The following is a 56,335-nucleotide window of genomic DNA, read 5'->3' as shown; positions in this document are numbered from 1 at the left end:
GCGCTGCAGGAACACGGCGCGGTCGTCCAGCTGCACGGCCAGCAGGCTGCGTTCGTCAGCGCGTTCGAGCCGCTGCAGGTCGTTGCGGATCTGCCGCGCGCGGGCGCCGAGCACATAGCCGCCATCGCCCAGCACCGCCAGCAGCGGGCCGTCGGCGACGCGGTTGTTGGCCGTCCACAGCCGGCCATCGGCCGGATCGGCGAGCGGCTCGACCAGCTGGGTGGAGATCGGCCAAGCCGGGCAGGGCGCGGCGGGCCGGCCCTGCGCATCGAACGCGGCCGAGGCGCTGGGCAACACCAGGGCGCTGGCCTCGCAGCCCGGCGTGCGCTGCGGCAGCGGCCCGAGCAGGCGCCAGGCGATGCGGCCCCCGGCGTCGGCGAGCAGGAGGTTCTGCGCGGGCACGGCGACGTGCCCGGCCATGCGCAGCGCGTCGTCCAGATCGCCCGCGCGGGCGAAGTCGTCCAGGCCCAGGTTGAGCGCGCCGGGCAGGTGCCCGACCCAGCGCAGCGCCAGCGCTTGGCCGCCGGGCAGGTCCTCGACCAGCGGGCCGTAGGCGCTCTGGCGCACTTCGAGCGTCTGCGCCGCGGCGCCGGCCACGGCGAGCGTCTCTCGGTACACGCGCACCGGCGCGCAGCCCGGCGCGGGCGTGGCGGCGCAGGGCGTGATGCGGAACAGGTCGGCGGTGTCGGCGAAGCCGTTGGTGAAGCCCCAGGCCACGTGCGTGTTGCTGCCCACGATCACCGCCGGCAGCCCCGGCAGGCTGAAGCCGGTCACGTCCACGCGGCCGCCCGGCGCGCGCGGATCGGCGTAGCGCAGGCGCACGCGGAACCAGAGGTTGGGCGCGCGCAGGGCCAGGTGCATGTCGTCGGCGACGATGGCGCGGCCATCGGCGGTGTGGGCCGCGGCCACGGCGAAGTTGTTGCTGCCCGGGGCCAGCGCTTCGCCGCCAGCGCCGGCCGACGCGGCTGCCGGCAGGGTGCGCAGGTCCACGACGTCGGCGCCGGGCAGCACCGCATCCTCGCGCGGCGCGCCCTGCAGGGGCGCGTCCCAGTGGCTGCCGTCGTGGCCGAGCAGGGCGAACAGGGCCGGCGGCAGGCGCTGCTGCAGCTTCCACAGCGACAGGGCGCGGGCGTCGTCGGCGTCCTGCAGGTCGAAGTACATCGCATCGCCGGTGAGCACGGCATCGGCCGCGGTCCACGGCTGCGGCCGCTGGCGCAGCAGCAGGTAAGGCCAGGGCCGCACGCGCAGCGCGGCCAGGCCGGCATTGACCCCGGCGGTGTAGGCGTCCAGTTCGGCGCGATGGTCGCCGGCGAAGGCATCCAGGCCGGCCTCGGCGCGGGCGCGCATGCGGTGCAGGCGATGGCGCCGGTCCAGCGGCAGGGCGCGGGCGCCGAACAGCGCGGCCAGCTCGCCGGCCGAGGTCCGGCGCATCAGGTCCATCTCGAAATAGCGCTCCTGCGCGTGGACGTAGCCGAGCGCGCGTGCCGCATCGACCGGGTTGCCGGCCTCGATGGTCACCGTGCCCAGCGCATCGCGGCTGATGCTCACCGGGCCCGACAGGCCGGCGATCTGGCGCTGTCCGTCCAGCGTGGCCAGGCTGCCGCGCAGCAATAGCCAGGCGACCAGCGCCAGCAGCAGGCACAGCACCAGCAGGGACAGCAGGACACGACGCAGCCAGCGGATCATTCGAGGCGGTTCCGGCCAGCAGGGGGAGGCTGGCCCGCGCACAGCATGCCCGGATTGTGTGAAGCCGGGACGGCATCGGCGCGGGCTGCGAGTGAAAGTGATTCCGTTTAAGACATCGTCCGCGCCGATGCGCGACCATGGCGGCCGTTCCAGTCACGAGGTTCCGCCATGAAAGGCCATCCCGAGGTCATCGCCTGCCTGATCGACCTGCTGCGCGGCGAGCTTGCCGCCCGCGATCAGTACTTCCTGCATTCGCGCCGCTACGAGGACCAGGGCCTGCAGCGGCTGTACGAGCGCATCGGCCACGAGATGGAGGAGGAGACCGAGCACGCCGACGCGATCCTGCGCCGCATCCTGTTCCTGGAGGGCGACCCGGACATGCGCCCGCATCCGTTCACCCCCGGCAAGACCGTGGTGGAGATGCTCGAGGCCGACCTGCAGACCGAGTACAAGGTGCGCGCCGACCTGGCCGCCGGCATGAAGCTGTGCGAGGAGAAGGGCGACTACGTCAGCCGCGACATGCTGCTGGCGCAGCTGCGCGATACCGAGGAAGACCACGCCTGGTGGCTGGAACAGCAGCTGGGCCTGATCAAGCGCATCGGCCTGGAGCTGTACCAGACCTCCAAGATCGGCGACGGCAGCGCGACCGCGCAGCACTGAAGGCCGCGCCCAGGGTCACAACGCAAGACGCCGGGCAGTGCCCGGCGTCTTCGTTTGCGTCGATCGTGCGGCGCGCCGCGCTGCTCAGGCCGCCTCGTAGGCGCCGTAGCCGCGCAGACGCTCGTAGCGGCGCTGCAGCAGGGTGTCCACCGGTACGTCGGCCAGGGCGTCCAGTTCGCCCAGCAGCACGGCCTTCAGGCGCGTGGCCATGGCGCGCGGGTTGCGGTGGGCGCCGCCGGTGGGTTCGCGCACGACCTTGTCCACCAGGCCCAGCTCGCGCAGGCGCCTGGCGGTCAGGCCCAGCTGCTCGGCCGCGTCCTTGGCCTTGCCCGCGTCCTTCCACAGGATCGAGGCGCAGCCTTCCGGGGTGATGACCGAATAGGTGCTGTACTCGAGCATGATCGTGCGGTCGCCCACGCCGATGGCCAGCGCGCCGCCCGAGCCGCCTTCGCCGATCACGGTGCACACGATCGGCACCTTCAGCTCGGCCATCTCCATCAGATTGCGGGCGATGGCCTCGGACTGGCCGCGCTCCTCGGCGTCGATGCCGGGCCAGGCGCCGGCGGTGTCGATCAGGGTGAGGACGGGCAGGCCGAAGCGTTCGGCCATCTTCATCAGGCGCAGCGCCTTGCGATACCCCTCCGGCTTGGGCATGCCGAAGTTGCGCATGATCTTTTCCTTGGTGGCGCGGCCCTTCTGGTGGCCGATCAGCATCACCGGGCGCCCGTCGATGCGGGCCAGGCCGCCGACGATGGCCTTGTCGTCGGCGAAGGCGCGATCGCCGGCCAGTTCCTGGAACTCGTCGCAGAACACCTTGATGTAGTCCAGCGTGTAGGGCCGGGCCGGATGGCGCGAGAGCTGGCTGACCTGCCACGGGGTCAGGTCGCGGAAGATCTGCGCGGTGCGCGTGCGCAGCTTGGTCTGCAGGGCGCGCACTTCGGCATCGACATTGACCGCCGGACCGGCGCTGGCGCTGCGCAGCTCCTGGATCTTGGCTTCCAGATCGGCGATGGGCTGTTCGAAATCGAGGTAATTGGGATTCATCGGCAAGCGGTGAGCCGTAAAGCGGGGGAGTTTAGCCGATGCGGGCACAAGGCCCCGTACCGGGGGGTGTGGTGCGGCGCGCGGGCCTAGTGCGCCCAGGGGCGGTGGCCGACGGCCATCTTCACGGTGCGCACGCCGGGCAGCTCGCGCAGGGTGCCCATCAGGTCGGCATCGACGCTCACCGACTGGCTGCCGTTGATCTCGACCATGCCGGCCACGCCGCCTGGCAGCAGCAGGTCCAGGCGCAGCGAGGTACGCCCGGGGCGATGCTGGTCGAGCAGGGCCTCGATGCGCTGCAGCACGCCGGGCACGCGCAGGTCCAGGCGCACCGACAGCTTCTGCGTGGCCTGGACCAGCTGGGCGTAGTCCCAGACCTGGCGCAGGCGCAGGCTGTAGCCGCCGTTGAACTCGTCCTCGCGCAGCTCGCCCTTGACCACCAGGATGCGGTCGCGGGTCAGCAGCTGGCCGAACTCGGCCATCGCATCGGAGAAGGCGCTGCACTCCAGGCGGCCGCGCCCGTCCTCCAGGGTGATGAAGCTCTGGCTGTCGCCCTTCTGCCGCACGGCGACCACCTTGCCGGCCAGCACCGCGACCACGCCGGGGCGCCACTTGCGCTCGCCGCCGCCACCGCCGCCGGATTGGCTGGACCAGATCGTGTCCAGGCTGCCCAGGTCGTTGCCGACCAGGGCGCGCAGATCCTCGCGGTAGGGATCCATCGGGTGGCCGGACAGGTAGAAGCCCAGCGTGTCCCGCTCGGCCGCCAGCTTGTGCGCCAGCGGCGCCTCGTCGCATTCGGGCAGCTCGATGTGGATGTCGTCGCCCCCGGCGCTGGAGCCGAACATGTCCACGATGCCGGCGTTGCGGTTGCGCGCCAGCTGATCGATGGCCTTCATCACCTCGGGTACCTGCAGCATCAGCGAGGCGCGGTTCTTGCCCAGCTCGTCCAGCGCGCCGGCGTTGATCATCGCCTCCAGCGTGCGGCGGTTCAGGCGCGCGGCCTCGGTGCGCTTGCAGAAATCCAGCAGGTCGCGGTACGGGCCGCCGCGCTGGCGCTCGGCCACGATCGCCTCGCACGCGCCCTGGCCCACGCCCTTGATCGCGCCCAGGCCGTAGCGGATGGTGGTCGCATCGGTGGCCACGAACATGAAGTCCGAGTGGTTCACCTCCGGCGGCAGGATCTCCAACGACAGGCCGCGCGCATCGGCCAGGAAGCCCACCACCTTGTCGGTGTTGTCCATGTCCGAGGACAGCGTGGCGGCCATGAACTCGGCCGGGTAGTGCCGCTTGAGCCAGGCGGTCTGGTAGCTGACCAGCGCATAGGCCGCCGCGTGCGACTTGTTGAAGCCGTAGCCGGCGAACTTCTCCATCAAGTCGAAGATCTCGTCGGCCTTGGCCTGATCCACGCCGCCCTTGGCGGCGCCCTCGCGGAAGATCTCGCGGTGCTTGGCCATCTCGGCCGGCACCTTCTTGCCCATCGCGCGGCGCAGCAGGTCGGCGCCGCCCAGCGAGTAGCCGCCGACGATCTGCGCCATCTGCATGACCTGCTCCTGGTACACCATGATCCCGTAGGTGTCCTGCAGCATGTCCACCGTGCGCGGATCGGGGTACTCGAACTCCTGCTGGCCGTGCTTGCGCGCGATGAAGTCCGGGATCAGGTCCATCGGGCCGGGGCGGTACAGCGACACCAGCGCGATCAGGTCCTCGAAGCGGTCGGGCCGGGCGTCCTTGAGCATGCGCCGCATGCCCGAGGATTCGAACTGGAACACCGCGCCGGTGTTGGCCGCGGCGAAGATGTCGCGGTAGGTGGGCACGTCGTCCAGCGGCAGCGCGGCGATGTCCACCGGCTCGATCCCGGCGCGCGCATGGCGCGCGTTGATCGCCTTGACCGCCCAGTCGATGATGGTCAGCGTGCGCAGGCCCAGGAAGTCGAACTTCACCAGGCCCACGGCTTCCACGTCGTTCTTGTCGAACTGGGTGACCGGGTTCTTGCCGCGCGTGCCCTCGTCGTGTTCGGCGAACAGCGGGCTGAAATCGCTCAGCGGCGAGGGCGCGATGACCACGCCGCCGGCGTGCTTGCCGGCGTTGCGGGTGAGGTCTTCGAGCTGGCGCGCCAGGTCGATCAGGTCGCGCACGTCGTCTTCGCTGCCGTAGCGCTGGATCAGCTCGGCCGAGGCCATCTCGCTGTCCTTGCCTTCGCCCATCGCGTCCTTGAGCGTGATGCCCAGGATGTTGGGAATCAGCTTGGCCACGCCGTCGACGAAGCCGTACGGGAAGCCCAGCACGCGCCCGCAGTCGCGCACCACCGCCTTGGCCGCCATGGTGCCGTAGGTGATGATCTGGCTGACGCGGTCGCGGCCGTACTTGCGCGCGACGTAGTCGATCACCTCATCGCGCCGGTCCATGCAGAAGTCGATGTCGAAGTCGGGCATCGACACGCGTTCGGGGTTGAGGAAGCGCTCGAACAGCAGGTTGTACGGCAGCGGATCCAGATCGGTGATCTGCAGCGCCCAGGCCACCAGCGAACCGGCGCCCGAACCGCGACCCGGGCCGATCGGGATGCCCTGGTTCTTGCCCCACTGGATGAAGTCGGCCACGATCAGGAAGTAGCCGGGGAAGCCCATCTTGATGATGGTGTCCAGCTCGAACTCGAGCCGGTCCACGTAGTCTTGGCGCGTCTTGCCCGGCGCCAGCGGATTCTTCTCCAGGCGCGCGTCCAGGCCGCGGCGCGACTCGCTGCGGATCCAGCTGTCCAGCGTCTCCTCGTCCGGCACCGGGTAGGCCGGCAGGAAGTAGGTGCCGAGCTTGAGCTCGATGTTGCAGCGCTGCGCCAGCGCCCAGGTGTTGTCGATCGCGTCGGGCACGTCGGCGAACAGCTCGGCCATCTGCTCGGCGGACTTGAGGTACTGCTCGCGGCTGTACTCGCGCGGGCGCTTGGGATCGTCCAGCACGCGCCCCGAGGCGATGCACACGCGCGCCTCGTGCGCATCGAAGCCCTCGGGCGTGAGGAAGCGCACATCGTTGCTGGCGATCACCGGCAGCCCGCGCGCGGCGGCCGCGTGCAGGGCGAAGGCGTTGAACGCCTCCTCGCCCTCGCGCTGGGTGCGGGTCAGCTCCAGGTGCAGGCTGTCGTCGAAGGCGCGCTGCCAGTCGGCGATGTGCTGCTCGGCCAGGTCGTGGCGGCCGCTGGCGGCCAGTCGCCCGGCCTGGCTGTTGCGGCCGATGATGCCGAACAGGCCCGAGGTGTCCTCGCGCAGCCAGGCCGGATCGATCGCCACCCCGTCGGTGCGATGGCCCTCCAGCCAGGCGCGCGTGAGCAGGCGCGACAGGGTCAGGTAGCCGCCGTGGTCGCGGCACAGCAGGGTGATCGGCCACGGCGTGCCGTCTTCCTCGATCACGCTGACGTCGGCGCCGGCGATGGCCTTCATGCCGACCTTTTCGCAGGCGTTGTAGAACTTCACCAGCGCGAACAGGTTGTTGCGGTCGGTCACCGCCAGCGCCGGGGCCTGCAGTTCGACCGCGCGGCTGACCAGGTTGGGCCGCTTGGCCTTGGACGGCAGGCCCTCGTCCGGTTTCTCGGGCACGCGGATGGTCGAATCCGCCAGCGAGAATTCGGTGTGCAGGTGCAGGTGGATGAAGCGGGAAGACATCGGGGCCAGTGTACGCAAGCCGGCCTGCGCGGGGCAGGCTTGACAGGCCCGCGGGTCGGCGCGGGCCGGCCTCTACGCGTTCAGGCCCAAAGGCCTAGAACAGCGCGACCTGTCCCAGCCCGGCCCGGCGCGCGGCGGCCTCGCGCACCGGCGCGAAACTGTGACGGTGCTGCGGGCAGGGGCCGTGCGCGTCGAGCGCGGCCAGGTGCGCGGGCGTGCCATAGCCCTTGTGCACGGCGAACCCGTATTCGGGATGGGTCTGGTGCAGCTCGCGCATCATCCGGTCGCGGGTGACCTTGGCCAGGATCGAGGCGGCCATGATCGCCCGGTCGCGGCCGTCGCCGCCGATCAGCGCATGCCCGGGGCAGGGCAGGCCGGCGGGCACCCGGTTGCCGTCGATATGGGCAACGCCGGCCACGTGCGCCACCGCTTCCACCGCCAGGCGCATGCCGAGCATCGTGGCCTGGTAGATGTTGAGCCGGTCGATGTCGGGCACCTCCAGCACCACCACGTGCCAGGCCAGCGCACGCTCGGTGATGCGGCCGTAGAACAGCTCGCGCTTGGCGGCGGTGAGCTGCTTGGAGTCGTCCAGCCCGTTGATGCGCGGGCGCGCCGGGTCGAACACCACCGCCGCCACTGTCAGCGGCCCGGCCAGCGGCCCGCGCCCGGCCTCGTCGACGCCGGCGACGAGCAGGGGCCGGAGACCAGGGGCCGGAGGCAAGGGAGAAGGCTGGCAGCCGGGCATCGGGTCGTTCATGTCGATGTCGAGGCCTGGTCCCTGGCCCCCGACCCCTGGCCCCTGCTTTCCAGCAGTTCATCCACCGCATCCGCTGCGCGCGCCGAGGCGTCCTGGCGCAGCAGGGCGTGCAGCTCCAGATAGCGTCCCTGCAGCGCGGCGACCGCCTCGGGATGCGCGAACCACTCCAGCACCGCCGTGGCCAGCCGCTCGGGCGTGCAGTCTTCCTGCATCAGCTCGGGCGCGAGGTCCTCACCGGCCAGGATGTTGGGCAGGGCGAAGCGCTTGACCTTCAGCAGGCGCAGCCTGCGCGCCAGCCAGGCCGAGGCCGGGGCGACCTTGTAGCCCACCACCATCGCGCGCTTGGCCAGCATCGCCTCCAGCGTGGCCGTGCCCGAGGCCAGCAGCACCACGTCGCTGGCGACCATCGCCTCGCGCGCCTGACCATCGAGCAGGCGCGGACGCGGCGAGGGGAAGGGCGTGGCGGCCAGCAGCGGCTCCAGCACGGCGTGCACGGCCGGGTTGGCGGCCGGAATCAGCACCTGCAGGCCAGGTACCTGCTCGGCCACGCGCAGGGCGGCATCGATGAAGTCCTGCGCCAGCCGGCCGACCTCGCCCATGCGGCTGCCGGGCAGCACCGACAGCACCGGCCGCGTGCCCAGGCCCAGCGCCGCGCGCGCGGCCTCGCGATCTGGCTGCAGCGGCAGCGCGTCGGCCATGGGATGGCCGACATAGCGCGCATCCACGCCATGGCGCGCGTAGATGTCCGGCTCCATCGGAAACAGGCACAGCACCAGGTCGGCGCTGCGGCCGATCCGGTCGGCGCGCTTCTCGCGCCAGGCCCAGACCGAGGGGCTGACGTAATGCACGGTGGGCACGCCGCGCTGCTTGAGCCAGCGCTCCATGCCCAGATTGAAGTCCGGCGCATCGATGCCGATGAACACGTCCGGCTGCCAGTCCAGCAGCTGCTGGCGCAGCGACTTGCGCAGGCGCAGCAGGCGCGGCAGGTGGCGCAGGACCTCGGTCAGGCCCATCACCGCCAGTTCGCTGGCGTCGAACCACGCATCCAGCCCGGCCGCGCGCATGCCCGGACCGCCGATGCCGGCGAAGCGGGCCTCGGGATGGCGCTGGCGCAGCTGTGCGATCAATCCGGCGCCGAGCGCATCGCCGGAGGCCTCGCCGGCCACCAGCGCGATGCGTGGCGCGCGTGCGCCCTGCGGACCTGCCATCAGCTCGGCCAGGGTGCGCGAGGAGCCGGCCGTCGTAGGCATCAGGCGTGCACCGCTCAACGCACCAGGCGGCGCTCGCCGTGGGCGATGAAGTCGAGCATGGCCTGCACATCGCTGCTGTCCTTGGCCTGCTCGGCCAGCTGCGCCTGGGCCTCGGCCAGCGGCAGGCCGGCCACGTACAGCGTGCGGTAGGCGCGCTTGATCGCGGCGATGCGCTCGGCATCGAAGCCGCGGCGCTTGAGGCCTTCGCTGTTGATGCCGCGCGGGCGGCCATGATCGTCGGCGGCGAACATGGTGAACGGGGCGACATCGCCGCCGACCAGTGCGCCCATGCCGATGAAGGCGTGCGCGCCGACGCGACAGAACTGATGCGCGCCGGAGAAGCCGCTGAAGATCACCCAGTCCTCGACCGTCACATGCCCGGCCAGGGTGGTGTTGTTGGAGAACACGCAATGGTTGCCGACGTGGCAGTCGTGCGCCACGTGGGTATAGGCCAGCATCCAGTTGTCATCGCCGATGCGGGTGACGGTGGTGCCGGTGACGGTGCCGCGGTTGAGCGTGACGAACTCGCGGAACACGTTGCGGTCGCCGATCACCAGCTCGGTGCGTTCGCCGGCGAACTTCTTGTCCTGCGGCGGTCCGCCCGCGGCGACATGGCCGACGAAATGGTTCTCGCGGCCGATGCGGGTCGGGCCGGTGATCGAGCAGTGCGGGCCGACGATGCTGCCATCGCCCACTTCCACATCGGCGCCGATCAGGCTGAACGCACCGACCTGCACGCCGACGCCGAGCCTGGCGCCCGGGTCGACCACGGCCGAAGGGTGGATCAGGGTCTGCGCCATCGGCTCAATCTCCCTTGCCCTTGTCGACCTCGGCGCACAGCATCTCGGCGCAGGCGACCTGCTTGCCGTCCACGCGCGCGATGCCCTCGTACACGGCCATGTTGCGGATCTTGCGCTTGATGGTGACCTCCATCTCAAGGCGATCGCCCGGCACCACCGGCGCGCTGAACTTCACGTTCTCCACCTTGACCAGGTAGAACAGCTTGCACGCGGCCGCCTCGCCGTTGGCGATCTGGGTGATCAGGCCGCCGGCCTGGGCCAGCGCCTCGATGATCAGCACGCCCGGCATCACCGAGCGCTCGGGGAAGTGCCCCATGAAGAACGGCTCGTTGAAGGTGACGTTCTTGTAGGCCTTGATGCGCGTGTCCGGCTCGAGTTCGGTCACCCGGTCCACCAGCAGGAACGGATAGCGATGCGGCAGCAGGCGCTGGATGGTTTCGATGGTGAGCGGCAGTTCCAGGTTCATCGTCATGGTGCTTCTTGGGTGTCCTTGCCGGAGGGAATCCGGCGGGCGAGCGCATCGAGCTGGCGGAAACGTGCCGCGTTCTTGCGCCAGGTGCGGACATCGGTGATGGGAAGGGAAGAGGCGTAGGTGCCCGGCTCGGTCACGGGACCTGCGACCATGGACATGGCCAGCACGGTGACCTTGTCGCCGATCTCCAGGTGGCCGGCCACGCCGACCTTGCCGGCCAGCATGCAGTACTGGCCGATCTTCGCGCTCCCTGCGATACCCACCTGCGCGGCCATGGCGGTGTGCGCGCCGACCTGCACGTTGTGGGCGATCTGGATGAGGTTGTCCACCCGCACATCCTCGGCCAGCACGGTGTCTTCCAGCGCGCCGCGGTCGATGCAGGTGTTGGCGCCGATCTCGCAATCGTCGCCGATCACCACCCCGCCCAGTTGCGGCACGTTGAGCCAGCGCCCGGCCTCCATCGCCAGGCCGAAGCCCTGCGCGCCGAGCACGGCGCCGGGATGCACGCGCACGCGCCGACCCAGGCGCACACGCACCACCAGGGTGACGCGGGCGACGAGCTCGCAGCCTTCTTCCAGGCTGCAGTCCTCGCCGATCACGCAGCCCGGGCCGACGATGCAGCGCTCGCCGACCACGCTGTTGGCGCCGATGTAGACATGCGCGCCGATGCTGGCGCTGGCGGCGATGCGCGCGGAAGGCTCGATCACCGCGCTGGGATGGATGCCCGGCGCGCGCGGATAGGTCGGCTCGAACAGCTCGGAGACCTTGGCGAAGGCCGCATGCGGATCCTTGGCCACCAGCGCCACGCCGCGCACGCCCTCGACGTGGTCGCGGCCGACGATCACCACCGAGGCCTGCGTGGAGGCCAGCAGGTCGGCGTAGCGCGGATTGGCCAGAAAGGCCAGCTGCCCGGGCCGCGCGCCGGCCAGCGTCGCCACGCCGGTCACGACGGTGTCGCCATCGCCATGCAGTTCCAGGCCGAAGCGCTCGGCCAGGGCGCCAGCCGTCTGGGAAGAAGGAGTGGTCATCGGCGGCATTTTACCCCGGACCCGCACCGCACAAGCGAAGGCCCGGTCGAGCCGGGCCTTTGCCTGTGCCAGCGAGGGTCGACGCGTGGCGCTTAGAACGAGCCGCCGAAGGTGAACTGCAGGCGCTCGATCTCATCGCCCGGCTGGGTCTTGAGCGGGAAGGCGTAGCTGATCGAGATCGGGCCCACCGGCGCGCGCCACAGCAGCGCCACGCCCGTGGAGGCGCGCAGGTCGTTGGCGTGGAAGTTGTCGTAGCCGTTGAACACGTTGCCCACGTCGATGAAGGCCGAGATGCGCGCGGCGTTGGAATCGAACAGCTTCGGGAACAGCATCTCGATCTGGCCGATCGTCTTGAGCGAACCACCCAGCGGCTGGCCGCGGTTGTAGTAGGCGGTCGGTTCCGAACGCGGGCCCAGGGTGTTGTCCTCGAAGCCGCGCACCGAGCGCACGCCGCCGGCGTAGAAGTTCTCGTAGAACGGCAGGCCGGTGGCGGTGAAGGTCTCCGCGACCGCGCCGGCCGTGCCGCATGCCACGGCGACGTCGGTGGCGGGGTCCTTGCAGATCACGCGCGAGGTGTCGCTGCCGTAGCTGTTGCCGTAGCCGATCTCACCACCGGTGCGCAGCACGAAGGCCGGGCTGAGCGGCCAGTACTTGGAGAACTCGTAGTTGAGCTTGTAGTACTCCACGGTCGAGCCGGGCAGGGTGATTTCCGCCGAGACGCGCTGGTAGGTGCCGCGGGTGGGCATCCAGTAGTCGTTGCGCGTGTCGCGCGCCCAGCCGACCTGGGTGCGCCAGGCGTGGAAGGTGCGGCTGCCAAGCGCCTTGACGTAGTCGACGATGGCCTGCGGGGTGTAGTTGTCGTAGGTGCTGACCTGGGTCGAGTCGACGCCGAACATGACCGAGATGCTGTCGCTCTCGCTCAGCGGGATGCCCAGGATCGTCTGCGCGGCGACGTTGCGCGAGGAGTACGCGGCGGTGTTGTAGTCCGAGTAGTCCAGGTCGCTGTAGGACAGGTTGTAGCCCAGCGACACGCCGTCGTCGGTGAAGTACGGGTTGGTGAAGGAGAACGAGTAGCGGCTCAGGTAGTCGCTGCGCGAGGCCTCGACCGACACGCGGTTGCCGCCGCCCAGGAAGTTGTTCTGCGACAGCTGCACCGAGGTGGTGATGCCGGACAGCTGCGAATAGCCCAGGCCGAACACGAAGCTGCCCGAGGTGGTTTCCTTGACGTTGTAGATCACGTCCACCTGATCGCGCGTGCCCGGCACCGGCTGGGTCTGCACGTCCACGGTCTCGAAGTAGCCCAGGCGCTGCAGGCGGATCTTGGAACGGTCGATCGCCGCCTGCGAGTACCAGGCGCCTTCGAACTGGCGCATCTCGCGGCGCAGCACCTCGTCGGCGGTGCGGCTGTTGCCCTTGAACTCGATGCGGCGCACGTTGACGCGCGGGCCCGGCACGACCTGGAAGTTGATGCCGACCGTGCGCTTGTCGCGGTCGATGGTCGGGATCGGATTGACCTGGGCGAAGGCGTAGCCGATGTTGCCCAGCGTGGCGGTGATGCCGTCGGAGGTCATCTCCAGCAGGCGGCGCGAGAAGATCTGGCCCTTGCGCACCAGCACCATCTTCTCCACGCGCTCCTGCGGCAGGATCGTGTCGCCGCTGACCTTGACGTCCGAGACGGTGTACTGCTCGCCCTCGGTCACCCCGCCGGTGATGAACATGTCCTTCTTGTCCGGGCTGATCGCGACCTGGGTCGAATCCAGGCTGAAATCCACGTAGCCGCGGTCCAGGTACCAGGAGTTGAGCTTCTCGATGTCGCCGGAGAGCTTTTCCTTGGAGTACTGGTCGTCGCGCTTGTACCAGGACAGCCAGTTGTGCTCCTGCGACTCCCAGCCCTCGCGGATGTCTTCCTGCGGGAACTTCTCGGTGCCGATCAGGTTGATGTGGCGGATCTTGGCCGCCTTGCCTTCCTTGATCGCGATGGTCACGTCCACGCGGTTGCGGTCCAGCGGGCTGACCGTCGGGGTGATCTGGACGTTGTACTTGCCGCGGTTGTTGTACTGGCGCACCAGCTCCTGGGTGACGCGGTCCAGCGCCAGGCGGTCGAAGGTGCCGCCCTCGGACAGGCCGATGTCGTTCAGGCCCTTGGTCAGGTCCTCGGTCTTGATGTCCTTGTTGCCGGTCAGCGTCAGCTTGTTGATCGCTGGACGCTCCTTCAGCGTGACCACCAGGATCGAGCCCTGGCGCGAGAGCTGCACGTTCTCGAAGAAGCCGGTCTTGTACAGCGCGCGGATCGCCTCGCCGATCTTGGCCTGGGTCACCGTGTCGCCGCGCTCGATCGGCAGGTAGGTCAGCACCGTGCCGCTGGAGATGCGCTGCACCCCGTCCACGCGGATGTCGCTGGCCACGAAGTCCGAGGCCGAGGCCGGGGCGGCCGGCTGCGTGCCGAAGGCCGGCGCGGACGGCTGCTGCTGCGAGCCGAACGGCGGCACCGTGCCGGTCGACTGGGCCCAGGCCGGTGCCGCGATGGCCGAAGCCAGGGCAAGGGCGAGCAGGCGGCGGGTCGGGAGTCGCGTCATCATCACATCCGTCGAAAAACTGGTTTTGGAGTGACCCCGTGCGGGGCCGGGCCGCGACGCGGCCATGGAAGAGGTAGTGGAGGGCATCAGATCACCGGGCGCAGGATATCGTTGTACAGCGCCAGCCCCATCAGGCCAGCCAGGAAGGCCAGGCCCACGAACTGGCCCGCAGCCATGGCCCGCTCGCTGAGCGGGCTGCCCTTGACCAACTCGATAAGGTAATACAGCAGGTGTCCGCCGTCCAAGACCGGGATCGGCAGCAGGTTGACGATGGCCAGGCTCAGCGAGAGCAGGGCCAGGAACTGCAGGAACCAGGTCAGGCCGCGTTCGGCCGAGGCATTGGCCACCTTGGCGATGGTGATCGGCCCGGAAACCCCCTGCAGCGAGGCGTGGCCGGTCACCATGCGCCGGATCATGCCCAGCGAATCGGAGGCCAGCTGCCAAGTCTGGCGCAGGGCGGCGGGAATCGCCTGCAGCGGCCCGTAGCGCTGCAGCGCGTCGTAGGCCGGGGCGGTGTCGCGGCCCAGGGAGATGCCCAGACCCCAGTAATGCGCGCCGCTGGCCGGGTCGGTCATCTGCCGCGGCCGCAGCGGCAGGGCCAGGCGGCTGCCCTCGCGTTCGACCTCGATCATGACCTCGCCGCCGCGCGCGCCCAGGGTCTGCACCAGCGGACGCAGGTCGGCGGCCTGCTGCACCGGCTCGCCGTCGATGGCGGTGATCAGGTCGCCGACCTGCAGCACGCCGGCGGCGGGCGAATCGGCCGCGACCGCGCGCACCTGCGCCGGATCGACCAGGAACTGCCAGCGCAGGCCCAGCGTCCCGGCCACGTCCTGCTCGTTGAAACCGGCCGGCACGCGCGAAGTGTAGACCGTGCGCTCCAGCGTATTGCCCGCCGCGTCCTCGACCCGGGCGCGCGCGTCGCGCCCGTCCATCGCCGCGCCGGTCAGCTCGATCGTGGCCTCGGTCGCGGTCGGGGTGCTGCGCCCGTCCACGTTCAGGATGCGGTCGCCCGGGCGCAGGCCGGACTGCTGGGCGATGCCGGCCACGTGGCCGACCACCGGGGCGAAATCCTCCTTGCCGATCACGAACATGGCCCACAGCAGGGCCACGCACAGGATCAGGTTGGCGATCGGCCCGGCCGCGACGATGGCGATGCGCTGGCCGACCGGCTTGCGGTTGAAGGCCTCGTGCAGGCGCTCGGGAGGAACGTCGGCCTCGCGCTCGTCCAGCATCTTGACGTAGCCGCCCAGCGGGATCGGCGCGATGGCGAACTCGGTGCCGTGGCGGTCGCGGCGCGACCACAGCGGCTTGCCGAAGCCCACCGAGAAGCGCAGCACGCCCACGCCGCAGCGACGCGCGACCCAGTAATGGCCGAATTCATGGAAGGTGACCAGCACGCCGAGTGCGACGATCAGCCACCAGATGGAGCCTGCGATATCACTCATGCGGAAACGGCGTGGCCTGTGGTGCGGTGGATCCAGTCCTGGCTGAAGCGCCGCGCGAGGCCATCGGCCGCCAGCAGCGCCTCCAGCGTCTCGGCCGGGGCATGCGCATGGGCGGCGAGGGCATCCTCGACCAATGCAGGGATCGCTAGGAAACCGATCCGGCCCTGAAGAAAGGCTGAAACGGCCGATTCGTTGGCCGCGTTGAGCACCGCCGGCGCCGCGCCGCCGGCCGCCAGGGCCCCCCAGGCCAGCCGCAGGCAGGGGAAGGCCTCCATGTCCGGCGCCTCGAAGTCCAGCCGGCCGTGCGCCAGCAGGTCCAGCCCGCCCACGCCCGATTCCAGCCGCTGCGGCCAGCCCAGGCCGACCGACAGGGCGGTGCGCATGTCCGGCAGGCCCAGCTGGGCCAGGGTCGAGCCGTCGATGAAGTCCACCAGCGAATGCACCAGGCTCTGCGGGTGTACCAGCACGTCCAGCCGCTCGCGGCCGACGTCGAACAGATGCGCGGCCTCGATCAGCTCCAGGCCCTTGTTCATCAGCGTGGCCGAATCGACCGAGATCTTCGGCCCCATCGACCACTTGGGATGGGCCACGGCCTGGGCCACGGTGACCGCCTCCAGCGAGGCGCGGCTGCGCCCGCGGAACGGCCCGCCCGAGGCGGTCAGGATGATCCGGCGCACCTGCGCCCCGGCCTGGCGCGAGCCCAGGCACTGGAAGATGGCGTTGTGTTCGCTGTCGATCGGCACGATGTCCGCGCCGGAGGCCTGCGCCGCGGCGATCACCAGGGCGCCGGCCAGCACCAGCGATTCCTTGTTGGCCAGCAGCAGGCGCTTGCCGGCGCGCGCGGCGGCCAGGGTAGAGGACAGCCCGGCGGCGCCGACGATGGCGGCCACGACCGTGTCGCAGGCCTGACCGGCCACCAGCGCGTCCAGCGCCGCCTCGCCGGCATGCGCCTGGATGGCGGACAGGCCGGCGTCGGCCAGCGCGTCGCGCAGCTCGGCGTAGCGGGCCGGATCGGCGATCACGGCATGGTCGGGACGGTGGCTGCGGCACAGCGCGACCAGCGCCGGGACATTGCTGCCGGCGGCCAGCACGGTCGCGCGCAGCTGGTCCGGGTGCCGGGCGATCACGTCCAGCGCGGAGCTGCCGATCGAGCCGGTGGCGCCGAGCACGGCGACGCGACGCGAGAAGGGAACAGGCGCATCCATCGGCTTAGAACCCCAGCAGCTCGCGGCCGATCAGGAACACCGGCAGCGCGGCGATCACGCCGTCGATGCGGTCCAGCACGCCGCCGTGGCCGGGGATCAGGTGGCCGGAATCCTTGGCCCCGACATGCCGCTTGAGCAGGCTTTCGAACAGGTCGCCGGCCACCGAGAACAGCACGGTCACCACGCACACCAGGGCCAGCGCCGGCATCTGCGCCAGCGACACGCCCGCCAGCCAGCCGCCGAGCAGGCCGATGACCACGCCGCCGATCAGCCCGCCGGCCAGGCCCTCGATGGTCTTGTTGGGGCTGATGCGCGGGGCCAGCTTGTGCTTGCCGAAGGCGCGTCCGGCGAAATACGCCCCGCTGTCGGCGGCCCAGACCAGCGCCAGGGCGGTCAGCAGCCACAGATGGCCGCTCATGCCGGCCTTCGGGTCGAAGCTGTTGGAGTGGATCAGGCACAGCGCGCACCAGGCCGGCACCACCGCCAGCGTGCCGGCGGCCAGCTTGAACAGCCGAGCCCAGGTCTGGTGGTCCGAGGCGAAGGCGTAGAAGCGCAGCCACACCAGCGCCAGCACCCACCAGGCCACGCCGATCAGCGACACCAGCTGGAACAGCGCCGGCGAAAGCCCGCTCGGCGCGCGGCTGGCCCAGGTCAGCAGCACCATCAGCGCCAGGTTGAGCAGGACCAGCACGGTGCGCGCCAGGGTGTCGTCCACCTCGGCCAGCTTCAGCCATTCCCACAGGCCGATCAGGAACAGCGCGGCGGCCAGCGCGGCCAGCCACGGTGTGGGCAGCAGCACGATGGCGGCGATCGCTAGCGGCGCCATCACCAGCGCGGCGATCACGCGGACGCGGGTCATGCGGGAGCTCCCTGCGTGGCGACCTGCTCACCGGTCAGGCCGAAGCGGCGCTCGCGCTGGGCGAAATCGTCCAGCGCGGCTTGCAGCACGCCGGCATCCAGGTCGGGCCACAGGGTCTCGGTGAACCACAGTTCGGTATAGGCCAGCTGCCACAGCAGGAAGTTGCTGATGCGGTGGTCGCCGCCGGTGCGGATGAACAGGTCCGGCGGCGGCAGGTCGGCCAGCGCCACGCGCGAATCCAGGCTGGCCTCGTCGATGTCCTCCGGCCGCAGCCGGCCGGCGGCGACCTCCACGGCCAGGGCGCGCGCCGCGTCGGTCAGGTCCTGGCGACCGCCGTAGCTGGCGGCGATCGCCAGGGTCAGCGCGGTGTTGGCGGCTGTCTGTGCCTCGGCCGCCGCCATGCGCGCCACGATCGCCGGGGCGAACCGCGCGCGCTGGCCGATGAAGCGGATGCGCACGCCGCGGCGGTGCAGCTCATCGACCTCGCGCTCCAGCGCGCCCATGAACAGCTTCATCAGCGCGCTCACCTCGTCGGCCGGGCGGCCCCAGTTCTCGCTGGAGAAGGCGAACAGGGTCAGCGCCTCGATGCCGCGCTCCAGGCAGAAGTCGATGCACAGGTTGACCGCGCGCGCGCCGGCGCGGTGGCCGATCATGCGCGGGCGATGGCGGCGCTGCGCCCAGCGGCCATTGCCATCCATGATGATGGCCAGGTGGCGCGGCTGGGCGCGGGGCAGGGCGGGCGGCATGGCGGTCATGAGGGCGGTGTGACCCGCTCAGACGGCCATCAGTTCCTGCTCCTTGGCCTTGACCACCTCGTCGACGTCCTTGATCGCCTTGTCGGTGAGCTTCTGGATCTCGTCCTCGGTGCGGCGCACGTCGTCCTCGGTGATCTGCTTGTCCTTGAGCAGGTCCTTGACCTGCTGGTTGGCGTCGCGGCGCACGTTGCGGATGGCGACCTTGGTGTCCTCGCCCTCGCTGTGCACGACCTTGGACAGGTCGCGGCGGCGCTCCTCGGTCAGGGCCGGGATGTTGATGCGGATGACGGTGCCGGCGGTGTTAGGCGTCAGGCCCAGGTCGGAGGCCAGGATGGCCTTCTCCACGGCCGAGACCATCTGCTTCTCCCACGGGGTGATGGTCAGCGAGCGCGCATCGGCCACCGACACGGTGGCCACCTGCGACAGCGGCATGTCCGAGCCGTAGTAGTTGACCTTCAGATGATCGACCAGGGCCGGGGTGGCGCGACCGGTGCGCAGCTTGGTCAGGGCCTGGCGCAGCGACTCGACGCTCTTGTTCATGCGCGCCTGCGCGTCGTTCTTGATGTCGTTCAGCATCGTCGGGTCCTGGGATTCGTCAAACCCGGGATTATAGGTCAAAGCCGGCACTGGCCGGACTTGGGCTCAGTGGTGATGCGGCGCCGATGCCGCTTCGCCGCCCGTGGGGCGGCAGGGCTGCTGGCAGGCCTGGCCGCGTTCGAGCTGCAAGGTGGCGTGGCCGATGCCGAAGCGTTCGGCCAGCGCGCTGGCGGTGGCCTCGATGAAGGCGTCCTCGTCCTGCGCCTCGGGCCGCACCACGTGCGCGGTCAGCGCGGTCTGGCCCGCGCCCAGCGGCCAGATATGCAGGTGGTGCACCGCGGTAACGCCGGGGCGCGAGGCCAGGAAGGCCTCCACCGCGGCCTGGTCGATGTGCCCGGGCACCGCGTCCATGGCCGCGGCGAAGCTCTCGCGCAGCAGGCCGTAGGTGCCGATCGCGATCACCACACTGATGACCAGGGCGGTGGTCGGGTCCAGCCATTCCCAGCCCAGCCACCACATGCCCAGGCCCGCCAGGACCGCGGCCAGCGACACCGCCGCATCGGCCATCAGGTGCAGCACCGCGCCGCGGCGGTTGAGGTCGCTGCCGCCGTGGCTGTGGCCATGCCCGCTGTGCAGCAGCCAGCCCGCACCCAGGTTGACGGCGATGCCGATCGCGGCCACCACCATCACCGGGATGGCGGGGATCGAGGGCGGCTCGCTGAAGCGGCGGATCGCCTCCCAGGCCAGGCCGCCGGAGAACACCATCAGCACGATCGCGTTGGCCAGCGGCGCCAGCAGGGTGGCCTTGCCCCAGCCATAGGTGTGGCTGGCGGTGGGCTGACGGCGCGCCATGGCCGCCGCCGCCCAGGCCAGGGCCAGGCCGAGGACATCGCCGAGGTTGTGCAGCGCGTCGCTCAGCAGCGCCAGCGAATTGGTGTGGAAGCCGTAGCCGGCCTCCAGGGCGGTATAGGCCAGGTTGACCAGCATCGCCACCGCGTAGCCGCGGGTGCCGCTGTCCTGGGCGTGCGCGCCACCGGCGGCGCCGCCGTGCGCGTGGCCACCTGTGGCGCGGTGCGCGTGGCCATGGTCATGACCGGCGTGGTCGTGGCCGTGGTCTGCGTGATCGTGGGAGTGGGAGTGCGCCATGGGGCGGCAGGGTGAGGCCGGCGGGGCGCGGACACAATTACAGGGGCGAGGAGGGGGCTGGCAAGAGCGAGGAGTGAGGGCAGAAGAGTGAGAAGTGAGCGAAGGCGGCGGGCATTCGATTCCTGCTCACTCTTTTGCGCTCATTCCTCTCCACTCGTCTCAGCCCCGGCCTTCCACCAGTGTGCCGATGTTCTCGCCGCGCAGGATGTTCATCAGGTTGCCCGGCACCGACAGGTCGTAGATGCGCAGCGGCACCGCGCTGTCGCGGCACAGGGCGAAGGCGGCGGTATCCATCACCTCCAGGCCGCGGCGGATCACCTCGTCGTAGGTCAGCGTGTCGAAACGCTTGGCGTCGGGGAACTTGCGCGGGTCCTTGTCGTAGACGCCGTCGACCTTGGTCGCCTTGAGCAGCAGGTCGGCCTCGATCTCGATCGCGCGCAGCGCCGCGCCCGAGTCGGTGGTGAAGAAGGGGTTGCCGGTGCCGGCGGCGAAGATCGCGATGCGGCCTTTTTCCAGGTGGCGCACGGCGCGGCGGCGGATGTAGTCCTCGCACACGTCGTTGATCTTCAGCGCGCTCATCACGCGCACCTTGGCGCCGAGCTTTTCCAGCGCGTCCTGCATGGCCAGCGCGTTGATGACCGTGGCCAGCATGCCCATCTGGTCGCCGGTGACCCGGTCCATGCCGCCGGCGGCCAGGCCGGCGCCGCGGAAGATGTTGCCGCCGCCGATCACCAGCGCGACCTCGGCGCCGGCATCGCGCGCCTCGATGATCTCGCGGGCGATGCGGCCGATCACCTTTGGATCGATGCCGTAGTCCTCAGATCCCATCAGCGCCTCCCCGGAGAGTTTCAGCAGGATGCGGCGATAGGCGAGGGGCGCGGTCATCGGGGGGGAACCTTGGCTTGGACAAACGTCGGCCAGTCTAGCCGACGCCGGCCGGGGCGAGAAGCGAGGCGTGCGTGGAGAGCAGTGAGCGGGAGCGTCCGCTTTGGCTCACTACTCACTTCACCACGCCCACTCCTGCGCTCAGACTTCCAGCGACGCCAGGTCTCCCTTCGTCTTCAGCCACGCCGCGCGGATGTTTCCGGCGTAGCGGCGTCCGGGCCGTCGCTACGGCTGATAAAAGTGAATCGCCAGGATCACACTTCCAGCGACGCCAGATCGCCCTTGGTTTCGAGCCAGGCCTTCCTGTCCGAAGCCCGCTTCTTGGCCAGCAGCATGTCCATCAGGCCGGTGGTCTGCTCGGCGTCGTCCACGGTCAGCTGGACCAGGCGGCGGGTGTCGGGATGGATGGTCGATTCGCGCAGCTGCGAGGGATTCATCTCGCCCAGGCCCTTGAAGCGGGTCACGTTGACCTGGCCCTTGAGCTTCTCGCGCGCGATCTTCTCCAGCAGCAGGCGCTTCTCCTCCTCGTCCAGCGCATAGAACACCTGCTTGCCCACGTCCACGCGGAACAGCGGCGGCATCGCCACGAATACGTGGCCGGCGGCGACCAGCGCCGGGAAATGCTTGAGGAACAGCGCCGACAGCAGCGTGGCGATATGCAGGCCGTCGGAGTCGGCGTCGGCCAGGATCACCACCTTGCCGTAGCGCAGGCCGGAGATGTCGTCCTTGCCCGGGTCGCAGCCGATAGCGATGGCCAGGTTGTGCACTTCCTCGGAGGCCAGCACGCTGCCGGAGGCCACTTCCCAGGTGTTCAGGATCTTGCCGCGCAGCGGCATGATCGCCTGGAAGTCCTTGTCGCGCGCCTGCTTGGCGCTGCCGCCGGCCGAGTCGCCTTCCACCAGGAACAGCTCGGTGCGCGAGAGGTCCTGGCTGATGCAGTCGGCCAGCTTGCCGGGCAGGGCGGGGCCGGAGGTGACCTTCTTGCGGACGATCTGCTTCTCGGTCTTCAGCCGCGCGCTGGCGCGGTCGATGGCGATCTGGGCGATCTGCAGGCCGGTCTCGACATGCTGGTTGAGCCACAGGCTGAAGGCGTCGTGCGCGGCGCCCTCGATGAAGCCGGCGGCCTGGCGCGAGGACAGGCGTTCCTTGGTCTGGCCGGAGAACTGCGGATCGGTCATCTTCAGGCTGAGCACGAAGGCGACCCGGTCCCACACGTCCTCAGGCGCCAGCTTGATCCCGCGCGGCAGCAGGTTGCGGAAGTCGCAGAACTCGCGCAGCGCATCGGTCAGGCCCGAGCGCAGGCCGTTGACGTGGGTGCCGTGCTGGGCGGTGGGGATCAGGTTGACGTAGCTCTCCTGCACCAGCTCGCCTTCCGGCACCCAGGCCACGGCCCAGTCCACCACCTCGGTGTCCTTCTTCAGGACGCCGACGAACAGCTCGGCCGGCAGCAGCTCGCGCCCGGCCAGTTCGCCCTTGAGGTAGTCGCGCAGGCCGTCCTCGTAGTGCCAGCTGTCCTGCTCGCCGGTGGCCTCGTCGAACAGCTTGACCGTCAGGCCCGGGCACAGCACGGCCTTGGCGCGCAGCAGGTGGCGTAGGGCGCGCACGTTGATCTTGGGCGTGTCGAAGTACTTCGGGTCGGGCCAGAAGCGCAGGCGCGTGCCGGTGTTCTTCTTGCCGACCGTGCCCACCACTTCCAGCGGGCTGGCGCGGTCGCCGTCGCGGAAGGTGATGCGGTGCTCGGCGCCCTCGCGCTTGATGTGGATCTCCACCAGTGTGGACAGCGCGTTGACCACGCTCACGCCCACGCCGTGCAGGCCGCCGGAGAAGGTGTAGTTCTTGTTGCTGAACTTGCCGCCGGCGTGCAGGCGGGTGAGGATCAGCTCGACGCCGGGGATCTTCTCCTCCGGGTGGATGTCCACCGGCATGCCGCGGCCGTCGTCGGCCACCTCGACGCTGCCGTCCTTGTACAGGGTGACCTCCACGGTCCTGGCATGGCCGCCCAGCGCCTCGTCCACCGAGTTGTCGATGACTTCCTGCGCCAGGTGATTGGGGCGCGAGGTGTCGGTGTACATGCCGGGCCGGCGCTTGACCGGGTCCAGGCCGGAGAGGACTTCGATATCGGCGGCGTTGTAGCGGGTATTCATTGAACTCGATCAGGTCGTGTGGGTGCCACGAAGGGCGGCAAGTGTGCGGTCTGGGGTCTGGATTTGCACGTTCGCACGGCTTTGCCCCGGTCACGGGCGCTGAGGAGGCGTGAGCGGGCCGCGCTTGCCGATACAATCGCCCGCCAGCGGGTGCGACGCGCGCCATCGGTGAGGAGATTGTCAGTGGTGCAAGTCGCCGCCCGTGAGACAGCGGGCGCCCCCGGCCAGGCCGGAATCCAACAGCTGATCGCCGCCGACGTCGGCGGCACCTACGCCCGTCTGGGCCTGGTCGAGCTTGCGCCCGGGCACGCGCCGCGGCTGCGGTTGCACCGGCGCTATGCCGGCGCCGATTTCCCCAGCCTGGCCGCCGTGCTGCTGCGCTTCGCCGACGAACTGCGTGCCGCCCGCGAAGCCTGCCCGACAGCCGCCGTGGTCGCCATCGCCGGCCTGCTACAGGGCGACACGCTACTCAACGCCAACCTGCCCTGGCCGGTGTCGCTGGCCGACACCCAGCGCCAGGCCGGCCTGCAGCGGCTGCACCTGATCAACGATTTCCAGGCCCTGGCCTGGGCCTTGCCGCACGTGGCCCTCGACCAGATCCGGCCGCTGACCGGCGAGCCGGCCACCGGCGTGCAGTTTCCCGCGCTGCTGCTGGGGCCCGGCACCGGGCTGGGCGCGGCGCTGGCGATGCAGGGCCCGGCGGGCTTTGTCGTCTGGCCCAGCGAGGCCGGGCACGCTGCGCTGGCCGCGGCCACGGACCTGGAGCTGGACGTGGTGCGCGTGCTGCAGCGCCGGTTCGGCCACGTGGACAACGAGCGCGCGCTGTCCGGTACCGGCCTGCTGCACCTCTACACCGCCCTGTGCGAACTGCGCGGCGCCACACCGGCGTTCGCCACGCCCGCCGAGCTGGTGGCCGCGGCCGAGGACCGGCGCGACGCGCTGGCGGTCGAGTGCCTGGACCTGTTCTGCCAGTGGCTGGGCAGCCTGGCCGGGGACCTGGCGATCACCTTCTGCGCGCGCTCGGTGTACCTGGCCGGCGGCCTGGCCGGCCATCTGGGCCAGCACCTGGAGGCAGGCGGCTTCATGCGCCGCTTCCACGACAAGGGCGTGCTGTCCAGCGCGCTGCGGCAGGTGCCGGTGGCGTGCATCGCGCACGGACAACTGGGCATCATCGGTGCCGCCGCCTGGTGCGCGGCCCAGCCCGACCTCTTCTGACCCCCACCGACCCCACGACGGAGCCCTGCCATGTCCACCCGCCGCACCTTCCTGCAGTCCTCGCTTCTGGTTGCCGGCGCGGCGGCGCTGCCGCGCGGCCTGGCCCAGACCGGCGCCAGCGGCGCCAAGGTGGTGTCGACCTGGGACTTCGGCGTGCCGGCCAACCAGGCCGCCTGGGCGGTGCTGGGCAAGGGCGGCAGCGCGATCGACGCGGTCGAGGCCGGCGCGCGCTGGGCCGAGACCGGGCAGTGCAATTCCACGGTCGGGCGCTGCGGCTATCCCGACCGCGACGGCCACGTGACCCTGGACGCCAGCATCATGAAGGGCGACGGCAGCTGCGGCTCGGTCGCGGCGATCGAGGGCATCGACCATCCCATCTCGGTGGCGCGCCTGGTCATGGAAAAGACCCCGCACGTGATGCTGGTCGGCGCCGGCGCGCAGCAGTTCGCCGTCGAACAAGGCTTCACCGTGCGCGACCTGCGCACGCCCGAGGCCGAGAAGGCCTGGAAGGAATGGCTCAAGACCTCCAAGTACGCGCCGGAGATCAACGTCGAACGCCGCGGCCTGCCCGGCAACAAGGAAAATCACGACACCATCGGCATGCTGGCCATCGACGCCAGCGGCAAGCTGGCCGGTGCCTGCACCACCAGCGGCATGGCCTGGAAGATGCGCGGCCGGGTCGGCGACAGCCCGATCATCGGCGCCGGCCTGTACGTGGACAACGACGTCGGCGGCGCCACCGCCTCGGGCGTGGGCGAGGAGATGATCCGCAACGCCGCCAGCTTCCTGGTGGTCGAACTGATGCGCCAGGGCCGCAGCCCGGCCGACGCCTGCCGCGAAGCCATCGAACGGGTGGTCGCCAAGCGCCCGGAGGCCAGCAAGACGCTGCAGGTGTGCTTCCTGGCGCTGAACAAGCACGGCGAGGTCGGCGCGTTCGCGCTGCACAAGGGCTTCGTCTACGCGGTCTGCGATGCGGCCAAGCAGGACGCGCTGCTGCCGTCGCCGTCGATCTACAGCACCGAGCAGACCTGAGCGGCATGGCGCAGCGGGTGAAGCTGGAGATCGCGGCCAACGCGCTGGAATCGGCCCTGGCCGCCCAGGCCGGCGGCGCGGACCGGATCGAACTGTGCGAAAACCTGGGCGAGGGCGGCTGCACGCCGTCCTACGGCACCCTGGCGCTGGCGCGCGAGCGGCTGTCGATCCCGCTGTACGTGCTGATCCGGCCGCGCGGCGGCGATTTCGTCTATTCGCCGGCCGAGTGGGAGGCGATGCGCCGCGATGTCGCCCTGTGCGTGCGCCTGGGCTGCGACGGCGTGGTGATCGGCGCGCTGACCGCCGGGGGCGAGATCGATACGGAGGGCTGCGCCTCCCTGGTCGCCGCGGCCGGGCCGCTGGGCGTGACCTTCCACCGCGCCTTCGACAGCGTGCGCGACCCGCAGCGCGCCCTGGAGCAGATCATCGCCCTGGGCTGCGAGCGCGTGCTGACCTCCGGCCAGGCCGCCGGCGCGCCGCAGGGCGCGGCGTCCATCGCCGCCGCCCGCGCGCAGGCGGCCGGGCGGCTGTCGGTGATGGCCGGCGCCGGCCTGACCGTGGACAACGTGGCCGAGCTGGTGCGCCGCACCGGGGTGGGCGAGGTCCATGCCTCGGCCAAGGCCTTCCAGGCCGGGCAGGGCAGTAGCGATCTGCCCGGGCTCGAGGGCGGCTACTGGCGCACCGACGCCGATCAGGTGCGCGCGCTGCGCGCGCGCCTGGACGAAATCGCCGCAAACCAGGCCTAGCCGGCCGTCCGCCGCATTCAGGCCTGGCTGAACAAGCCCGGCGTAGCCTTGTCGCGTCGTCCAGCTGCGCCTTCGCGCGGCGACGCACCTTGAAGGAACTTCACAGGAGGCCCCATGAAAACCCGCACCGTCCTGTTGCTCGCCGGCGCCGTCGCCGCGCTGTCCTCCGCCGCCGTGGCGCTGGCCCAGTCCGCCGCGCCCCAGGTCGAAGGCAAGGCCAGCGCCGCGGCCAAGCCCGAGGACACCCGCAGCGAGGCCGAGAAGCGCGCCGCGCGCCGTGCCGCCAACGAGGCCCGCATGAAGGGCCAGGACCAGCACGCCCCTGCCCCGAGCGAAGAAGAGGAAGAGGAAGCCCGCAAGCGCTGATCCTTCCCTTTCCGCCGTCCGCCCGCGCCCCGCTCGTCGGGGCGCGGGCGTTTTTGTAACCGCGCACGCGGATCGGAAAGACCTTTTTCGCTCGCGAGGTTTGGCCGTCCGGTTCGGTGCCGGTAGACTATGGCTTTCCTGGAGCCCTCAGATCCATGACTCCCCTGATTTTCGTGACCGGCGGCGTGGTGTCCTCGCTTGGCAAGGGCATCGCCGCCGCCTCGCTCGCGTCCATTCTCGAAGCGCGTGGCCTGAAGGTCACGATGATGAAGCTGGACCCCTACATCAACGTCGACCCGGGCACGATGAGCCCGTTCCAGCACGGTGAGGTCTACGTCACCGACGACGGCGCCGAGACCGACCTGGACCTGGGCCACTACGAGCGCTTCGTGCGCACGCGCCTGAGCCGCAAGAACTCGGTCACCACCGGGCGCATCTACGAGAACGTCATCCGCAAGGAGCGCCGCGGCGACTACCTGGGCGCGACCGTGCAGGTCATCCCGCACATCACCGACGAGATCAAGCGCAGCATCGACGAGGCCGTGGCCGGCTTCGACGTGGGGCTGATCGAGATCGGCGGCACGGTGGGTGACATCGAGTCGCTGCCGTTCCTGGAGGCGATCCGCCAGATCCGCACCGAGCGCGGCCAGGAGAAGGCGGTCTTCATGCACCTGACCCTGGTGCCCTATATCGCCGCCGCCGGCGAGCTGAAGACCAAGCCGACCCAGCACTCGGTCAAGGAGCTGCGCTCGATCGGCATCCAGCCCGACGTGCTGCTGTGCCGCTCCGAGCAGGAGATCCCGGACGGCGAGCGCCGCAAGATCGCGCTGTTCACCAACGTCTCCGAGCGCGCGGTGATCAGCCTGCGCGACGTCGATGTGCTCTACAAGATTCCGCTGGGGCTGAAGGAGCAGGGGCTGGACCAGTTCGTGGTCGACCGCCTGAAGCTGCCGGCCAAGCAGGAGGCCGACCTGCGCGAGTGGGAGGCCGCGGTCGATGCGACGGTCAACCCGCTGGACGAGGTCACCATCGCGGTGGTCGGCAAGTACGTGGACCACAAGGACGCCTACAAGTCGGTCGGCGAGGCGCTCAAGCACGGCGGCCTGCGCCAGCGCACGCGCGTGAACCTCAAGTGGCTCGAATCGCAGGACATCGAGGCCGGCACCGCCGACCTGGACGGCGTGGACGGCATCCTGGTGCCGGGCGGCTTCGGCGATCGCGGCTTCGAGGGCAAGGTGCTGACCGCGCAGTACGCGCGCGAACACGGCGTGCCGTACTTCGGCATCTGCTACGGCATGCAGGCGGCGGTGGTGGACTACGCGCGCCATGTCTGCGGCCTGGCCGGCGCCAACAGCACCGAGAACGACAAGCAGTCCCCGCATCCGGTGATCGGCCTGATCACCGAATGGCGCACCGCCTCGGGCGATGTGGAAAAGCGCGACGAGCGCTCCGACCTGGGCGGCACCATGCGCCTGGGGCTGCAGGAACAGCGCCTCAAGCCCGGCACGCTCGCTCGCGAGCTGTACGGCAGCGACGTGGTCGCCGAGCGTCATCGCCACCGCTACGAGTTCAACAACCGCTATCGCACCCAGCTCGAGGACGCTGGCCTGGTGATCAGCGCCAAGTCGATGGACGACACGCTGGTGGAGATGGTCGAGCTGCCGCGCGACAAGCACCCGTGGTACCTGGCCTGCCAGGCGCACCCGGAGTTCCTGTCCACCCCGCGCGAGGGTCATCCGCTGTTCGTCGGCTTCATCCGCGCCGCGCGCGAGCGCAAGGCCGGCGGCAAGCTGCTCAAAGAAGCCAGGGCGTGAAGGCAGGAACGAGCGACCAGGAACGAGGGACGAGCCAGAGCTCGTCGCTCGGACTCGATGCTCGTTTCTCTCCACTCGTTCCCGCTTCCTCTCACATCAAACGAGATTCCCAATGAAACTCTGTGGATTCGAGGTTGGCCTGGACCAGCCGCTGTTCCTGATCGCCGGCCCCTGCGTGATCGAGTCGATGCAGCTGCAGCTGGACGTGGCCGGCAAGCTGAAGGAGATCACCGGCAAGCTGGGGATGAACTTCATCTTCAAGTCCAGCTTCGACAAGGCCAACCGCACCTCGGGCACGTCCTTCCGCGGCCCCGGCCTGGAAGAGGGCCTCAAGGTGCTCGAGGCCGTGAAGCGGCAGATCGGCGTGCCGGTGCTGACCGACGTGCACGAGTACACGCCGATGAACGAGGTCGCCGCGGTCGTCGACGTGCTGCAGACCCCGGCCTTCCTGGTGCGCCAGACCGACTTCATCCGCAACGTCTGCGCCGCCGGCCGTCCGGTGAACATCAAGAAGGGCCAGTTCCTCTCGCCCTGGGACATGAAGCCGGTGGTGGAGAAGGCCAAGTCGACCGGCAACCAGGACATTCTGGTGTGCGAGCGCGGGGCGTCCTTCGGCTACAACAACCTGGTCAGCGACATGCGCTCGCTGTCGGTGATGCGCGACACCGGCTGTCCGGTGGTGTTCGATGCGACCCATTCGGTGCAGCTGCCGGGCGGGCAGGGCACCAGCTCGGGCGGCCAGCGCGAGTTCGTGCCGGTGCTGGCGCGCGCGGCGGTGGCCGTGGGCGTGGCCGGCCTGTTCGCCGAGACCCATCCCGACCCGGCCCACGCGCTGTCCGACGGCCCCAACGCCTGGCCGCTGGACAAGATGGAAGCGCTGCTGGAGACCCTGCTGGCGCTGGATTCGATCACCAAGAAGAACGGCTTCCTGGAAGACGGCGTCAAGGCCTGATGCCGCCCGGTGCGCCCCCGTCGCGCGGGTTCGCCGGCCTGAGCCGCCTGGCCTGCGGCGCGCATGCCGCCGCCGTCACCCGCCACTGCGGCGTCAGTCGAACGCTCGCCGCCGAGGCGCGCCGGCCGATCCACCGCCGCGCGGCGGCACCTTCTACAATCGCCCCTAGCTCGAACGCGCGCGTCGCCGCCTGGCCGACGCGCGTGGCCATGCCGGGTCTGCGGCCCTAAGCCCCAGGCCACTCCCCTCGTCCCTCATCCGATCGATAGAGCCCAACCAGATCCCATGACCAACATCGCCAAGATCCACGCCCGCGAAATCCTCGACTCCCGTGGCAACCCCACGCTGGAGGCGGAAGTCACGCTCACCGATGGTTCCTTTGGCCGTGCGGCCGTGCCCTCCGGCGCCTCGACCGGCGCCAGGGAGGCGGTGGAACTGCGCGATGGCGACAAGACCCGCTACCTGGGCAAGGGCGTGCGCAAGGCGGTCGAGCACGTCAACACCGCCATCGCCAACGCGCTGACCGGCTTCGATGCGGTCGACCAGGAAGGCCTGGACCGCCGCCTGATCGATCTGGACGGTACCGAGAACAAGGGCCGCCTGGGCGCCAACGCGCTGCTGGGCGTGTCGCTGGCCAACGCCCATGCCGTGGCCGCCTCCGAAGGCAAGCCGCTGTGGCGCTACCTGGCCGACACCAGCGAGCATCCGGCCGACTGGCAGCCGACCCTGCCGCTGCCGATGATGAACATCATCAACGGCGGCGCCCATGCCGACAACAACGTGGACTTCCAGGAGTTCATGGTCCTGCCCGTCGGCTTCGCCTCGTTCTCCGAGTCGCTGCGCGCCGGCACCGAGATCTTCCACGCCCTCAAGAGCGTGCTCAAGGGTCACGGCCTGAGCACCGCGGTGGGCGACGAGGGCGGCTTCGCCCCGGACTTCCGCAGCAACGTCGAGGCGCTGGACACCATCCTGGAGGCCATCGGCAAGGCCGGCTACACCGCCGGCGAGGATATCCTGCTGGGCCTGGACGTGGCCTCCAGCGAGTTCCACGACAACGGCAAGTACAACCTCGTGGGCGAGAACAAGCGCCTGACCTCCGAGCAGTTCGTCGATTTCCTCGCCGACTGGGTCGCCCAGTACCCGATCATCACCATCGAGGACGGCATGGCCGAGGACGACTGGACCGGCTGGAAGCAGCTGACCGAGCGCCTGGGCAAGACGGTCCAACTGGTCGGCGACGATCTGTTCGTCACCAATCCGAAGATCTTCAAGGAAGGCATCGAGTCGCACACGGCCAACGCCATCCTGATCAAGGTCAATCAGATCGGCACGCTGACCGAGACGCTGGAAGCCATCGCCATGGCCCACCACGCCGGCTATGCGGCGATCGTCTCGCACCGCTCGGGCGAGACCGAGGACACCACCATCGCCGACATCGCCGTGGCCACCACCGCCACGCAGATCAAGACCGGCTCGCTGTCCCGCTCGGACCGCGTGGCCAAGTACAACCAGCTGCTGCGCATCGAAGAGGCGCTGGGTTCGGCCGCGCGCTACGCCGGTCGCAACGCGTTCGTGTCGCTCAAGCGCTGAGGGTGCGCGTGATGGGCCGGCGCCGCTTCCACCCCGTCCGCGGGGGCTGACATGGCCAAGTGGCGCTGGCTGCTGCTGGTGCTGGTGGGACTGCTGGCCTTCCTGCAGTACCACCTGTGGTTCGGGCGCGGCAGTTCGGGCGAGGTGATCGCCATGAAGGCGCAGGTGGCCAGCCAGACCCGCGAGAACGAGGGCCTGCGCGAGCGCAATGCGGCGCTGGCCGCCGAGGTCGAGGATCTCAAGTCCGGCGAGGCCGCGGTGGAAGAACGCGCGCGCAGCGAGCTGGGCATGATCAAGCCCGGCGAGAAGTTCTACCGCGTGGTCGACACCGCGCCGGCGCAGGGCGATGCGTTGCCCGCGCCGCCGTCGGCGCCTGCCGCCAGCGAGCCGGCGCCGATCTCCGAGGAAGACGCCGTGCAGGCAGAGGGCAATTGATGCGTGGGATCTGGGTGGTGATTCCCGCGGCCGGCCGCGGCACGCGCTTCGGCGGCGAAGTGCCCAAGCAGTATCTGGAAGTCGGCGGGCAGTCGGTGCTGGCCTGGACCCTGGCCGCGCTGCTGGGCCATCCGCTGGTCGAGGGTGCGGTGGTGGCCGTGTCGGCCGATGACCCATGGTGGCCGGGCTGGACCGCCTTCGGCGGCAAGCCGGTGCTGGCCTGCGTCGGCGGCGGCACGCGCGCGGCCTCGGTGCTGGCCGCGCTGCAGGCGCTGCCCGAGCATGTGCGCGCCGACGACTTCGTCCTGGTCCACGACGCGGCCCGGCCCAATCTGGCCGATGCCGATCTGGAGCGGCTGATCGAACGCGGTCGCGAAGACCCGGTCGGCGCGCTGCTGGCAGCGCCGGTGCGCGATACGCTCAAGCGCGCGGGCGACGACGGTGGCGTGGACGCCACCGAGCCGCGCGAGCGCCTGTGGCGCGCGCTGACCCCGCAGATGTTCCGCCGCCTGCAGCTGACCCGCGCCCTGGACGAGGCCGCCGGTGCCGGCATCGAGGTCACCGACGAATCGATGGCCATGGAGCGCCAGGGCCTGCGTCCGCTGCTGGTCGAGGGCAACGACACCAACTTCAAGATCACCACGCCGGGGGATCTGGACCGGTTCGCCTACATCGTGGGAGCCGGGACGGGAGACCGGGGACCGGTGGCCCGGGAGGAGCGGGTGCAGATGCCACAGCAACAGCAACAGCAGGATCATCGAACGGAGCCTGCTTCTGCTTCCCCCGGTCTCCGGTCCCCGGCCCCCGGTCCCGCCTTGCCCCTCCGCATCGGCCAGGGCTTCGACGTCCACGCCTTCGCGCCCGACGGCGATCACGTGATGCTGGGCGGCGTGCGCGTGGAGCACAGTCGCGGCGTGCTCGCGCACAGCGACGGCGATGTGGTGATCCATGCGCTGTGCGACGCCATCCTCGGCGCGCTGGCGCTGGGCGACATCGGCCGCCACTTCCCGCCGACCGATCCGCGCTGGGAAGGCGCCGACAGCACGCAGTTCCTCGAGCACTGCGCCGGTCTGGCGCGCGCGCGCGGCTGGCAGGTGGGCAACGCCGATGTGACCGTGATGTGCGAGCGGCCCAAGGTCGGCCCGCACGCGCTGGCCATGTGCACGCATCTGGCGCAGGTGCTGGGTGTGGCCGCCGACGCGGTCAGCGTCAAGGCCACCACGACCGAGAAGCTGGGCTTCACCGGGCGCGGCGAAGGCATCGCCGCGCAGGCCGTGGTGCTGCTGGTGAAAGCCTAATTCGACCGACGGGTTGTAGAGCCGAGCTTGCTCGGCTGAGGCCTTCCCGGGAAAGCTTCAGCCGAGCAAGCTCGGCTCTACGGAATCGGGCGAGCGAGCCCCAGCCGAGCAAGCTCGGCGCTACGAGAATGCAAGGCCCCATGACCGAGACATCATCGCTTCCCCTTGCCTTCGGGCCGCCGGTGCTGGAGGCGGTGTTCCGCACCCAGCCGGAGGATTTCCAGGTCGACGAATGCGACGCCTTCGCGCCGCACGGCGAGGGCGAGCACCTGCTGCTGACGCTGCGCAAGCGTGGCCTCAACACGGCCGAGGTGGCGCGCACGCTGGCGCGCTGGGCCGGCATCGGCGAGGTCGGCATCGGCTACGCCGGGCTGAAGGACCGCCACGCGGTCACCACCCAGCGCTTCAGCGTGCACCTGCCCAAGCGCGTGGCGCCCGATCTGGCCACGCTGGCCACGCCCAACCTGGAAGTCGTCGCCTCGGCTTGGCACAACCGCAAGCTGCCGCGCGGCGCGCTGGAGGGCAATCGCTTCACGCTCGTGCTGCGCCAGGTGCGCGGCGAGCGCGAGGCGATCGAGCAACGCCTGGGCGAGATCGCCGCGCGTGGGCTGCCCAACTGGTTCGGCGAGCAGCGCTTCGGCCGCGGCGGCGGCAACGTCGCCCAGGCCCTGGAAATGTTCGGACATGCCGGTCCCGCGCAGGAATCCGCCGCCGGCGCGCGCGCCCCGAGGAAGCACGTCAGGCGCGAGCAGCGCTCGCTGCTGCTGTCGGCGGCGCGCTCGGAGTTGTTCAACCGCGTGCTGACCGCGCGCGTGCTCGATGGCAGCTGGGAGCGCGGCCTGGACGGCGAGGTCTGGATGCTGGCCGGCAGCCGCAGCGTGTTCGGGCCGGAGCCGTGGAGCGCGGCGCTGGCCGAGCGCCTGGCGGCGTTCGACATCCATCCCAGCGGCCCGCTGTGGGGCGAGGGCGCGCCACGCGTGGAAGGCGCCTGCGCCGCGCTGGAGGCGCAGGCGCTCGGCGAAGGCGACGGCCCCGCGCTGCGCGCCGGCCTGGAGGACGCGCGCCTGAAGCAGGAGCGCCGCGCCCTGCGCCAACGCGCCGATGCGCTGCAGTGGCATTGGCACGACGCGGATACGCTCGAACTGCGCTTCGGCCTGGCGCCCGGCAGCTACGCCACCGCGCTGCTGCACGAACTGGGTGCCGTGCGCGAGGCGAACCGCATCGTCTGAGCGAAGCGGCCGGGTGGCGCATCACGCGGCGCCACGCGGTCCCGGGCTGGCCTGCGCATCGGCCTGCTGCGCCTGCAGGAAGACCTCCGCCTGCGCCTGGAAGGCGCGCTGGAACGCCGGCCGCGCCGTGCCGCGCGCCAGGTAGTCGAGCAGGTTGGGGTGTTCCTCCAGCAGCGTCGAGCCCTGCAGCCGCAGCAGCACGCTGAGCATCAGCAGATCGCCGGCGCTGAACTCGCCGTCGAGCCACGGGCTTTGGCCCAGATGAAGGGACAGCTCGCCCAGGCGCTGGCGCACGCGCTTGTCGAGCGTTTCCAGGCGTTCGGCGAACCACGGCGTTTCGCGCTCCAGAACCACGCATAACGCGCGCTCGAACACCGGCGGCTCGATCGTGTTGAGCGCGGCGAACATCCACGACACCGCGCGCAGCCTGGCGTCGGGAGCCTCGGGCAGCAGGCCGGGATGGGTCTGGGCGATGTGCAGCACGATCGCGCCGGATTCGAACAGCACCAGCCCGTCCTGTTCATAGGTGGGAATCTGGCCGAAGGGATGGCGCGCCCGGTGGGCCGGCTGTTGCATCGCCTCGAAGGACAGCAGGCGCACCGCGTAGGGCTGGCCGACTTCCTCCAGCGCCCAGCGCACGCGCATGTCGCGGGCCAGGCCGCGCCCGCGATCGGGCGAGCGTTCGAAGGCAGTGATCGTCGGAAGCATGGGAAATCCTCGGTGTGAAGTGGCTGGCGCCCCCATCGGTCGTTTCCGCCAAAGCGCGGACCCGGCGACTCGTGCGTGGCAAGTCGAGACCCCTGGGTGTCTGCCTTCGCGGGCACGACGCGCTTCGCTTTGCCGCTTTGGGGTGGGGGCGATTCCTTTCGGCGTCGGTCTGTGTTGCCGGTCCATCCCACACGACGTGCGGGCGGGCGGCAGATCGACACGTCAGGCTTGCGTTTGGCGCTTCAGCGCGCCGCCAGCAGCACCAGCACCGCGCCGGTGCCGCCCTGAGCGGGCGGCGCGGAATGGAAGGCCAGCACGTCGCTGCGCTGGCGCAGCACGCGGTCCACCACGTTCTTCAGTACCGGGATCTCCGCGTCCGAGCCCAGGCCCTTGCCGTGGATGATGCGCACGCAGGCGCTACCGCTGCGCTGGGCGTTGCGCAGGAACAGGCGCAGCGCCGTCTCGGCCTGGCCGGCGGTGGCGCCATGCAGATCCAGCTCGTCCTGGACGGAGAACTGGCCGCGCTTGAGCCGGTTGAACACGGTCACCGGCAGCGCCTCGACGCGATGCGCCAGCACATCGCCCGCGCCGATCGGCATGGCCTCCAGCGCCTGGCGGAATTCGCTCATCGCCGCGCGCTCGTCGGCCTGGGCCATGCGCGCGGCCGGGCGCGGGCGCGGCCCGCGCGGCGGCGTCGGCGCGTCGTCCAGGCGCCGCACCGGGCCGATGGCCGTGCGGAACAGGTCGCTGTCGTCGTCGTCGCGCGCGTCGCTCATGCAGGCAGGGTACGTGGCCGGGCGCGTCGCGCAAGGGCGAAGCGCGCGGATCGATCCGGTATCATCCGATGCGCATCAAGAAGGAACCCCATGCGCGTATTGGTCTCAAACGACGACGGTGTCGACGCCCCCGGAATCCGCATTCTCGCCGAGGGCCTGCGTGACGCCGGTCATGAAGTCTGGGTGGTGGCGCCCGATCGCGACCGTTCCGGCGCCAGCAACTCGCTGACGCTGGACCTGCCCATCCGCGTGCGCCAGCTGGACGCGCACACCATCCGTGTCAACGGCACGCCCACCGACTGCGTGCATCTGGCGCTGACCGGCATGCTGGACTTCGATCCGGACATCGTCGTGTCGGGCATCAACAACGCCGCCAACCTGGGCGACGATGTGATCTATTCGGGCACCGTGTCGGCGGCGATGGAAGGACGCTTCCTCGGACTGCCGGCGGTCGCCGTCTCGCTGGTCACGCAGGACCATCAGCCTCGCCACTTCGAGACCGCCGCGCGCGCCGCGGTGGACATCGTGGCGCGGCTGGCGGCCGATCCGCTGCCGGCCAACACCATCCTCAACGTCAACGTGCCGGACCTGCCGTGGGAGCGCGTCCGCGGCTACGAGGTCACGCGCCTGGGCAACCGCCACCGCTCGGAGGCCTGCCTGCCGCAGAACGACCCGCGCGGCGGCACGGTCTACTGGATCGGCCCGGCCGGTCCGGAACAGGACGCCGGCGTGGGCACCGACTTCCACGCCGTGCGCAGCGGCGCCATCTCGATCACGCCGATCCACGTCGATCTGACCCGCTACCAGGCCCTGGAGACCGTGTCCGGCTGGGTCAGCGGGCTCAGCGCGGGCCTGGAGCCGGCGGCATGACCCCACGCCTGCGCGTGCCGGCGGCCGAGGCGGCCGGCTCCGGCATGACCTCGCAGCGCGTGCGCGACCGCCTGGTCCAGCGCCTGCGCGAGGGCGGCATCGTCGACGAGCGCGTGCTCAACGCGATCGGGACCGTGCCGCGCCACCTGTTCGTCGACGAGGCGCTGGCCACGCGCGCCTACGAGGACACCGCGCTGCCGATCGGCCACAGCCAGACCATCTCCCAGCCCTGGGTGGTGGCGCGCATGACCGAGCTGCTGCTGACCGGGCGCAGCCCCAGGACCGTGCTCGAAGTAGGCACCGGCTCGGGCTACCAGGCCGCGGTGCTGGCGGCGCTGGGGCTGGAGGTCTACACCGTCGAGCGCATCGGCGACCTGCTGCGCCTGGCGCGCAAGCGCCTGCGCCAGCTCGGCATGAACGTGCGCAGCAAGCACGACGACGGCCGCGTCGGCTGGCCCGAGCAGGGTCCCTTCGATGCCATCATCGTCACCGCCGCCGGCCCGGCGCTGGTGGACGCGCTGATCGATCAGCTCGCGCCCGGCGGCGTGCTGGTGGCCCCGGTGGGCGGCAGCGCCTCGCAGTCGCTGGTGCAGGTCACCCGCGATGCGGACGGCCAGCTGCAGCAGGCCACCCTGGCGCCGGTGATGTTCGTCCCCCTGCTGTCTGGAACCCTCGACTGATGCAGCTGTTCGGTCCGCTCTACGCCCGCGCCATCGCCTGGTCGCGGAATCGGCACGCGCCGCGGCTGCTGTTCGGCCTGAGCTTCATCGAGGCGATCTTCTTCCCGGTGCCGCCGGAAGTGATGCTGGCGCCGATGGCGCTGGCCCAGCCCAAGCGTGCGTTCTCCTTCGCCGGCATCAGCCTGGGCGGCTCGCTGCTGGGCGCGCTGGTGGGCTACGCGCTGGGACATTTCGCCTACGCGGCGGTGCAGCCGCTGATCGATGCGCTGGGCTGGCGCGCGGCGGTCGATGGTCAGGTCGCGCATCTGCGCGAGCTGGTGGCGCAGTCGCCGTGGCGCGCGTTCTGGCTGCTGGTGCTGGCCGGGTTCACGCCGATCCCGCTGAAGATATTTACGTGGGCCTCAGGCATCGTCGGAGTGCCGCTGCTACCGTTCATTGCCAGCATGGTGGTCGGACGCGGCAAGCGCGTGTTCCTCATCGCCCTGGCATTGCGTCTGGGCGGGGCACGGGCCGAAGCGGCCCTGCGTCGCTGGATCGAACCGGTCGGCTGGATCGCCAGCGTGCTGCTGCTCGGTGTCTTGGCTTGGCTGGCGTGGAGGGCAAAGAACGGATGAGATTCGGCATGGACCTGGGGCTTGGCCCGACACGACGCGTGGCGCCACTGGCGCTGCTGATGGGCACGGCGCTGGCGCTGGCCGCGTGCAGCAGCACCGTCACCCGCACCTCCGGCCCTGCTTCGCGCCCTGGCGTCGGCGGCGGGACCAGCGCGCCGCGCGCGGTCGTCTCCAAGCCGCAGTACGGCAAGAGCGTCAACGTGCAGCGCGGCCAGACGCTGTACCGCATCGCCACCGACAACGGCATCGCGCCGGCCGATCTGGCCGCGTGGAACGGCCTGTCCGCGCCTTACACCATCTATCCGGGCCAGTCGCTGCGGCTGTTCCCCTCCAACGGCGCGCGTCCGGGCACCACGGTGGCCACCGGCCGTCCCGCCACGTCCGCGCCCGCCGGTGCCACGCCGACGCCGGTCGCCGCGCCGCCGCCGGTCAAGAGCGATATCGCCTGGCGCTGGCCGGCCGACGGCCAGATCGTCGGGCGCTTCGTGCCCGGCGATGCCTCCAACCAGGGCGTGGACATCGCCGGCAACGCGGGCGATGCGGTGCGGGCCACCGCCGATGGCGTGGTGGTGTACTCCGGCGCTGGCCTGGTCGGGTACGGCGAGCTGATCATCGTCAAGCACTCCGAGGCCTGGCTGTCGGCCTACGGCCACAACCGCAAGCGCCTGGTCAACGAGGGGCAGCGGGTGAAGTCCGGCCAGCAGATCGCCGAAATGGGCCGCAGCGGCGCCTCGCGCGACATGCTGCACTTCGAGATCCGCTACAACGGCAAGCCGGTCGACCCGCTGGGTTATCTGCCGCCCAAGTAATCGCGCGGGACCACACCGGGGCAGTTGAGACTCTTTGCCGGTGAGGCTCTGTGCCGGCCTGTCTCCTCAAAACCTCGCGACCTGCCTGTAGAGCGGAGCTTGCTCCGCTGCTCTTCGTTCGGTTCGTGGGAAGGCCTCAGCGGAGCAAGCTCCGCTCTACAGGCGGCCGCGCGCGGTCGGGCCGCGCGTGGTCGGCGACGTCCGCGCTCCGGCTCCACACTGCGTCGGACGGCCAAAAGCAAAGGCCGGCATTGTCGGCCTTCTTCGTGTCCGCCACGGGAGCGCGCCTCAACCGCCGAGGATGAACCCGGCCGCCACGCGCCGGCCTTCGCCGGCCAGGATGTGGTAGGTGCGCGCCGCGGCGGCGTTGGCCATGACTTCCAGGCCGATGCCGCGGGTCAGGCACGTGGCCATGACCTCGGCCGAGGGGAAGATCTGCCGGCCGCCGGTGCCCAGCAGGACGATCTCCGGGTTCAGCGCCAGCAGCGGCTGCAGCGCGGCCACCTCCAGCGCGGCGGCGTCGGCCACCGGCCAGTCGGTCTGCAGGGAGTCCGGGGTGAGGATGAAGCTGGCCCGCAGCACCTGGTCGTTGACCGTGGCGCTGGCGCCGTCGGCCGCGCGCAGGCTGTAGGCGTAATCGGGACGTTCGTGGCTCAGTTGCATGGCGGCTCCCGTCTGGGCTGGGCGCGGGACCGGCGGGGAACGGCGCGCCGAAAGGGGGACTTCAGGCCCGCGGCAGGACGATCGTGCGCTTGTCGCGGCTGGGGCGGTACAGCACGGCCACGTGGCCGATGCGCTGGACCAGGGCGGCGCCGGTGCGCTGGACGACGCTGTCGATCATCGCGTCGCGCACCTCGCGGTCCGCAGCGGCGATCTTCACCTTGACCAGCTCGTGGCGCTCGAGCACCTCGTCCAGCTCGGCGTAGAACGCCTCGGTCAGCCCCTTTCCGCCGGTCTGCAGCAAGGCCTTCAGCCCATGCGCCTGCCCGCGCAGGAAACGGTTCTGGGCGGCGGTCAGGACAACGGACATGCAAGGCACTTGGGGGTGGTGGAGGGCGATCAGCGTATCATGGCCCCCTGTTTTCCATCCCGATCACGCGGGCGTGCGCGCCGCGCAAACCGCCGTCCCCATGGCCAAACGCAGTCAAAGCAGCCAGCGCTGGCTCAAGGAACACTTCTCCGACCCCTACGTCAAAAAGGCGCAGGCCGAGGGGCTGCGTTCCCGCGCCGCCTACAAGCTGGAGGAGCTGATCGAACGCGACCGGCTGCTCAAGCCCGGCATGACCGTGGTCGACCTGGGCGCCGCGCCCGGCGGCTGGTCGCAGTACGTGCGCCAGGCCATGGGCGACAACGGCCGGGTCGTGGCGATGGATATCCTGGACATGCCCTCCCTGGCGGGGGTGGAGTTCCTTCACGGGGACTTCAGGGAGCAGGCCGTGTTATCCCAGCTGGAAGCCATGCTGGGCGGGGCGCAGGTCGACCTTGTGCTTTCCGACATGGCCCCCAATAAGAGCGGTGTGGATGCGGTGGACCAGCCGCGGGCGATGCATCTGGCGGAACTGGCGATGGATTTCGCCGACCACCATCTGCGCACCGGCGGGGCTTTCCTGATCAAGCTGTTCCAGGGCGTGGGCTTCGACGATTACATCCGCGACCTGCGCAAGCGGTATGACAAGGTCGTCATCCGCAAGCCGGACGCCTCGCGCAAGCGGTCGCCGGAGGTGTACGCACTGGGGCAGGGCAAGCGCGCCCAGCCCAAGTGAACCGGACGAGCGGGCCGGTCAGACAATTTCGCTTTAACGTGTAGTGCCAGAGGACCACCCAAGGCCATGAGGATGAACGACTTGACCAAGAATCTGCTGCTGTGGGTCGTAGTGGCGGTGGTGCTCATGGTGGTGTTCCAGAGCTTCTCCCCGCGCCCGGGCGCGGGGCCGGGCAGCAACCAGCTCACCTACACCCAGTTCGTCAACGACGTGAACAACGGGCAGATCAGCTCGGTGGAGTTCACCAACAAGGGCGACCAGAAGACTAACGCGATCAGCTACAAGCGCACCGACGGCACCCAGGGCCTGGTGTTCGGCCCGACCGACGAGAGCCTGGTCAACGTGCTGATCGCCAAGGGCGTGAACATCAGCCAGCAGGAGCCGGACAGCGGCATCTCGCTGGCCGCGATCCTGCTCAACTTCCTGCCGGTGCTGCTGATCATCGGCTTCTGGATCTTCATCATGCGCCAGATGCAGGGCGGTGGCGGCGGGGCCAAGGGCGCGATGTCCTTCGGCAAGTCGCGCGCCAAGCTGCAGGGCGAGGACCAGGTCAAGGTGACCTTCGCCGACGTCGCCGGCTGCGACGAGGCCAAGGAGGAAGTGGGCGAGCTGGTCGAATTCCTGCGCGACCCGACCAAGTTCCAGAAGGTCGGCGGCAAGATCCCGCGCGGCGTGCTGATGGTCGGCCAGCCCGGCACCGGCAAGACGCTGCTGGCCAAGGCCATCGCCGGCGAGGCCAAGGTGCCGTTCTTCTCGATCTCCGGCTCGGACTTCGTGGAGATGTTCGTCGGCGTCGGCGCCAGCCGCGTGCGCGACATGTTCGAGCAGGCCAAGAAGCACGCCCCGTGCATCATCTTCATCGACGAGATCGACGCGGTCGGCCGCCATCGCGGCGCCGGCCTGGGCGGCGGTCACGACGAGCGCGAGCAGACCCTCAACCAGCTGCTGGTGGAGATGGACGGCTTCGAGGGCGGTGAGGGCGTGATCATCATCGCCGCGACCAACCGTCCCGACGTGCTGGATCCGGCGCTGCTGCGCCCGGGTCGCTTCGACCGCCAGGTCGTGGTCGGCCTGCCGGACGTCAAGGGCCGCGAGCAGATCCTCAAGGTCCACATGCGCAAGCTGCCGCTGGCCGACGACGTCGATGCGATGATCGTCGCGCGCGGTACGCCGGGCTTCTCCGGCGCGGACCTGGCCAACCTGTGCAACGAGGCGGCGCTGTTCGCCGCGCGCGGCAACGAGAAGGAGGTCCGCATGGACCACTTCGACCGTGCCCGCGACAAGATCCTGATGGGCGCCGAGCGCCGCTCGATGGCTATGAGCGAGGACGAGAAGACGCTGACCGCCTATCACGAGGCCGGCCACGCCATCGTCGGTCGGGTCGTGCCCGAGCACGATCCGGTCTACAAGGTCACCATCATCCCGCGCGGTCGCGCGCTGGGCGTGACCATGTACCTGCCCGAGGGCGACAAGTACAGCTATAACCGCACCGCGATCGAGTCGCAGCTGTGCTCGCTGTACGGTGGCCGCGTCGCCGAGGAACTGATCTTCGGCACCGACAAGGTCACCACCGGCGCGTCCAACGACATCGAACGCGCGACCAAGATGGCCCGCAACATGGTCACCAAGTGGGGCCTGAGCGACGAGATGGGCCCGATCGCCTACGGCGAGGAGGAGGACGAGGTGTTCCTGGGTCGTTCGGTGACCCAGCACAAGAACGTCTCCGACGCCACGGCGCGCAAGATCGACGAGGTCGTGCGCGGGATCCTGGACAACGCCTACCAGCGCACCACCAAGATCCTGACCGACAACCTGGACAAGCTGCACACGATGGCCAAGCTGCTGCTGCAGTACGAGACCATCGATGCGCCGCAGATCGACGCGATCATGGAAGGCCGCGATCCGCCGCCGCCGGCGGGCTGGAGCAAGACCAACAACGACAACAACGACCGCGGTGGCGGCAGCAAGCGGCCCCTGCCGCCGATCGCCGGCCCCGCTGCGCAGACCTGAGGGCCTGGCGCAGAGGTCATCGAAAGGCCGGGATCAGTCCCGGCCTTTTGCTTTGTCACCACCGACCGATCACGAGGGGCGCGTGCGCACGATCTTCGACAGCAGTGGATGGAGCCTGGGCGTGGGCATCGCGCTGGGCGTGGCGCTGGGCGCGGGCTTCGGCCTGGCCATGCACGACCTCGGCGTGGGCCTGGCGATCGGCATCGGCCTGGGCGCGGTGCTGGGCGTATTCATGAGCAGCCAGAAGAAGAAGCGTCGCGGCGGCTGACGCGTATCATGCGCGCTCGCCCAGACTCGCCGGAGCGCGCCCATGTTCGACACCTCGCCTCAGCTGGACTGCAACGGCCGCGTGCTGCGCCTGGACCGGCCACGGGTGATGGGCATCGTCAACGTCACGCCGGATTCGTTTTCCGACGGCGGCGCGCACGACACGCTGGAGGCGGCGGTGGCCCACGGCCTGAAGCTGGCCGAGGAGGGCGCGGACATCCTGGACATCGGCGGCGAATCCACGCGCCCCGGCGCGCAGGCCGTGCCGGTGGAGGAGGAGCTGCGTCGCGTGGTGCCGGTGATCGAGGCGCTGGTCGAGCGGACCACGCTGCCGATCAGCATCGACACCTTCAAGCCCGAGGTGATGCGCGCGGCGGTGGCCGCCGGCGCGGGCATGATCAACGACATCCGTGCGCTGCGTGCCGACGGTGCGCTCGAGGCCGCCGCGCAGCTGCGCGTGCCGGTCGTGCTGATGCACATGCTGGGCGAGCCGCAGTCGATGCAGGAGGCGCCGGAGTACGACGATGTGGTCGGGCAGGTGCATCGCTTCCTGGCCGAGCGCATCTTCGCCGCCGAGATGAGCGGCATCGACCGGCGCCAGCTGATCGTCGATCCCGGCTTCGGCTTCGGCAAGACCACCGCGCACAATCTCGCGCTGCTGGCGCAGCTGCAGCGCTTCACCGAACTGGGCGTGCCGGTGCTGGCCGGCATGTCGCGCAAGCGCAGCATCGGCGAGCTGACCGGGCGCGAGACGCCGGCGCAGCGCGCGGCGGGTTCGGTGGCCGCGCACCTGATCGCCGTGCAGCGCGGCGCGATGCTGGTGCGCGTGCACGACGTGGCCGCCACGGTGGATGCGCTCAAGGTGTGGGCGGCCGTGGACGCGGTGCCGGCGGTGCGTCAGGACGCGCCGAAGAAGCCGGAGATTCGCTGGCCCGAGGATTGAGTGGTCAGGGCGGGCGAGGGGACTTTGGTTTCCCGGGAAGCGGTGACCGGCCTCGTGCGTCGCTTGAAAGTCGCTGGGTTCCCGCTTTCGCGGGAACGACGGTAGGGAGATTCGCGCGCGGGCTCGCGCTGGGAACCTAGCAGTCGTCATCCCCGCGAACGCGGGGATCCAGGGACTTCCGTCCAGGTCGCGCAACGTCCATGGGTTCCCGCTTCCGCCGGAACGACGATAGGGAGATTCCCGCGCGGGCTCGCGTTTCGAACCCAACAGTCGTCATCCCCGCGAACGCGGGGATCCAAGGACTTTCGTCCAGTTTGCGCAATGTCCATGGGTTCCCGCTTTCGCGGGAACGACGGTAGGGAGATTCGTGCGCAGGTTCGCTGTGAACCTAACAGTCATCATCCCCGCGAACGCGCGGATCCAGGGACTTTCGTCCAGGTCGCGCAACGTCCATGGGTTCCCGCTTTCGCGGGAACGACGGTTGAGGCTTTGTTCGCGGCGGTTAGTGCAGCGCTTTCAGCTTGGCGAGCACGTCGTCCACGGTGTGCTCGACCACGGCGTCCGGCACCACGTGCACCGCGCGCTCGTCCGCGGCAGGGGGCTCAAGCGTGTCGAGCTGGCTGCCGAGCAGGCTGGCGGGCATGAAGTGCCCAGGCCGCTGGGCGATGCGCTGGTCGAGCTGCTGACGCGCCACGTCCAGCCAGACGAACACCGCCTGCGCGTCGCCGTCGCGCAGCACGTCGCGATAGGCGCGCTTGAGGGCCGAGCAGGCCACCACCACGCCCACGCCCTGCGCCCGCTGTTCGGCGATCCAGGCGGCGACGCTGCGCAGCCAGGGCGCGCGGTCGTCATCGGTGAGCGCGATGCCCTGGCGCATCTTGTCGATATTGGCCTGCGGATGCAGGTCGTCGGCGTCGAGCACGCGGTAGTCCAGCGCCAGGCCGAGCAGCCTGGACACGGTGGTCTTACCGGAGGCGGACACGCCCATTACGATGAGGGTCTTGGGGAGGGGCATGGCGGTGGAGTTCATGCGAGGAGTGAGCGGAGAGGAGTGACCAGACGCGACTGCGAACAGCAGGTGTCGCTTGATTCACTCGATGCGCTGGCTTTCGCTCATTCCCCACGCCTTTCCACTCACGCGTGCTTCAACGACGTGGCGCGCGTTTCGCGGCCGGCTTGACCGTCTTCTTCACGGCTTTGCGTCCGGCGGGTTTCGCCGGCGCCTTCTTCACCGCCGGCTTGGCGCTTTTTGCCGCTGGCGCGGAAGCGGCCTTGCCAACCTTGCCTGCGGGCTTGTCCGGGGCCTGCGTGCGGGCCCGCTGCGGCGGGCGCGTGCGCCCGGGCGTTAGCGCGCGCCAGGTGCGTCCGCCGTCCAGCGCCAGCAGCGCATCGGCGGCGGTCGGCCCCTCGCTGCCGGCGACGTAGTTGGGGAATTCGGTCGCCGGCTGCCGGGCCCAGGCGTCCAGCACGGGCTGCACGATGCGCCAGGCCGCATCGACCATCGTCGCGTCCTGGAACAACGCCGCCTCGCCGCGCATGCAGTCGTGCAGCAGGCGCTCGTAGCCCACGGTGTTCTGCTGCGGGAACCAGTCGCGATAGCGGAAGTCCATCCGCACCGGCGCCAGCGCCACCGGATAGCCCGGCCGCTTGACGTCGAACTGCAGCGAGATGCCTTCGTCCGGCTGGATATGCAGGACCAGCCAGTCAGGGCCATAGCCGCCGACGGCCGTATGCCGGAATGGCGCCAGCGGCGCGGGCTTGAAGCGGATCGCCACCTCGGTGGTGCGCGTGCGCAGGCGCTTGCCGGTGCGCAGGTAGAACGGCACGCCGGCCCAGCGCCAGGTGTCGATGGCCAGCTTCATCGCCACATAGGTCTCGGTCTCGGAGGTGTCCGAAGTGGTGTCCTCCTCGCGGTAGCCCGGCACGTTGCTGCCGTTGACGCTGCCGGCGGCGTACTGGCCGCGCACCACGTCCTCCGGTGCCAGCGGGCGCACGGCCTCGATGACCTCCGAACGTCGGCGCAACATCGCCTTGGGCGTGAAATCCGAAGGCGGCTCCATCGCCACCATCGCCAGCAGCTGGAACAGGTGGTTGGGCACCATGTCGCGCAGCGCGCCGGTGGGCTCGTAGAAGCTGCCGCGGCCTTCCACGCCGATGGTCTCGGCCGCGGTGATCTGCACGTGGTCGATGCGGTCGCGGTTCCAGACCGGCTCAAACAGGCCGTTGGCGAAGCGGAAGGCCTGGATGTTCTGCACCGTCTCCTTGCCCAGGAAGTGATCGATGCGGAAGACCTGGTCCTCCTCGAGCACGTCGGCGATCTGCGCATTGAGCGCGCGCGCGCTTTCCAGATCATGGCCGAAGGGCTTTTCGACGATCACCCGGCGCCACGGGCCGCCCTCGGTCTGCTTGACCAGCCCGGCGCGGCCCAGCTCGGTCACCGCCGTTCCGAAGAAGCGCGGCGCGGTGGCCAGGTAGAACAGCACATTGCCCTGCGTATTGTGCTTGGGGTCGATCTCCTCCAGGCGCTTGCCCAGCAGGCGGTAGTCCTCGGCCGAGGTGAAATCGCCGCGCTGGTAGAACATGCGCTTTGAGAGCCAGCGCCAGGTGTCCTCATCGATGCTCTCGGCCTGGAACTCGCCGCCGCGCGAGGCCGCCTGCGCACGCAGCGCATCGCCGATCTTGCGGCGCCACGCCGCCTCGCTGACATCGCCGTGGTCGAAGCCGAGGATGGCGAAGCGCTCGTCCAGCTGGCCGGCGCGCTTGAGGTTGTACAGCGCCGGCAGCACCAGGCGCTGGGCCAGGTCGCCGCGGGCGCCGAACAGCACCAGGATGCAGGGCGGGGCCAGGGCTTCGGCGGTGACGCCGGGAGAGGTGGTGTCGCTCATGCGTGGATCTCCGTGCTGGTGCGCTGGATATCGTGGAGGTTGTTGAGGCGGTAGGCGGCGTTGACCAGGGCCACGTGCGAATAGCCCTGCGGGAAGTTGCCGAGCATGCGCCGGCCGCGCGGGTCGTATTCCTCGGCCAGCAGGCCCACGTCGTTGCACAGCGCGAGCAAGGCGGTGTAACGCTCGAGCGCCTGGTCGGTGTGGCCGATGATCGCCAGCGCCTCGACCAGCCAGAAGCTGCAGGCCAGGAAGGTGCCTTCGCCGTCGGGCAGGCCGTCGCCGGCTTGCTCGGTGGCGTAGCGCTGGACCAGGCCGTCGACGGTGAGGCGGTCGCGGATCGCCTCGACCGTGGCCACCAGCCGCGGATCGTCCGGCGGCAGGAAGCCGGTCAGCGGCATCAGCAGCAGCGCCGCGTCCAGCGCCTCGCCGCCGTAGCTCTGCACGAAGTAGCCATCCGGATGCAGGGCGTTGGCCAGGATGTCGGCATGGACCTGCGTGGCCTGTTCGCGCCAGCGGGCGCGATCTTCCTCGCAGTAGCTGGCCGCGTTCTGCGCGGCCAGGTCGAAGGCGCGCCAGGCCATCAGCTTGGAGTGGGTGAAGTGGCGCCGGCCCGAGCGCACCTCCCAGATGCCCTCGTCCGGGTCGTGCCAGCGCTGTTCCAGCTCGATCAGGAAGGCGCGCTCCAGCTCGATGCCGGACTCGCCCGATTCCATGCCGCGCAGGCGCGCGGCCTCGAGCATGCCGATCAGCTCGCCATAGACGTCCAGCTGGAACTGCTTGGCCGCCGCGTTGCCCAGGTTGACCGGGCGCGAATCGCCATAGCCGGGCAGCCAGTCGGCCACCCACTCGGGCAGGCGCCGCTCGCCGCCCACGCCGTACAGCGCCTGCAGCTGGCCCGGGGTGCCGGCCACCGCGCGCTTGACCCAGTCGCGGAAGGCCGCGGCCTCCTCGCGATAGCCGGCGTTGGTCAGCGCCAGCAGGGTGAAGCTGCTGTCGCGCAGCCAGCAGTAGCGATAGTCCCAGTTGCGCTCGCCGCCCAGAGACTCGGGCAGCGAGGCGGTCGGTGCGGCGACGATGGCGCCGGTGGGCAGATAGCTCAGGCCCTTGAGCACGACCAGCGAGCGCTTGACCTGCGCGCTCCAGGGCCCGGCATCGGCGCAGCGCGAGGACCAGTCCTCCCAGAAGCGCAGCGTGGTCTGCAGCGCCTCTTCCACCTCCAGCGCCGGCGGCTGCTCCAGATGCGAGGCGCCGTGGCTGAGCACGAACCACGTGCTCTGGCTTGGCTCGAGCGTGAACTCGGCCGTGGAGACCATGTCGTGGCTGTCAATGGTCAGCGGCGTGCGCAGCAGCAGCTGGTCGGGGCCGGCGACCGCGCGCAGGCCGTCGTCCTGCTGGGTCACCCACGGCACGATCAGGCCATAGCCGAAGCGCATCACCAGCTCGGTGCGCATCGGCACCTTCCCGCGCAGCGCCTCGATCCGGCGCACCAGATGGTTGTGCACCTCGCCGTTATGGCTGGCGACCATGAAGTCGGTGACCAGCACCTGCCCGCTGTCGGTCTCGAAGATCGTGTCCAGCACCAGGCTGCCGTCGCGATAGCTGCGCTTGATGCGGGCGGTCTCGTCGGCCGGGCAGAGCAGCCAGCGGCCGTGCTCGGGCGTGCCGAGCAGGGCGGCGAAGACGGCGTCGGAGTCGAACCGCGGCAGACAGAGCCAGTCGATCGAGCCGGCGCGGGTCACCAGGGCGGCGCTGCGGCAGTTGCCGAGCATGGCGTAGTCTTCGATGGGGGTCGACATCGGGCGGTTCCGGACTGAGCGGCGTAGAAGTACCAGCGCGGCCGTGGGCGGTGCGTGGTCTGGCACCCGGCCGCGCGGGCAGTGTTCAGGTTGGCCAGACCTTGTCATCGCGGCGCTTCGTCGCCATGACGCCCCTGTCAGCGGGCAGCCCCGGGGCAAGCGGGTAGAATCGGCCGGCGCCGTGCCCCCGCCACATCGGGCCCGCTGCGTCTCATCAATTCGGAGTTGGCATGGCCTGGAATACCCCTGGTAGCGGTTCGGGAAACAACGGAAGCGGCAGCGGGCCGGGCGGGGGGCGCAATTCCTGGAAGCCGGGACAGGGCGGCGGCCTGGACCAGATCCTGGCGCGCCTGCGCGCCCTCTTCGGCGCCGGCGGCGGTGGCCCGCTGCGCTGGGTGCTCGTGTTCTTCGTGCTGCTGCTGGCCTTCAGCAGCTTCCAGCTGGTGGGCGAGCAGGAGCGCGGCGTGGTGCTTTGCTTCGGCCAGTTCGCGCGGATCATGCAGCCCGGCCCCAACTTCAAGTGGCCCTGGCCCATCGAAACCGTGCGCAACGTGCAGGTGACCACCATCGGCACCTGGGGCCTGCAGGAAATGCCCGTGCTGACCAACGACGAGAACATCGTCAACGTCACCCTCAACGTGCAGTACCGCATCAACGACCCGCGCCAGTACCTCTACGGTACCCAGGACGCCGACCAGGTGCTGCAGCAGGCCGCGCAGAGCGCGGTGCGCGAGCAGGCCGGCCGCGCCTCGCTGGAGGACGTGCTCAACAAGCGCGGCCCGCTGGCCTCCGCCGCCAAGGAGCGCCTGCAAGCGGCGCTGGACGCCTACCACACCGGCATGGTCGTGACCGACCTGACCCTGCCCAACGCGCGCCCGCCCAACGAGGTCAAGCCGGCCTTCGACGACGTCAACAGCGCCCAGCAGAGCCGCGAGCGCCTGGTCAACGAGGCCCAGGCCTATGCCGCGCGCGTGGTGCCCGAGGCCCGCGGCGAGGCCGCGCGCACCCGCACCGCCGCCGAAGGCTACAAGGAGGCCGCAATCGCCAACGCGCAGGGCGACGCCGACCGCTTCAGCCTGCTGCAGCAGCAGTACGCCGCCGCGCCGGAGACCACCCGCAAGCGCCTGTGGCTGGAGACGGTCGAACAGGTGCTGGGCCATAACCGCAAGGTGGTCGGCGGCGACGGCCGTCAGCTGATCTACGTGCCGATGGACGCCAACGCCCAGGCCAAGGCGCTGCCGCCGGCCTCGACCCTGCCGCGCCTGCCGACCGACACGCTGCTACCGGCGGTGCAGAGCGCGGGTGGCAGCGACAGCGCTTCGTCGACGCCGACCGACCCGCTGCGCCCGCCGCGACCCACCGGCCGCGAGGAGGGCCGCCCATGAAGACTTCCGTGACCGTGGCCGTGATCGTGGCCGCCCTGCTGGCGCTGATGGGCTCGGTGTTCGTCGTGCGCGAGGACCAGACCGCGATGGTGCTCAACCTGGGCCGCGTGGTGCGCGCCGACGTCAAGCCCGGCCTGCACTTCAAGCTGCCGCTGGTGGAGACCGCGCGCGTGTTCGACCGCCGCTTCCAGATCCTGGAGACCGCGCCGGAGCGCTACTTCACCTCCGAGCAGAAGGACGTGTCGGTGGACTTCTTCGCCATCGGCTACATCTCCGATGTGCGCGCCTACTACCGCGCCACCGGCGGCGACCAGCGCAACGCCAACGCGCGCCTGGCGCCGATCGTGACCAACTCGCTGCGCAACGAGATCAACTCGCGCACGCTGACCCAGCTGGTGTCCGGCGACCGCAGCGAGATCATCGCCAGGCAGCTGGTGTCGATCAACGCGGCGATCAAGAACCTGGGCATGCAGCTGGTGGACATCCGCCTCAAGCAGATCGACCTGCCGCAGGACAGCAAGGTGCTGGGCGAGGTCTACGACCGCATGCGCGCCCAGCGCCAGCAGGTCGCCAGCGCGCTGCGCGCCGAGGGCGAGGAGCAGGCCCGCACCATCCGCGCCGAGGCCGACCGCCAGGCCACGGTCATCGCGGCCGAGGCCGAGCGCGACGCCCAGCGCCTGCGCGGCGAGGGCGATGCCCAAGCCGCGCAGCTGTACGCCAAGGCGTCGGCGGCCGACCCGGGCTTCTACGCCTTCTACCGCAGCCTGGAGGCCTACCGGCACTCCTTCGCCGACGGCAACGCGGTGATCGTGCTAGACAAGAACGACCCGTTCCTGCAGTACATGAAGTCCGATCGCTGATCGGCTGATCGATGCGAAGTGGAGCGGGGCGCCTTTAAGGCGCCCCGTTTCGTTTTGCCCGCGGCTTCCGCTACAGCCGAAGCGTCGCCTTCCAATCGTCATTCCCGCGAACGCGGGAATCCAGTGACTTCGCTCCTGCGCCGCTGCCCGCGCGCCCCGGCCTCGCAAATCTGAACACCCCCAGCCACCCCAAGGTGGCCCCCGTCCCCCAAAACCCGGATAATGCACAAAAGCCGGCCGGGCGCTTCCCACCAGAAGCACACCCTTCCGGCTTTTTCCGTGTCCTGGATGCGGTGATGCGCGTGCGGCCCGCCCCGATGGCGGCTGACACACACGCGGATCATGCGCCAGACCGCACGGCCCGAGTCCGCGGCCCCGATGGCCGCAACAAAACAGGAGTACCCGTCATGGGTCAGTCAGTGGTGGTGTTGGGCGCCCAGTGGGGCGATGAAGGCAAGGGCAAGATCGTCGATCTGCTCACCGAAGAGATCGGCGCCGTCGTGCGCTTCCAGGGCGGCCACAACGCCGGCCATACCCTGGTCATCAACGGCAAGAAGACCGTGCTGCACCTTATCCCGTCCGGCATCCTGCGCCAGGACGCGCTGTGCCTGATCGGCAACGGCGTGGTGATCAGCCCGGCCGCGCTGATCAAGGAGATCGACGAGCTGGAAACGGCCGGCGTGGAAGTGCGCAGCCGCCTGAAGATCTCGCCGGCCGCGCCGCTGATCATGCCGTACCACATCGCCCTGGATCAGGCCCGCGAGAAGGCCGCCGGCGGCAAGGCCATCGGCACCACCGGCCGCGGCATCGGCCCGGCCTACGAGGACAAGGTGGCGCGCCGCGGCATCCGCATCGCCGACCTGCATTACCCCAAGCAGCTGGAAGAGCTGCTGCGCACCGCGCTGGACTACCACAACTTCGTGCTGACCAAGTACCTGGGCGTGGAAGCGGTCGACTTCCAGAAGACCTATGACGAGGCGCTGGCCTTCGGCGAGTACGTGCAGCCGATGAAGTCGGATGTGGCCGGCATCTGCCACGACCTGCGCAAGCAGGGCAAGCGCGTGCTGTTCGAGGGCGCGCAGGGCGCGCTGCTGGACATCGACCACGGCACCTATCCCTACGTCACCAGCTCCAACACCACCATCGGCGGCGCGCTGGCCGGCACCGGCGTGGGCGCGCAGGACATCGACTACGTGCTGGGCATCGCTAAGGCCTACGCCACGCGCGTGGGCGGCGGCCCGTTCCCGACCGAGCTGGACGACGAAGTGGGCCAGGGCATCCGCGACCGCGGCGCCGAGTACGGCGCCTCCACCGGCCGCCCGCGCCGCTGCGGCTGGATGGACATCGTCGCGCTCAAGCGCGCCGTGGCCATCAACGGCATCTCCGGCCTGTGCATCACCAAGCTGGACGTGCTGGACGGCATGGAGAAGCTGAAGGTCTGCATCGCGTACGAGTACAACGGCAAGCGCACCGAGTACGCCCCGCTGGACGCGCAGGGCTGGGAAGACTGCACCCCGGTCTACCTGGAGTTCCCGGGCTGGAATGAGACCACCCACGGCATCACCGAGTGGGACAAGCTGCCCGCCGCCGCCCGCGCCTACCTGCGCGCGCTGGAGGAACTGGCCGGCTGCCCGATCAGCATCGTCTCCACCGGCCCGGACCGCGACCACACGATGGTGCTGCAGGATCCGTTTGCCTGATCGCAGGTTGTGCCCCCTCTCCCGTGTGCGGGGGAGGGCTGGGGTGAGGGGCCTTTCATCAGCGCCTTTGCCCATACCAAGCCCCGCGCAAGCGGGGTTTGGTGTTTTTGGGCGGTAGGAAATTCGCTATTCGTGAATAGCGAACTTCGCCAGCGGCACTTGAACGCCTGTGCATCCCCTGCGACCATGCATCGCAATTGCAACGCATGAGGTGTGGGATGAAAACCGCGTCGCTGCCGTCCCTGCGGGTCGAGCCCGAACTGCGCGAAGCCGCCGAGTCGGTTTTGCAGAAGGGCGAAAGTCTGTCCGCCCTGATGGAGCAGTCGCTGCGCGATGAGGTGCGGCGTCGCCGGCACCAGGCCGAGTTCATCGCCAGAGGCCTGGCTTCGCGGGAGCAAGCGCGCCAGACAGGGCGCTATATCGATGCACAGGAGGTGTTGGACGGCCTGCAAGCGAGGATGGACCGCGCACAAAAGGAATAGACCGGGATGGCATGGACCGTTCGCTTTACGGAAGAAGCGCAGCAGGACCTGGGGCGCCTGTACGACTGGCTGCTGCAGCATGCGGCAGGAGACTACGCGGTTGCCGAACGGGCGCTGCAGGCCATCCGTGAGGGCGTCGCCCTGCTCGAATGCACACCGATGAGCTGTCGCAAGGCCACGGCGGATCCGTTCTTGCGAGAGCTTGTGATCGGCTTTGGCAGTGCGGGATACGTACTGCTGTTCGAGATCGAAAACAGCACGACGGTGACCGTCCTGGCCGTCAGGCACCATCGTGAAGACGACTATCATTAGGCGCTGAGTTTGCTTGAACGTCGTGGGATCAAGAGTGCAAGTGGCCAGGAAGACTCAAGGAATTAGGGGATAGAAGTGAGTGACCAGTTTTTCAACCAGCCAATCCTTAACTCGCCTTACGACTACCCGTCGCGGCACTGGGAGCTGGACGACAGCGGACAACCTACGCAGCAAATTGTCGAGTCACGCCGAGCGTCCAGCTTCATCAGTCCAATTCCAAAGCCCCGCCGGCACCGCGGCGAACAGGCTGCGCTGGCGCTGGATGAAGTCGAGAACTTGGCTGATGACGGGCAGCGTTACCGCCACTCTGAGCTGATCAATTCGGTGCGGCGCGAGGTCGATGCCTGGCGTCGCCTGCCGCCGTCGCAGTGGCGCGTCACCCCCGAAACGGCCCGTTTACTGGAACATTGGCGGAACCACAAGTTCGCTGGTGTGCGTCCGTTCTTCTGCCAGGTCGAAGCGGCCGAGACCGCCATCTGGTTGACCGAGGTCGCCCCGCAGCTTGGCAAGAACGGCGAGCGCTTCCTCGATCATCTGGATAAGGCCAGCAACGATGCCAATCCTGGCCTGCTGCGCTTGGCGCTGAAACTGGCCACCGGAGCAGGTAAGACCACGGTCATGGCCATGCTCATCGCTTGGCAGACGGTCAATGCCGTGCGCCATCCGCAGAGCAAGAAATTCACCCGAGGCTTCCTGCTGGTCGCCCCTGGCCTGACCATCAAGGATCGTCTGCGAGTGCTGCTGCCCAATGATGCAGATAGCTACTACGCCAGCCGGGAGATCGTGCCCCGCGACATGCTGGCGGATCTGGACAAGGCCAAGATCGTCATCACCAACTACCACGCCTTCAAGCTGCGCGAGCGCATGGAGTTGTCCAAGGGTGGCCGCCGTTTGCTGCAAGGCCGCACCGGCAGCGAGCTGGACACGCTGGAAACCGAAGGCCAGATGCTCCAGCGGGTTATGCCGGAGCTGATGGGGCTGAAAAACATCCTCGCCATCAACGACGAGGCGCACCATTGCTATCGAGAAAAACCGCACGCTGCGGAGGACGACGAGGATCTCGACAAAGACCAGAAAGCCGAGGCCGAGGAGAACAACGAAGCCGCACGGCTGTGGATTTCCGGCCTGGAAGCAGTGAACCGCAAGCTGGGCCTGCAGCAGGTGATGGACCTGTCGGCTACGCCGTTCTTCCTGGCCGGCTCGGGCTACGTGGAAGGCACGCTGTTCCCCTGGACGATGAGCGATTTCTCGCTGATGGACGCCATCGAATGCGGCATCGTCAAATTGCCACGCGTGCCGGTGGCCGACAACATTCCCGGCGCGCAAATGCCCATCTACCGTGAACTCTGGAAGCACATCGGCAATAGGATGCCGAAGAAAGGGCGTGGCAAGAACGCTCAGCTCGATCCATTGGCCATCCCGGTGGAATTGCAGACCGCGCTGGAGGCTCTGTACGGCCACTACCTCAAAACCTACGAGGCGTGGAAGCAGGCCGGCATCCATGTGCCGCCATGCTTTATCGTGGTGTGCAACAACACCGCCACTTCCAAGCTGGTGTTCGACTACATCTCCGGTTTCGAGCGCACCAACGACGATGGCTCCAGAACGCGCGTACCGGGCCGGTTGGAATTGTTCCGCAACTTCGATGAGCATGGCGAGCCGCTGGCACGCCCGAACACCTTGCTGATCGACAGTGAGCAACTCGAATCCGGCGACGCGCTGGACGACAACTTCCGGGGCATGGCCGCCGACGAGATCGAACGCTTCAAGCGCGAGATCATCGAGCGCACCGGCGATCGCCGCCAGGCTGAGAACCTGAGTGACAGCGAACTGCTGCGCGAAGTGATGAACACCGTTGGCAAGCAGGGCCGCCTGGGCGAGCAAATCCGCTGCGTGGTGTCGGTGTCCATGCTCACCGAGGGCTGGGATGCCAATACCGTGACCCATATCCTCGGCGTGCGTGCGTTCGGTACCCAACTGCTGTGCGAGCAGGTGATTGGCCGTGCCCTGCGCCGCCAGTCCTATGAATTGAACGAGCAAGGCCTGTTCGACGTGGAGTACGCCGATGTATTCGGCATCCCCTTCGACTTCACGGCCAAGCCGGTCGTCGTCACGCCGCCCAAGCCCCGCGAAACCGTAACGGTCAAGGCGCTGCGTCCGGAACGCGACCCTCTGGAAATCCGGTTCCCGCGTGTGCAGGGCTATCGTGTCGAGTTGCCAGAAGAACAACTCGAAGCCGAATTCAACAACGACCACCATTTCACCCTGACGCCGGACAGGGTCGGCGCGACCCAGACCCACAACGCCGGCATCATCGGCGAAGCGGTGGTGCTGGACATCAAGCATCTGAAGGATGTGCGCCGGTCAACCCTCTTGATGGAGCTGACCAAGCACTTATTGTTCGGGCATTGGCGCGATCAAGGCCAGGATGCACCGATTGCCTTGTTTGGCCAGCTCAAACGCATCGTGCGCCAGTGGCTGGACGAATGTCTGGAATGCAAGGGGGGCACCTACCCGGCGCAATTGATGTACCGCGAGCTGGCGGACACGGCCTGCCAACGCATCACCAAGGGCATCACCGCGAAGGAACTGGAAAAGGGCGGGCAGGTCAAGGCCATCCTCGACCCGTTCAACGCAACTGGCAGCACCGCGCATGTGCGCTTCAACACCTCGCGCGAAGAACGCTGGGAAACATTTGGGGTGGACAACCAGCCGAAGAACCACGTCAACTGGGTCATCCTGGACAGCGGCTGGGAAGGTGAATTCTGCCGAGTCGCCGAGTCCCACCCCAAGGTGCTGGCTTACACCAAGAACCACAACCTCGGCCTGGAAGTGCCCTACCGCTTTGGTTCGGCCAACCGCATTTATCTCCCGGACTTCATCGTGCAAGTGGACGACGGTCGCGGTGAGAGCGATCCGCTGAACCTGATCGTGGAGATCAAGGGCTACCGGCGCGAGGATGCGAAGGAAAAAAAGTCCACCATGGACACTTACTGGATTCCCGGTGTGAACCACCTCGGCACGCACGGCCGCTGGGCCTTTGCTGAGTTCGGTGATGTGTACGAAATGCAGGATGACTTCGCGAAAGAGGTCGAGGCGAAGTTCAACCAAATGATTGAAGCGGCTGCGCCGGGAAACAAGGAACACTGAGATGGCAACCAAAAAAAACCGGAAACCCAAAGCCCCGCTGGCCGTCGAGGACCTCGTTCACGGCGAGGCCAAGCGCAAGAACATCCCCACCGTGGAACACCAGTCGGTGATGCAGCAGCACGAGCAGGCGCCGGTGAAGGTGGCCTACCCACGCGCCAACCAGCAATGGCTGGAGGAACTGTGTGCCCTGCACGATGCAGGCAAGGCGTCTCCGGAGTGGCAGCGGCGGCTGAACCGTGACCTGGATCCGCAACTGGTCTGGCGCGGCAAGGACCAGCAGGATTGGAGCGATCTGGTCGTCAACGCGCCGCCGCTCTACATCCAGGAAAAGGTCAAGCCAAAGGCGCTGATCGACGACCTGCGCCGCCAAACCGAAGAACGGCGCGAAGCCGCCGCACCGCAACAGGACATGCTGGACCTGTTCGGCGACTTCAACGGCTTGCCCGAAGGCGCGGACCGCACCGAGTTCTACCAGCATGAAGGCCACTGGCAGAACCGCTTCATCCTTGGCGACAGCCTGCAGGTGATGGCCAGCCTGGCCGAGCGCGAGGGGCTGCGCGGCAAGGTGCAGTGCATCTATTTCGATCCGCCCTACGGCATCAAATTCAACAGCAACTTCCAGTGGTGGACCGGCCAGCCTTTCGTAGACATCCGGTTGCCATAATTGATGGCAATGACCGAGGTGTTTATGGGCAACAGCAAGCAGTACACGGATGAGTTCCAGGCCGAAGCGGTGAAGCAGGTGATCGAGC

The 56,335-nt window shown here is 69.4% G+C and carries 50 protein-coding genes and 1 pseudogene (1 of these 51 cut by a window edge); 27 read left to right on the top strand and 24 right to left on the bottom strand.

Annotation, left to right across the window (positions count from 1 at the left end; translation table 11 throughout):
* Nucleotides 1–1,686: the 5' portion of a penicillin acylase family protein gene (locus EAT51_RS14175; RefSeq protein ID WP_130561767.1), read on the bottom strand. Its footprint begins 744 nt before the window's first position; only the first 1,686 of its 2,430 coding nucleotides appear in the window; the start codon lies at nt 1,684–1,686; the stop codon falls past the left edge of the window.
* A gap of 168 nt (nt 1,687–1,854) precedes the next feature.
* Between EAT51_RS14175 and bfr the strand changes: the two genes are divergently transcribed.
* Nucleotides 1,855–2,346, top strand: a complete 492-nt coding sequence (gene bfr, locus EAT51_RS14170) for a bacterioferritin (RefSeq protein ID WP_130521345.1) — start codon at nt 1,855–1,857, stop codon at nt 2,344–2,346.
* Nucleotides 2,347–2,430: 84 nt separating this feature from the next.
* Here the strand turns inward: bfr and EAT51_RS14165 are convergent, their stop codons facing one another.
* The 16 genes from EAT51_RS14165 to parE all read right to left on the bottom strand — a co-directional run bounded on the left by EAT51_RS14165 (nt 2,431) and on the right by parE (nt 22,896).
* Nucleotides 2,431–3,390, bottom strand: coding sequence for an acetyl-CoA carboxylase carboxyltransferase subunit alpha (locus tag EAT51_RS14165; RefSeq protein ID WP_130521348.1), 960 nt, complete (start codon nt 3,388–3,390; stop codon nt 2,431–2,433).
* A gap of 86 nt (nt 3,391–3,476) precedes the next feature.
* On the bottom strand, nt 3,477–7,037 hold the full coding sequence (dnaE, locus tag EAT51_RS14160; protein ID WP_130521350.1) for a DNA polymerase III subunit alpha: 3,561 nt from the start codon (nt 7,035–7,037) through the stop codon (nt 3,477–3,479).
* 94 nt (nt 7,038–7,131) lie between these two features.
* A complete protein-coding gene (locus EAT51_RS14155; protein ID WP_228257956.1) occupies nt 7,132–7,782 on the bottom strand; it encodes a ribonuclease HII in 651 nt (216 codons plus the stop codon).
* 8 nt (nt 7,783–7,790) lie between these two features.
* Nucleotides 7,791–9,044: a lipid-A-disaccharide synthase gene (gene lpxB, locus EAT51_RS14150; RefSeq protein WP_130561766.1), complete on the bottom strand. Its 1,254-nt coding sequence runs from the start codon at nt 9,042–9,044 to the stop codon at nt 7,791–7,793.
* A 14-nt stretch (nt 9,045–9,058) separates the two neighbouring features.
* Entirely contained in the window at nt 9,059–9,844 is a 786-nt protein-coding gene (gene lpxA, locus EAT51_RS14145) for an acyl-ACP--UDP-N-acetylglucosamine O-acyltransferase (RefSeq protein WP_130521356.1), read from the bottom strand.
* Between the two features lie 4 nt (nt 9,845–9,848).
* The gene (gene fabZ / locus EAT51_RS14140; protein ID WP_130521358.1) at nt 9,849–10,316 is read right to left on the bottom strand and encodes a 3-hydroxyacyl-ACP dehydratase FabZ; all 468 of its coding nucleotides are present in this window, start codon (nt 10,314–10,316) and stop codon (nt 9,849–9,851) included.
* The gene (gene lpxD, locus EAT51_RS14135) at nt 10,313–11,344 is read right to left on the bottom strand and encodes a UDP-3-O-(3-hydroxymyristoyl)glucosamine N-acyltransferase (protein WP_130521360.1); all 1,032 of its coding nucleotides are present in this window, start codon (nt 11,342–11,344) and stop codon (nt 10,313–10,315) included. The genes fabZ and lpxD overlap by 4 nt, the downstream gene beginning before the upstream one ends.
* 92 nt (nt 11,345–11,436) lie before the next feature.
* Entirely contained in the window at nt 11,437–13,749 is a 2,313-nt protein-coding gene (gene bamA, locus EAT51_RS14130) for an outer membrane protein assembly factor BamA (RefSeq protein ID WP_425478245.1), read from the bottom strand.
* A 257-nt stretch (nt 13,750–14,006) separates the two neighbouring features.
* On the bottom strand, nt 14,007–15,365 hold the full coding sequence (gene rseP / locus EAT51_RS14125) for an RIP metalloprotease RseP (protein WP_130521364.1): 1,359 nt from the start codon (nt 15,363–15,365) through the stop codon (nt 14,007–14,009).
* On the bottom strand, nt 15,362–16,570 hold the full coding sequence (gene dxr / locus EAT51_RS14120; RefSeq protein ID WP_130521366.1) for a 1-deoxy-D-xylulose-5-phosphate reductoisomerase: 1,209 nt from the start codon (nt 16,568–16,570) through the stop codon (nt 15,362–15,364). Before dxr ends, rseP begins: the two co-directional genes overlap by 4 nt.
* A gap of 4 nt (nt 16,571–16,574) precedes the next feature.
* The gene (locus EAT51_RS14115) at nt 16,575–17,429 is read right to left on the bottom strand and encodes a phosphatidate cytidylyltransferase (RefSeq protein ID WP_130521368.1); all 855 of its coding nucleotides are present in this window, start codon (nt 17,427–17,429) and stop codon (nt 16,575–16,577) included.
* Entirely contained in the window at nt 17,426–18,184 is a 759-nt protein-coding gene (uppS, locus tag EAT51_RS14110; RefSeq protein WP_130521370.1) for a polyprenyl diphosphate synthase, read from the bottom strand. The genes EAT51_RS14115 and uppS overlap by 4 nt, the downstream gene beginning before the upstream one ends.
* Nucleotides 18,185–18,202: 18 nt before the next feature.
* Nucleotides 18,203–18,760, bottom strand: a complete 558-nt coding sequence (gene frr / locus EAT51_RS14105; RefSeq protein ID WP_130521372.1) for a ribosome recycling factor — start codon at nt 18,758–18,760, stop codon at nt 18,203–18,205.
* Between the two features lie 66 nt (nt 18,761–18,826).
* Nucleotides 18,827–19,867 carry a cation diffusion facilitator family transporter gene (locus EAT51_RS14100; RefSeq protein ID WP_130521374.1) on the bottom strand — a complete coding sequence of 347 codons (1,041 nt, stop codon included), beginning with the start codon at nt 19,865–19,867 and terminating at the stop codon, nt 18,827–18,829.
* A 159-nt stretch (nt 19,868–20,026) separates the two neighbouring features.
* The gene (pyrH, locus tag EAT51_RS14095) at nt 20,027–20,752 is read right to left on the bottom strand and encodes a UMP kinase (RefSeq protein WP_130521376.1); all 726 of its coding nucleotides are present in this window, start codon (nt 20,750–20,752) and stop codon (nt 20,027–20,029) included.
* Nucleotides 20,753–21,006: 254 nt separating this feature from the next.
* Complete coding sequence (gene parE, locus EAT51_RS14090; protein WP_130521378.1) at nt 21,007–22,896, bottom strand: DNA topoisomerase IV subunit B; 1,890 nt, start codon at nt 22,894–22,896, stop codon at nt 21,007–21,009.
* Nucleotides 22,897–23,082: 186 nt separating this feature from the next.
* Between parE and EAT51_RS14085 the strand changes: the two genes are divergently transcribed.
* The 11 genes and pseudogenes from EAT51_RS14085 to truD all read left to right on the top strand — a co-directional run bounded on the left by EAT51_RS14085 (nt 23,083) and on the right by truD (nt 33,573).
* The gene (locus EAT51_RS14085; protein ID WP_228257944.1) at nt 23,083–24,111 is read left to right on the top strand and encodes a glucokinase; all 1,029 of its coding nucleotides are present in this window, start codon (nt 23,083–23,085) and stop codon (nt 24,109–24,111) included.
* Nucleotides 24,112–24,141: 30 nt separating this feature from the next.
* Nucleotides 24,142–25,143 carry a glycosylasparaginase gene (locus tag EAT51_RS14080; protein WP_130521382.1) on the top strand — a complete coding sequence of 334 codons (1,002 nt, stop codon included), beginning with the start codon at nt 24,142–24,144 and terminating at the stop codon, nt 25,141–25,143.
* Nucleotides 25,144–25,148: 5 nt separating this feature from the next.
* Nucleotides 25,149–25,889, top strand: coding sequence for a copper homeostasis protein CutC (locus EAT51_RS14075; RefSeq protein ID WP_130561765.1), 741 nt, complete (start codon nt 25,149–25,151; stop codon nt 25,887–25,889).
* Nucleotides 25,890–26,003: 114 nt separating this feature from the next.
* Nucleotides 26,004–26,255, top strand: a complete 252-nt coding sequence (locus EAT51_RS14070) for a hypothetical protein (RefSeq protein WP_130521386.1) — start codon at nt 26,004–26,006, stop codon at nt 26,253–26,255.
* A 155-nt stretch (nt 26,256–26,410) separates the two neighbouring features.
* Nucleotides 26,411–28,069 carry a CTP synthase gene (gene pyrG, locus EAT51_RS14065; RefSeq protein ID WP_130521388.1) on the top strand — a complete coding sequence of 553 codons (1,659 nt, stop codon included), beginning with the start codon at nt 26,411–26,413 and terminating at the stop codon, nt 28,067–28,069.
* Between the two features lie 112 nt (nt 28,070–28,181).
* Nucleotides 28,182–29,021: a 3-deoxy-8-phosphooctulonate synthase gene (gene kdsA / locus EAT51_RS14060; RefSeq protein WP_130521390.1), complete on the top strand. Its 840-nt coding sequence runs from the start codon at nt 28,182–28,184 to the stop codon at nt 29,019–29,021.
* Between the two features lie 285 nt (nt 29,022–29,306).
* Nucleotides 29,307–30,611 carry a phosphopyruvate hydratase gene (gene eno / locus EAT51_RS14055; RefSeq protein ID WP_130521393.1) on the top strand — a complete coding sequence of 435 codons (1,305 nt, stop codon included), beginning with the start codon at nt 29,307–29,309 and terminating at the stop codon, nt 30,609–30,611.
* A 51-nt stretch (nt 30,612–30,662) separates the two neighbouring features.
* Complete coding sequence (gene ftsB, locus EAT51_RS14050) at nt 30,663–31,046, top strand: cell division protein FtsB (RefSeq protein ID WP_130521395.1); 384 nt, start codon at nt 30,663–30,665, stop codon at nt 31,044–31,046.
* A pseudogene (gene ispD, locus EAT51_RS20450) lies at nt 31,046–31,712 on the top strand (2-C-methyl-D-erythritol 4-phosphate cytidylyltransferase); the annotation flags it as partial. The gene ftsB and the pseudogene ispD, both read left to right, overlap by 1 nt.
* A gap of 149 nt (nt 31,713–31,861) precedes the next feature.
* The gene (gene ispF, locus EAT51_RS20445) at nt 31,862–32,344 is read left to right on the top strand and encodes a 2-C-methyl-D-erythritol 2,4-cyclodiphosphate synthase (RefSeq protein ID WP_228257955.1); all 483 of its coding nucleotides are present in this window, start codon (nt 31,862–31,864) and stop codon (nt 32,342–32,344) included.
* 140 nt (nt 32,345–32,484) lie between these two features.
* Entirely contained in the window at nt 32,485–33,573 is a 1,089-nt protein-coding gene (gene truD, locus EAT51_RS14040; protein WP_130521398.1) for a tRNA pseudouridine(13) synthase TruD, read from the top strand.
* A 21-nt stretch (nt 33,574–33,594) separates the two neighbouring features.
* Here truD and EAT51_RS14035 read toward each other — a convergent pair whose 3' ends face one another.
* Entirely contained in the window at nt 33,595–34,281 is a 687-nt protein-coding gene (locus EAT51_RS14035; RefSeq protein WP_130521400.1) for a glutathione S-transferase family protein, read from the bottom strand.
* Between the two features lie 242 nt (nt 34,282–34,523).
* A complete protein-coding gene (locus EAT51_RS14030) occupies nt 34,524–35,057 on the bottom strand; it encodes a Smr/MutS family protein (RefSeq protein WP_130521402.1) in 534 nt (177 codons plus the stop codon).
* 90 nt (nt 35,058–35,147) lie between these two features.
* Between EAT51_RS14030 and surE the strand changes: the two genes are divergently transcribed.
* The 4 genes from surE to EAT51_RS14010 are packed head-to-tail and all read left to right on the top strand — an operon-like array spanning nt 35,148 to nt 38,030.
* Nucleotides 35,148–35,927: a 5'/3'-nucleotidase SurE gene (gene surE, locus EAT51_RS14025; RefSeq protein ID WP_130531662.1), complete on the top strand. Its 780-nt coding sequence runs from the start codon at nt 35,148–35,150 to the stop codon at nt 35,925–35,927.
* The gene (locus EAT51_RS14020; RefSeq protein ID WP_130521406.1) at nt 35,924–36,607 is read left to right on the top strand and encodes a protein-L-isoaspartate(D-aspartate) O-methyltransferase; all 684 of its coding nucleotides are present in this window, start codon (nt 35,924–35,926) and stop codon (nt 36,605–36,607) included. Before surE ends, EAT51_RS14020 begins: the two co-directional genes overlap by 4 nt.
* Complete coding sequence (locus EAT51_RS14015) at nt 36,607–37,221, top strand: YqaA family protein (RefSeq protein WP_130521408.1); 615 nt, start codon at nt 36,607–36,609, stop codon at nt 37,219–37,221. Before EAT51_RS14020 ends, EAT51_RS14015 begins: the two co-directional genes overlap by 1 nt.
* Before the next feature lie 8 nt (nt 37,222–37,229).
* A complete protein-coding gene (locus EAT51_RS14010; protein ID WP_130554046.1) occupies nt 37,230–38,030 on the top strand; it encodes a peptidoglycan DD-metalloendopeptidase family protein in 801 nt (266 codons plus the stop codon).
* Nucleotides 38,031–38,318: 288 nt separating this feature from the next.
* On the opposite strand, the gene EAT51_RS14005 is transcribed toward EAT51_RS14010, so the two are convergent.
* Entirely contained in the window at nt 38,319–38,693 is a 375-nt protein-coding gene (locus EAT51_RS14005; protein WP_130554045.1) for an Mth938-like domain-containing protein, read from the bottom strand.
* 61 nt (nt 38,694–38,754) lie between these two features.
* Nucleotides 38,755–39,060 (bottom strand): ribosome assembly RNA-binding protein YhbY, encoded by a 306-nt coding sequence (yhbY, locus tag EAT51_RS14000; protein ID WP_130521413.1) that lies wholly within the window; start codon nt 39,058–39,060, stop codon nt 38,755–38,757.
* 100 nt (nt 39,061–39,160) lie between these two features.
* On the opposite strand from yhbY, the gene rlmE reads away from it, so the two are divergent.
* The 4 genes from rlmE (at nt 39,161) to folP (ending at nt 43,013) form a co-directional block, all read left to right on the top strand.
* The gene (rlmE, locus tag EAT51_RS13995; protein ID WP_130521466.1) at nt 39,161–39,793 is read left to right on the top strand and encodes a 23S rRNA (uridine(2552)-2'-O)-methyltransferase RlmE; all 633 of its coding nucleotides are present in this window, start codon (nt 39,161–39,163) and stop codon (nt 39,791–39,793) included.
* Nucleotides 39,794–39,865: 72 nt separating this feature from the next.
* On the top strand, nt 39,866–41,803 hold the full coding sequence (gene ftsH, locus EAT51_RS13990) for an ATP-dependent zinc metalloprotease FtsH (RefSeq protein ID WP_165394525.1): 1,938 nt from the start codon (nt 39,866–39,868) through the stop codon (nt 41,801–41,803).
* Nucleotides 41,804–41,885: 82 nt separating this feature from the next.
* Nucleotides 41,886–42,071, top strand: coding sequence for a glycine zipper domain-containing protein (locus EAT51_RS13985; protein WP_130521417.1), 186 nt, complete (start codon nt 41,886–41,888; stop codon nt 42,069–42,071).
* Between the two features lie 42 nt (nt 42,072–42,113).
* Entirely contained in the window at nt 42,114–43,013 is a 900-nt protein-coding gene (gene folP, locus EAT51_RS13980) for a dihydropteroate synthase (protein ID WP_130521419.1), read from the top strand.
* A gap of 502 nt (nt 43,014–43,515) precedes the next feature.
* On the opposite strand, the gene EAT51_RS13975 is transcribed toward folP, so the two are convergent.
* The 3 genes from EAT51_RS13975 to EAT51_RS13965 form a co-directional block, all read right to left on the bottom strand.
* Nucleotides 43,516–44,043, bottom strand: coding sequence for a gluconokinase (locus tag EAT51_RS13975; RefSeq protein ID WP_228257943.1), 528 nt, complete (start codon nt 44,041–44,043; stop codon nt 43,516–43,518).
* 115 nt (nt 44,044–44,158) lie between these two features.
* Nucleotides 44,159–45,898: a glucose-6-phosphate dehydrogenase gene (gene zwf, locus EAT51_RS13970; RefSeq protein ID WP_130561764.1), complete on the bottom strand. Its 1,740-nt coding sequence runs from the start codon at nt 45,896–45,898 to the stop codon at nt 44,159–44,161.
* Complete coding sequence (locus tag EAT51_RS13965; protein WP_130561763.1) at nt 45,895–47,694, bottom strand: glycoside hydrolase family 15 protein; 1,800 nt, start codon at nt 47,692–47,694, stop codon at nt 45,895–45,897. Before EAT51_RS13965 ends, zwf begins: the two co-directional genes overlap by 4 nt.
* Nucleotides 47,695–47,924: 230 nt before the next feature.
* Here EAT51_RS13965 and hflK point away from each other — a divergent pair, with 230 nt between their 5' ends.
* The 7 genes from hflK (at nt 47,925) to EAT51_RS13930 (ending at nt 56,247) form a co-directional block, all read left to right on the top strand.
* Nucleotides 47,925–49,079 (top strand): FtsH protease activity modulator HflK, encoded by a 1,155-nt coding sequence (hflK, locus tag EAT51_RS13960; protein WP_130561762.1) that lies wholly within the window; start codon nt 47,925–47,927, stop codon nt 49,077–49,079.
* Nucleotides 49,076–49,939, top strand: coding sequence for a protease modulator HflC (hflC, locus tag EAT51_RS13955; RefSeq protein ID WP_130533380.1), 864 nt, complete (start codon nt 49,076–49,078; stop codon nt 49,937–49,939). The genes hflK and hflC overlap by 4 nt, the downstream gene beginning before the upstream one ends.
* Nucleotides 49,940–50,346: 407 nt before the next feature.
* A complete protein-coding gene (locus EAT51_RS13950; RefSeq protein WP_130522863.1) occupies nt 50,347–51,639 on the top strand; it encodes an adenylosuccinate synthase in 1,293 nt (430 codons plus the stop codon).
* 218 nt (nt 51,640–51,857) lie between these two features.
* Entirely contained in the window at nt 51,858–52,121 is a 264-nt protein-coding gene (locus tag EAT51_RS13945) for a YlcI/YnfO family protein (protein ID WP_130561761.1), read from the top strand.
* A 6-nt stretch (nt 52,122–52,127) separates the two neighbouring features.
* On the top strand, nt 52,128–52,433 hold the full coding sequence (locus EAT51_RS13940) for a type II toxin-antitoxin system RelE/ParE family toxin (protein WP_130561760.1): 306 nt from the start codon (nt 52,128–52,130) through the stop codon (nt 52,431–52,433).
* 75 nt (nt 52,434–52,508) lie between these two features.
* On the top strand, nt 52,509–55,583 hold the full coding sequence (locus tag EAT51_RS13935; RefSeq protein ID WP_130561759.1) for a BPTD_3080 family restriction endonuclease: 3,075 nt from the start codon (nt 52,509–52,511) through the stop codon (nt 55,581–55,583).
* Nucleotide 55,584: 1 nt separating this feature from the next.
* Nucleotides 55,585–56,247, top strand: coding sequence for a hypothetical protein (locus EAT51_RS13930; RefSeq protein WP_228257942.1), 663 nt, complete (start codon nt 55,585–55,587; stop codon nt 56,245–56,247).
* The last annotated feature ends 88 nt before the right edge of the window (nt 56,248–56,335 follow it).

Origin of the sequence: Pseudoxanthomonas winnipegensis (genome assembly GCF_004283755.1) — a bacterium.
GTDB classification, from domain to species: domain Bacteria; phylum Pseudomonadota; class Gammaproteobacteria; order Xanthomonadales; family Xanthomonadaceae; genus Pseudoxanthomonas_A; species Pseudoxanthomonas_A winnipegensis.
Note: the sequence above shows the minus strand (reverse complement) of the source record. Positions and strands in the feature narration are given on the sequence as shown.

What these genes read in the sequence shown, in the direction of transcription:
- bfr (WP_130521345.1), top strand. Translation starts at nt 1,855, where the DNA reads ATGAAAGGCCATCCCGAGGTCATCGCCTGCCTGATCGACCTGCTGCGC.
- EAT51_RS14165 (WP_130521348.1), bottom strand. Translation starts at nt 3,390, where the DNA reads ATGAATCCCAATTACCTCGATTTCGAACAGCCCATCGCCGATCTGGAA.
- dnaE (WP_130521350.1), bottom strand. Translation starts at nt 7,037, where the DNA reads ATGTCTTCCCGCTTCATCCACCTGCACCTGCACACCGAATTCTCGCTG.
- EAT51_RS14155 (WP_228257956.1), bottom strand. Translation starts at nt 7,782, where the DNA reads ATGCCCGGCTGCCAGCCTTCTCCCTTGCCTCCGGCCCCTGGTCTCCGG.
- lpxB (WP_130561766.1), bottom strand. Translation starts at nt 9,044, where the DNA reads ATGCCTACGACGGCCGGCTCCTCGCGCACCCTGGCCGAGCTGATGGCA.
- lpxA (WP_130521356.1), bottom strand. Translation starts at nt 9,844, where the DNA reads ATGGCGCAGACCCTGATCCACCCTTCGGCCGTGGTCGACCCGGGCGCC.
- fabZ (WP_130521358.1), bottom strand. Translation starts at nt 10,316, where the DNA reads ATGACGATGAACCTGGAACTGCCGCTCACCATCGAAACCATCCAGCGC.
- lpxD (WP_130521360.1), bottom strand. Translation starts at nt 11,344, where the DNA reads ATGACCACTCCTTCTTCCCAGACGGCTGGCGCCCTGGCCGAGCGCTTC.
- rseP (WP_130521364.1), bottom strand. Translation starts at nt 15,365, where the DNA reads ATGAGTGATATCGCAGGCTCCATCTGGTGGCTGATCGTCGCACTCGGC.
- dxr (WP_130521366.1), bottom strand. Translation starts at nt 16,570, where the DNA reads ATGGATGCGCCTGTTCCCTTCTCGCGTCGCGTCGCCGTGCTCGGCGCC.
- EAT51_RS14115 (WP_130521368.1), bottom strand. Translation starts at nt 17,429, where the DNA reads ATGACCCGCGTCCGCGTGATCGCCGCGCTGGTGATGGCGCCGCTAGCG.
- uppS (WP_130521370.1), bottom strand. Translation starts at nt 18,184, where the DNA reads ATGACCGCCATGCCGCCCGCCCTGCCCCGCGCCCAGCCGCGCCACCTG.
- frr (WP_130521372.1), bottom strand. Translation starts at nt 18,760, where the DNA reads ATGCTGAACGACATCAAGAACGACGCGCAGGCGCGCATGAACAAGAGC.
- EAT51_RS14100 (WP_130521374.1), bottom strand. Translation starts at nt 19,867, where the DNA reads ATGGCGCACTCCCACTCCCACGATCACGCAGACCACGGCCACGACCAC.
- pyrH (WP_130521376.1), bottom strand. Translation starts at nt 20,752, where the DNA reads ATGACCGCGCCCCTCGCCTATCGCCGCATCCTGCTGAAACTCTCCGGG.
- parE (WP_130521378.1), bottom strand. Translation starts at nt 22,896, where the DNA reads ATGAATACCCGCTACAACGCCGCCGATATCGAAGTCCTCTCCGGCCTG.
- EAT51_RS14080 (WP_130521382.1), top strand. Translation starts at nt 24,142, where the DNA reads ATGTCCACCCGCCGCACCTTCCTGCAGTCCTCGCTTCTGGTTGCCGGC.
- EAT51_RS14075 (WP_130561765.1), top strand. Translation starts at nt 25,149, where the DNA reads ATGGCGCAGCGGGTGAAGCTGGAGATCGCGGCCAACGCGCTGGAATCG.
- EAT51_RS14070 (WP_130521386.1), top strand. Translation starts at nt 26,004, where the DNA reads ATGAAAACCCGCACCGTCCTGTTGCTCGCCGGCGCCGTCGCCGCGCTG.
- pyrG (WP_130521388.1), top strand. Translation starts at nt 26,411, where the DNA reads ATGACTCCCCTGATTTTCGTGACCGGCGGCGTGGTGTCCTCGCTTGGC.
- kdsA (WP_130521390.1), top strand. Translation starts at nt 28,182, where the DNA reads ATGAAACTCTGTGGATTCGAGGTTGGCCTGGACCAGCCGCTGTTCCTG.
- eno (WP_130521393.1), top strand. Translation starts at nt 29,307, where the DNA reads ATGACCAACATCGCCAAGATCCACGCCCGCGAAATCCTCGACTCCCGT.
- ftsB (WP_130521395.1), top strand. Translation starts at nt 30,663, where the DNA reads ATGGCCAAGTGGCGCTGGCTGCTGCTGGTGCTGGTGGGACTGCTGGCC.
- truD (WP_130521398.1), top strand. Translation starts at nt 32,485, where the DNA reads ATGACCGAGACATCATCGCTTCCCCTTGCCTTCGGGCCGCCGGTGCTG.
- EAT51_RS14035 (WP_130521400.1), bottom strand. Translation starts at nt 34,281, where the DNA reads ATGCTTCCGACGATCACTGCCTTCGAACGCTCGCCCGATCGCGGGCGC.
- EAT51_RS14030 (WP_130521402.1), bottom strand. Translation starts at nt 35,057, where the DNA reads ATGAGCGACGCGCGCGACGACGACGACAGCGACCTGTTCCGCACGGCC.
- surE (WP_130531662.1), top strand. Translation starts at nt 35,148, where the DNA reads ATGCGCGTATTGGTCTCAAACGACGACGGTGTCGACGCCCCCGGAATC.
- EAT51_RS14020 (WP_130521406.1), top strand. Translation starts at nt 35,924, where the DNA reads ATGACCCCACGCCTGCGCGTGCCGGCGGCCGAGGCGGCCGGCTCCGGC.
- EAT51_RS14015 (WP_130521408.1), top strand. Translation starts at nt 36,607, where the DNA reads ATGCAGCTGTTCGGTCCGCTCTACGCCCGCGCCATCGCCTGGTCGCGG.
- EAT51_RS14010 (WP_130554046.1), top strand. Translation starts at nt 37,230, where the DNA reads ATGGACCTGGGGCTTGGCCCGACACGACGCGTGGCGCCACTGGCGCTG.
- EAT51_RS14005 (WP_130554045.1), bottom strand. Translation starts at nt 38,693, where the DNA reads ATGCAACTGAGCCACGAACGTCCCGATTACGCCTACAGCCTGCGCGCG.
- yhbY (WP_130521413.1), bottom strand. Translation starts at nt 39,060, where the DNA reads ATGTCCGTTGTCCTGACCGCCGCCCAGAACCGTTTCCTGCGCGGGCAG.
- rlmE (WP_130521466.1), top strand. Translation starts at nt 39,161, where the DNA reads ATGGCCAAACGCAGTCAAAGCAGCCAGCGCTGGCTCAAGGAACACTTC.
- ftsH (WP_165394525.1), top strand. Translation starts at nt 39,866, where the DNA reads ATGAACGACTTGACCAAGAATCTGCTGCTGTGGGTCGTAGTGGCGGTG.
- folP (WP_130521419.1), top strand. Translation starts at nt 42,114, where the DNA reads ATGTTCGACACCTCGCCTCAGCTGGACTGCAACGGCCGCGTGCTGCGC.
- EAT51_RS13975 (WP_228257943.1), bottom strand. Translation starts at nt 44,043, where the DNA reads ATGAACTCCACCGCCATGCCCCTCCCCAAGACCCTCATCGTAATGGGC.
- zwf (WP_130561764.1), bottom strand. Translation starts at nt 45,898, where the DNA reads ATGAGCGACACCACCTCTCCCGGCGTCACCGCCGAAGCCCTGGCCCCG.
- EAT51_RS13965 (WP_130561763.1), bottom strand. Translation starts at nt 47,694, where the DNA reads ATGTCGACCCCCATCGAAGACTACGCCATGCTCGGCAACTGCCGCAGC.
- hflK (WP_130561762.1), top strand. Translation starts at nt 47,925, where the DNA reads ATGGCCTGGAATACCCCTGGTAGCGGTTCGGGAAACAACGGAAGCGGC.
- hflC (WP_130533380.1), top strand. Translation starts at nt 49,076, where the DNA reads ATGAAGACTTCCGTGACCGTGGCCGTGATCGTGGCCGCCCTGCTGGCG.
- EAT51_RS13950 (WP_130522863.1), top strand. Translation starts at nt 50,347, where the DNA reads ATGGGTCAGTCAGTGGTGGTGTTGGGCGCCCAGTGGGGCGATGAAGGC.
- EAT51_RS13945 (WP_130561761.1), top strand. Translation starts at nt 51,858, where the DNA reads ATGAAAACCGCGTCGCTGCCGTCCCTGCGGGTCGAGCCCGAACTGCGC.
- EAT51_RS13940 (WP_130561760.1), top strand. Translation starts at nt 52,128, where the DNA reads ATGGCATGGACCGTTCGCTTTACGGAAGAAGCGCAGCAGGACCTGGGG.
- EAT51_RS13930 (WP_228257942.1), top strand. Translation starts at nt 55,585, where the DNA reads ATGGCAACCAAAAAAAACCGGAAACCCAAAGCCCCGCTGGCCGTCGAG.